Genomic DNA, 55,746 nt, shown 5'->3' with positions numbered 1-55,746 from the left:
GCTCAACAAGGTCAGCCAGTTACTGATGGCTAACCCCGGCGTCAACATCTCGATTGAAGGCAATACAGACTCACGCAATACCGACGAATACAACATTGTACTGGGCCAGAACCGTGCTAACGTAGCCTACAACTTCCTCAAGAAGGCCGGCATTGCGGAAACCCGTATGGTAACGGTAAGCTACGGTGAGCGCCGTCCGGTAGCCCCGAACGATTCGCCGGAGAACATGCAGCTCAACCGCCGCACCGACTTCCGCGTGATTGTAAAAGAAGGTGAATCGATGCCGATGATGAACAAGCCCGGCTCGGGCACCACGCCTTCCAACATGAATCCCTCGAATTCGGGTTCAAACATGAACTCGACTGGCATGGGCATGGGTACTCGCTCGACGGTGCCGTTGGAGCCTGGTAAGACCACGGTAACGCTCGAAGACGGAACTAAGATCAAGACCAAGGTAGACGAGGACAGCGATAAAGTGAAGGTGAAGACCAAGGGCCCGGACGGTTCAGAAAGCAAGACCGTGACCAAGGATGGCACCATCGACGCGAAAGCCAAGGATGCCGAAGGCAACAAGGTTAAAGTAAAGACCGACAACGACTAAGCGTTGGTTTTTCGAAAGGTAAAGCGGGTCGGGCCTTAAGCCCGGCCCGCTTTTTTTTAACTTAATGCGGGGCTAATCGTTGTAATTGGGCAATTTTGCTTCAATCCCCCCGTTCTCTGCTCAAGAGCCATGTCCGTAGTACCCTATAAAGACGACGCCGCCGGCAAAAAGTCGCAGGTCGCCCAGATGTTCAATAGCATTGCCGGCAAGTACGACTTCCTCAATCACTTCCTGAGCGCGGGTACCGATATCTATTGGCGCCGACAGGCCGTGAACGAGCTGAAGGCACTACGCCCGGCCCGGATTCTCGATATTGCCACTGGCACGGCCGATTTCGCCATTGAAACCCTGCGCGCCGCCACACCCGATGCCCAGATTACGGGTATCGATATTTCGGAGGGTATGCTGGAAGTAGGCCGGCGCAAGCTGGCCAGCAAGGGTCTGGGTCACCGAATCCGGCTGGAGTTGGGCGACTCGGAAAACCTGCCCTTCGAAGATGACCACTTCGATGCCGTAACGGCATCGTTTGGGGTGCGTAATTTTGAAAACCTGGAGCAGGGACTGTCCGAAATGTACCGGGTGCTGCGGCCGGGCGGCAAAATGGTAGTGCTCGAGTTTTCCAAGCCCACGGCTTTCCCCATGAAGCAGGCCTACAACTTTTACTTCAAAAACATTCTGCCGGTATTCGGCAAGCTCATCTCTAAGGACCGCGCCGCCTATACCTACCTGCCCGAATCGGTGCAGGCTTTTCCAGACGGCCCGGAATTTCTGGCGATTCTTCGTAAAGTTGGTTTCAAATCTCCTGCATGGCAACCCCTCACCTTCGGCATCAGCTCCATCTATACGGCGCAAAAATAGTACGGCTTGGGCTGCTGGCCCTGGCCATAATAACCCTGCCGCTGGGCGCGCAGGCGCAGAAAAAGAGCCGAACCAGCGCCAGCCGCAACAAGCGCGGCGTAGTAAAATCGGTAACGACCGACAACTTGGTAGGTTACGACGACCGGGGGCTGCACCTGGGCATGTACGTGGCCCCCAACTTCTCGCGCTACAAGATTGAGCGCGCCCCTGGCTACCCCAGCCAGGGCGTATCGGCCAATTCAATTATCAGCCCTGGCTTCTCGGTCGGTTTTCTGAGCGATTTGCGGCTGGGCGAGTATGGGGCACTCACTTTTGCGCCAGGCGTGAGCTTCCTGACCCGCCGCATCGAGTTTAAAAATCAGGGTTATAGCCCGAATCCACTTTATCCCGACGATCCGGCCGAAATTGAGGATCAGGAAATCGGTAGTACACAGGTTGACTTTCCATTGCTATTTAAGCTGAAATCGGCGCGGCGGCGCAACACGCGGATGTATCTGGTTGGGGGCGTGAAGCCGAGCATCAACATTGGGGGGCGTCGCAAGAACCCTGAAGTGAACCTGCTCGAAGCTGCTGACACCGATATTGCCATCGAGTACGGTGTGGGTCTCGACCTGTTTTATCCGTTCTTCAAGTTCTCCCCCGAGCTGCGTTTCTCCCACGGCCTGACCAACCTTTACGTACCCGGCAATAACGACGTGTACAGCCGCAGCCTGCAAAGCATGAAAAGCAACACCGTTACGCTGTACCTCAACATCTGGTCGGGGCGGTAAAAGCGGATGATTGATATAACCGGAACGTCCTGCTTCATCTGGCGTCCGCTAGCTGAGGCAAAACGTTCTATTTTCGCCTTCCTTCAAAAATTATACTTTTACTCTTCCTGAGCTAGTATGCAAACTGCTTTCATTACCGGCGCATCGTCGGGGATTGGTCGGGCAACGGCCGTGGCGCTGGGCCGAGCCGGGTTTCAGCTGGTACTCACGGGCCGCCGGCGCGAGCGGCTGGAGGAACTGGCCCGCGAGTTGGCTGACGTACCCACCCACCTGCTCACGTTCGATGTGCGCGACCGGGCCGCTGTGGATGCGGCAGTGGCAAGCCTGCCGGCTGAGTTTACCGACGTGGATGTGCTCATTAATAACGCCGGTAATGCCCACGGCCTGGCCCCCATCCAGAACGGTGACCCTGCGGATTGGGACGCTATGCTCGACGGTAATGTGAAAGGTCTGCTCTACGTGAGCCGGGCCATATTGCCGTCCATGACGCGCCGCAACACCGGCTACATCATCAACATTGGCTCTATTGCGGGCCATGAGACGTATGCCAATGGCAACGTGTACTGCGCCTCGAAAGCGGCGGTAGCGGCCCTTACCAAGGGGATGCGCCTCGATTTGCTGCCTCATCATATCCGGGTGGCCGAGGTAAACCCGGGCGCAGTAGAAACCGAATTCTCGGAAGTTCGCTTCAAGGGCGATACCAATCGAGCCGCCGGGGTATACCAAGGCTTCGAGGCCCTACGAGCCGAAGACGTGGCCGATTTGCTGGCGTTCATGGTCACGCGTCCGCCCCACGTCAACTTGGCCGAAGTGCTGATTCTGCCCGCTGCGCAAGCCGCGGCCGCAGTTATTCGCAAAGACTGACCAAGGATCAGCACGGATTTAAACGGATTGCACCGACTTTGTGAACTGCCTGACTATCCGGTTTCAAGTTGGCCATTCGTTAAAGCCAAAAAGCCACCTCGTCAGGGGTGCTTTTTGCTTTAACGAAGATAAAATCCGTCTAATTCGTTTAAATATGCCTCATTCCATAATCCTGGTATGGAGTTGTTTAGCCAAGTCGCTCAGCGTGGCGGCGTGCAGGGTATGGGTGCCAGTGAAACGAATCAGATCAGCCTCTACACCTAATTGGCGCAGGAAATCCTGTTGTTTAGCTAGGTCAGCGTCGGTGATAAACTCATCGGCGGTGCCGCAGACGAGCGTGACGGGCAGGCCGCGCAGCAGGTGGGACGCCACCGTGAAATCCATGTCGGGCGGGAAAGCGCCGGCCCAGAGAATGAGCCGGGCCGGCCGGAACGTGGCCCGGGCCAGCCAGCGGCTCACGGTAGCCGCGCCCTGCGAGAAGCCGAGTACCGTAACGGCGGCGTTGGGGGCATGGGGTAGTACGGCGGCGGCTAGCTGGTTGAGGTAGGCCACATAGTCGTCGATTTCGGCCAAACGGTCTTCCTTGGTCATCCAGGTAGCACCTACCCGGCCGCCGGTGCCGTTGAGGTAGAACCGCGACAACCCCTCGGGCGCGATGACAACCAGGGCAGGGTCGGCGGCAACCAAGTGGGCGAAGTGCCGGACGAAGTAGGCTGCCAGTTGCCCGTAGCCGTGGGCCACAAACCACAACCGCCGCGTGGCCCCCGATAACTCTCCTAATTGCTGGTAACGGGCCGTGCGCGTAACGGCAAGCTGGTGTTCCATGCGGTAAAATAGTGATGCGGTGAGTTGGCGTTTCCGAAGCTTCAATGACGCAGATGGGAAGTGCCTCTGAGTTATGATAAAACTCTGCCAGTTATGGAGCGCGAAGTAGCTTCGCCGGCCTTGAAGTGCGCGGGTGCGCCTCCTGCCATCAACGGGGCCGACTGCGCTGCCTGCTTTGGCTGGCCCGGCTGAACGGCCGACTCATCACTGCATCGCCGCCCTATTGCACTTCCATGCTCCCGGCGTCGAAGGCGAAGGGAAGCAGGTCGGAGAGGGAGCGGAAGCGGTAGATGGTACCGTTGGGGCCGGGTAGCAGCAGGGGAATGGCTTGTTGCTGGCGCTGCTCGTACTCGGCCATTACTTGGCGGCAGGCGCCGCAGGGCGTTACGGCCACGAACTCGCCCGCGGCGGGCTTGGCGGCCACGGCCATGCCTACAATCCGGCGTTCGGGCTGGGAAACGGCTAGGCCAAACAGGGCGGTGCGCTCGGCGCAGAGGCCCGAGGGGAAGGCGGCGTTTTCCTGGTTGGAGCCCTTGAACACGGTGCCATCGTCGAGCAGCAAGGCCGCGCCCACGTGGAAGTGGGAGTAGGGCGCGTAGGAAGTGGCGGTAGCGGCCTGGGCAGCCTGCCAGGTGGCAGCCTCGGCGGACGTTAGGTTGGCTTCGGATGCCACCACGTCGGCCGTGATGGTCAGGTGAAGAGAATGGGCCATGCGGGGCGAAACGGCCCGGTACCGCAAGCGGCCCCGGGGAAAGTGAAAAGGGGCGACGAATGTACGCTTTTTCGGGGAATGAAGGAAGTGGAGACTTGACGGCTGAGTGGAACGGGAAACCATGCGCTGCTCTTCCGTTCCAGCCATTCCCGCCAATCACCCTAACTTGCTGCTCCACCCATCCAGCTATTATGTCCCGTATGCTGCTGCTGGGAGCCGGCCGTTCGGCCTCCTCCCTTGTTCAATACCTGTTGCGCCATGCCCCCGCCGAGGGCTGGCACCTGACCGTGGCCGACGTGCAGCCGGCGCACTTGGTACCGGTGCTGGCTGCCCATACCGAGTACGCCCGCGCCGTGCCCTTCGACGTGCACGACGCCGCCCGCCTCGATGAACTGGTAGCCGCTGCCGACGTGGTGATTTCGATGTTGCCGGCCCTGTTTCACGCCTCCGTGGCCCGGGCCTGCGTGCGGCACGGCTGCCACTTGGCCACCGCCAGTTACGTGAGCGACGAAATTCGGGAGCTGGGGCCGGCAGCCGAGGCCGCGGGCGTGACGCTGCTCATGGAGTGCGGCCTCGACCCCGGCCTCGATCATATGTCGGCCATGCGTGTGATTGCCGACATCCGGCGGCGTGGGGGGCGGGTCAGCTCGTTTAAGTCGTATTGCGGGGGGCTGCTGGCCCCCGAGGCCGAAGCCGACAACCCCTGGCGCTACAAGTTCACCTGGAACCCGCGCAACGTGGTGCTGGCCGGCCAGGGAACGGCCAAGTACCTGGAACACGGCCGCCCGCGCTTCATTCCGTACCAGCAGCTATTCACCCGCCTCGAAACTCTGACCGTTCCCGGCTACGGGGAGTTCGAAGGCTATGCCAACCGCGATTCACTGAGTTACCGGGCGCCCTATGGGCTGGAGCACGTGCCCACCATCCTGCGCGGTACGTTGCGCCGGCCCGGCTACTGCGCTGCCTGGCAGCAGCTGGTGCGCCTGGGCCTCACCGATGACGCCGTGCAGTTGGATAACCCCGCCGACCTCACCTGGGCCGAATTGGTGGCCGCTTACCTGCCGTTGCCCACCGAAACCAGCCCGTCGCTGGCCGCCCGCGTGGCCGCCTACCTGGGCTTGGCCCCCGAATCGGCGGAAATGCGGCAGCTAGCCTGGTTGGGGCTCTTCGACGAGCAGCCGGTAGGCCGGGCAAACGCCACGCCCGCCCAGCTACTGGAAAAGCTGCTCACTGAGAAATGGGCCCTGCAACCCACCGACCGCGATATGATTGTGATGCAGCATCAGTTCGAGTACGACCTCGACGGCCAGCGCCACGCGGCTAGCTCGTCGGTAGTCGTGCTGGGCGACGACGCCACGCACACGGCCATGGCCAAAACCGTGGGCCTGCCGCTGGGCATGGCCGTGCGCCGGCTGGCCACGGGCCAGCTCGGGCAGCGGGGCGTGGTTATCCCGACGTTGCCCGAGCTTTACGAACCTATTTTAGATGAGCTGGCGGCTGATTACGGCATTGTCTTTATGGAAGAAGAGCAGCCTGTGGCGGGAGCGTAGGCGGCCCGAAGCGGAAGGGAGTGCGAAATAAAACTGTTTCATGCACGGTTGGCGGCTATCATTTCGTTTCCGTGGGAACTGAGCATTTTCGAAATCCTTCGGTATGAAATACTACCTGCGCTTACGGGTCCGGCTGCTGGGCCGGGAGTTGCGCGAACTAGGCTGGTGGCGGCTGCTGGCCTTGGGTACGCTGCTGGGGTTGGCCATCGGCCGGGCGTTGTTCACGGCTGCCGCGCACCCGGCGCTGGCCTGGGCCATTCCCGGGGGCATAGCCCTGTTCGTACTCAGCCTGCACCGCCGCCGTGCCGACTTGCCCTTTTTGCACTTGGCCACGCCTGAATTCCGGGTCTGGCTGGCCGCCGAATACGCGCTGAGCAGCCTGCCCGCCGCGTTGGTGCTGTTGGCCTGGAGCCGCCCCGGGCCGGCACTGCTGACGGTAGCCGGCCGGCGGTGGTAGCGTTGGTACCGGCGGCGGCGGCGCCGGCCAGTCGGCGGCGGCGGCCGTCGTGGTTTCGGAGCGTGGCGTTTGAGTGGGTGCGGGCCGGCCGTGGGCCCGGGCTGTGGTTGGCGTGGCTGGGGCTGCTGGCGGCGGCCGGGCTAACTCGCGCCGGTAGCACTGGTCCGGCGCTGGCGATACTGGCCTGGCTGCTGCTCACGCTGGAAACCTATGGGCTGGCCGAGCCCTGGAGTTGGTTGTTGCCGCCGTTGCGCAGCCCCAGCGCGTGGCTGCGGAGCCGGGTAGGGTGGGGGCTGCTGTACTTCGGCCTCACGGTGGCCCCGCTGGCGGTGCTGCTGGCCCTCGGTCCGGCCGGGGTGGGCGGCACGGCGCTGGTGCTGGGCTGGTGTGCCGTAGTCCTGACGATGATTATCCTGGCCAAGTACGCCTTCTACCCCCACGCCACGCTCGGCCGGCTCACTCAGGCCGGAGCCGTAGGCGTAGGCATGTCGATTTTGGGGAGCAACCCGGCTTACCTGGTACTATTGCTGGTCTGTTTTCTAGGGTTGTTACTGAAAAGCCGAAACCGACTGCGGCAGTATCGGGCGGAATAACGTGGCTGGTCATCAACTGACAACCAACAACTGATAACTATCAACCATTATGCTGGTAATCGAGGGCTTACGCAAGGACTTTGGCTCGCAGACCGTACTGGCGCACATTGATTTAGGCGTGCGGCCCGGGAGCCTGCACGGGCTGGTGGGAGCCAATGGGGCGGGCAAAACAACGCTGCTGCATTGCCTGTACGGGCTGCACGCCGACTACCAGGGCACGGTGCGCGAAACCAGCGGCCTGGGTATTCGGGCGTGTACCGGGCTGCTGCCCTACGAGCCCTACTTTTACCCCCGCATCACGGGCCGCGAGTACGTGGCGTTCTGCCTGCAAGCCCGGGGCCGGCCAGTGCCCAGCCTGGCGGCCTGGAACGAGCTACTGGAACTGCCCCTCGACCAGTACGCCGAGGATTACTCGGCTGGCATGAAGAAAAAACTGGCCTTGTTGGCGTTGCTGGTGCAGGATTTTCGCTACCTCGTCCTCGATGAGCCTTTCAACGGCCTCGACCTAAGCGCTAACCTGCTGCTGATGGAAGTGCTGCGCCGCTTGCGCCAACAGGGTACTGGTATCCTGCTTACCTCGCACCTGCTGGGCTCCCTCACGGAGCTCTGCGACGAAATTACGGTGCTGGCCGAGGGCCGGGTGCTGCGCCACTACCCCGCCGCCGACTTCGCCCGCCTACCCGCCGACTTGCTGGGCCAGCTGCACCAGCAGAAGCTCGGCACGCTGGCCACATTGCTGCCACTGCCACCGGCTAAAGAGCACCGGAACTAAAACGGTATGGCGGCCGGCCGGAACGCATTGTAGGACCATAATGGCTTAGACTGATTTGGCCCTGACAGATTATAATACTTGGGGCGAGGAAGCCAGGTCCTGCACTCTCAGCGTTTGCGTCGGAACACGTAAAGCGGCGGCTGGCTGGGGTGTTCGCGGAGCGCAACCTGCCCGTTGAAAAGCACCGCCTTCACGTCGTATCTGAATAGCGGGTCGTTGGGCCTGGTTTTTTGCACGTCGTAGTAGAGCGTATCGGTTTTGCCGCCGAGCGTCAGGTACCAGGTTTTGAGGCCGTCGCTGCTGGCTAGTGAAGCCCCGAGCGTAGAGTAGTAGAAAGCATAGCCCGGCACCGCTGTGCCCACGCGGCCAGTGGCCCGAATCATCGTGCATTCCCCGCCAGCACACTCAGCGCCTAAAAAAACAGTCTGCCCGTTACTTTTAACCGCTGAAACCTGGATGGGTGTTGAAATGTCAGTCAGTAAATTATTCCCCTGTTTATCAAGCACAACAAAATCGAGAGTAGGCGGCATACTATTGCCGTTGGGCATGGAGTCTTTCTTGCAACTCCAAGTGCAACAGCCCACAAATAGCGCAGCAAGTAGATATTTCATAGTTGTAGCAGGAAAGTTGAAATAAGTGATTGGGTGCTCCCATGAGCCCTGTTTAATGAGGCGGCCACCTTACAATGCCAGATAAAACGGTCCCAGCCGCTCCCGAAACCAGGCGGTGTAGTCTACCGAGTCGGGTTCGTGGAGCGGCAGTTCCTGCTCCCGTATTGGCCCCGCCTGCCGGCCGAACGCAACGATGTGGCGCAGCGGCTTGCTGGTGGCGCGGTGGCGCAGCACCAGCCGGGTGGCTGGGAACAGACCCACGACCGCTGCCTCGCGCTCCATTTCGCCCATTTCGGGTGGGGGCAACAGCACGGTAAGCCGGCCGGCGGCGGCCAGAAAATCGGCGGCGAATCGGGCTAGCTCCGCGAATGTCAGCGAATCATCGGCGGCGTGGCGGGCGGTGGTGCGCCGGGCATCGGGCGAGCGGAGGGCGTGGCGGAAAAAGGGTGGGTTGCAGAGGATGTGGTCGAAGGCGGCGGGACCAGTCGCGGCCAGCCCCGCCAGCGGCAGCGCATGCACCCGCAGCCGGGCAGCCCAAGGGCTAGCCGCGAAGTTGGCCGCCGCTTGCCCCGCCGCGGCGGCATCGAGCTCCACGGCTTCGATGTGCGCTGTGGGGTTGTGCTGGGCCGCCATCAGGGCCAGCAGGCCGGTGCCGGTACCGATGTCGAGAATGCGGCCCGCGTCTTCCACCGCTGCCACCGCACCCAGCACGCAGGCGTCGGTGCACACCTTCATGGCGCAGGCGTCCTGCTCGATGCGGAATTGCTTGAACTGGAAGTAGGTGTTGGGCATTTTTGAGTGGTCAGTGGTCAGAACCTTATTCAGAGCGCAGTGAAGAATCGCGCGTGAATTGTTGAGCGACCGTGGACCGTGACAACGAATTCATGCGCGATTCTTCGCTGCGCTTTGACCACAGAAGCTAAAGTGCCTCGTAGCCTGCGTCGATCAGCAGCGGGCCGCGGGTGGCGCTACGTACGGCCAGCTGGTCGCACCGTTCGTTTTCGGGGTGGCCGTTGTGGCCGCGTACCCAGCGAAACTGCACCGTACGCTGCTGGTATACCTTAATGAAGCGCCGCCACAAATCCTCGTTGGCCTTCTTGCCGAAATCGGCCTTTTTAGCCCACCCAAATACCCATTTCTTCTCCACCGAATCCACTACGTAGCGCGAATCCGTCACGACTGTAATGGGCAAGTCGGGGCGGTTGACGGATTCAAGGCCTACAATCACGGCCAGCAGCTCCATGCGGTTGTTGGTGGTCAGGCGGAAGCCCTCGCTCAGCTCTTTCTCGTGGGGGCCGAAACGCAGCAGTGCGCCGTAGCCGCCTGGGCCGGGGTTGCCCCGCGAGGAGCCGTCGGTAAACAGGTAAATCAAGGTTTTGAGTTGTTAGCTGTCAGCTGTTAGCTCTCGTGCTTAAAGCAACCGGGGATAAGCTAAGCAGCTAAAAGAGGAAGGCCGCAAGGTACAACCGCGTCGCGTCGGATGCACAGTAGAAACGAAGCCAAGTTTCGGTTTTCTCCGCTCTTTCCAAGAAAGGCAGCCGCTGCCACGTCAGGAAGAACTTGAGGATCAAAATAGAACTGTCAGCTGACAGCCATAAGCTAATAGCTCAAGAAATCACTCCCCGCTGTCCTTGAGGAGCTGGCGGCGGTAATTGGCCAGGATGTTGGATTTGAGTAGGAAGCCCAGGTACCGGTTATCGAGGTCGAGTACGGGCAGGGCCCAGGCGTCGAGCTGCTCCATGCAGCGCAGCGTGTCGAGTAGCGTATCGTCGGGGCGGACGACAGCCAGAGGCTCGTCCATCAGTTCGCGCACCCGGGTGGTGGTGTAATGGGCGTCGTCGAAGAGGGCGTCGCGCACCGTGTCGAGGCTGACTACGCCGAGCAGGTGGCCGTCGTCGTCTACTACCGGAAACAGGTTGCGCGAGGCGTGACGGAAGGTGTTTACCAGCTCGCCCAGCGTGTCGTCGGGGTGCACGGGATGAAAATCGGTTTGTAACAGGCGGCCCACATCGAGGCGGGCGAGCAGGCTCCGGTCGCGGTCGTGGTTGATATAGACGCCCTTCTGCACCAGCTTGCGAGTGTACACCGAGTAGGGCTCGAAGTAGCGCGTAATCAGGTAAGAGCCCGACGTGACCACCATCAGTGGCACGAACAGCGCGTAGCCGCCCGTTATTTCGGCAATCAGGAAGATGGCTGTGAGCGGGGCGTGCACCACGCCGGCCAGCGTGCCGGCCATGCCAAGTACAATAAAATGCACCTCCGAAATCGGATAGAGCCCGCTCAGGTTGATGAGCCGGGCGAAAATAAAGCCGCACAGCGCCCCGGCAAACAGCGACGAGCCGAACATGCCCCCGTTGCCGCCCGAGCCGATGGTAATGGTGGTGGCCGTCACTTTGAGCAACATACTGCCCGCCGCCACTACCAGCACCAGCCAGGCGCTTTGGTCATCGAACACATCGAAGAGCGAACCATTGAGGAGCTGCTCAGAGTGGCCGCCGAGCAGTAGCTGCACGATGTCGTAGCCTTCACCATAGAGGGGTGGAAATATGAATACGAGGCTGCCTAGGGCCAGCCCGCCGAGCAGCACCTTCCAGAAAACGGTCGTGAAATGACTGAAAAAGCGGTCAGCCCAGAAGTACACCCTAATCATGTAGACCGAGAGTAGGGCCGTGAACACGGCCAGCATCAGGTAGAGCGGTACCGCATCGACGGGCCAGCTGGTGGTGATGAGCACGAAGGGCTGGCCCGCGTACAACGCCTTGGAAACGACAGTGGCCGTGGCTGAGGCAATTAGCAAAGGCACGAAATAGGCCGCCGAGAGCTCCGACAAAATAACTTCCACCGCGAACAGCACCCCCGCGATGGGGGAGTTAAAAATGGCTGCGATGCCCGCTGCTGCTCCGCAGGCCGTGAGCAGCCGCCGCTGCCGCCGCCCGATGCGCAGCACCCGCGCCGCGTTGGAGCCAATGGCCGAGCCGGTCACCGAAATCGGGGCCTCCAGACCTGCCGAGCCGCCAAACGTAACCGTCAGGAAGGAGGATACGAGCTGCGAGTACAGCTTGCTGCGGGGCACGATACTGCCGCGGCGGGCAATGTCGTAGATAACCGGCCCGATGCCCCGGCCCAGGTCGCCGGCCAGGAAATAGCGCGTGAACAGCACCGTGAGGGCAATGCCGATAATGGGGTAAAGCGAGCTGCTGAATACCTGGTACTGGGGCGGTACCCAGGCCCGCAATAACCCCTGAGAGCCATGTACCAGCGTTTTGAGCCCCACCGCCGCCAAGCCCGCCAGCAACCCTACCAGCACGCTCACCAGAATCAGGTAGGCCCGGTCGCTGATGTGGCGCACGCGCCACATCAGCAGCGGAAGTAGCAACCGGTGAATAGTATTCTGAGGCATAAGCGGCGGTGGCGGGAAAGCAGCCGGTAATGAAACTGCAACCTAACGAAAAGCGAGGTTGGGTGATGATTTTCAGCTGCCAGTGGCGACTGGCCAGTGTTCATTTGCCAGTTGCCAGGAAAAGAACGGTCATGCGCCACATGCTCAGCATGACCCACCACTCCCACTGGCTACTAACCTAACCCGCCAGTGCTGGCACGCTGAAACCGGCTCCGACCAGCTCCTGCTTCACCTGTTGCATCAGACGACTTTTGAGCTGGAGCACGCCGCGGCGGTAATCCTCGGCGTCGCCCCAGAAATATACCCGCAGGTCGGCGGTGGTGGTGGTGGCTTTTTCCAGGTTCACGTAGGGCGTTCGGAGGCCGGCCTGCACTTCGGGCACGGTTTGCAGGTAGCGCAGGATGATGGTAGTGGCCACGACGGGCGTATCGGCGGGCTCCAGCTCTACGGTCAGCAGAAAATCCATGCGCAGGTCGCCGTCGCGGGTGTAGTTGGTGAGCGGCTCCTTGAGCACCATGGAGTTGGGCAGGAAGATGTGCTTGCCGTCGAAGGTGCGCACCAGGGTCGTGCGCAGGTTCAGGGCTACCACGTGGCCCACCAGGTCCTTGATCTGCACGGTGTCATCGATACGAAATGGCCGGTTGAAGGCCAGAATGACACCGGCCAGGAAGTTCTCGGCAATGTCCTTGAAGGCAAAGCCCACAATAAACGCCGACACGCCCGCCGCGCCCAGCAAACTGCCCACCACGCCCGTAAATCCCAGCACGTTCAGGGCCACCAGCAGCACAATCAGCCCTAGCACCCACTTACTGATCTGGGTCAGAAAATCGGCCAGCAGCGGGTCGGCCGAGCGGCGGTGCAAGCGGCGGCCTAGCAGTGCGCTGAGCCGGCTGGCGATAAACAGGCCTACGGCCAGCAGCACTAGCGCAATCAGCAGCTTGGGCAGCACAAACAGAAACTGCTCCCAGTAAGCAGCCAGGATATGGTGGAAGTCGCGGTTCATTAATTAAGGAGCTTGAAATTAGAATCCACAGGGGGCTATGCGCTATAGGCCAAGAAGAACCGCAACACAAAGCCCCACCGGCGGAGTGCCAGCGGGGCCAGAATACGCTGCTATACGCGTAAAGGTGGTGCCGGGGTTAGGGCCGGCCGGGTCGGGTAGGGGCCGGGCGGTTCAGCCAGTGCCCAAAAATCAGGCCGCCCAGCGCATAGGCTCCTACGTCGAGCCAGTCGGCCGTGGCGCGCGCGTCGAAGTGAGGCAGCAGGCCCTCGAACCAGATGCTGATAACCACCCAGGAACTGAAAATCCAGGAGGTGGGCAGCACGAAGGCCGGCTGGCGGAAGTAGAGGCGCCGCAGACCCCAGAGCTCCAGCGTGAGCAGCAGCGGCAAAGTCAGAACATCGGCTAGGTGATGGCGCACCAGGGCCGGTAGCGGGGGCCAATGCCAGCGGGCCGACAGCGGCCCGCCGTGCCGATACACCACCAGCACCACGTACGCGGCCGTGCCGAGCAAAAACAGCGGGTGGCGCAGTTCGGCAGGCAGGCGCTTCATCCGGCCACGGCGGCCAGCAGCCACATCATAAAGGCCATAAAGGCAGCAAAAGCCAGCTGCCCACCCCGAATGAGGTACTTGAAAAACTTGACGAACAGGTTGTCATCGGGCTTTATTTCGATGAGCAGCACCGGAGCCAGGGGGGCATCGGCCTGCTGCTGGCGGCGCTCATCGGCGGCGGCCCGGGCGGGCTCCAGCACCTGCCCGCAGTGCTGGCAAAGGTTGGTGGGCTGCTGATGCCACTCGGTCCAGCGGCCGCAGTGCGGACACTTTTTGGTGGCGGCGAAAGGGGCGTTGGAAACGGGTAAATCAGACATGGCAAGAAAAAAGAAGGGCCGGCAGCGGCCGCCATTCCTGGCGGGCGTTCCCGGTTCTTAACGTAAGCAACCGGCTTATAGCTCCATGATGTCTTCGTTCCAGAGCTCGGGCTCGTCCTCGATGAAGCTTTCCATCATCTGCACGCATACGTCGAGGTCGAGAATTTCCACTTCCACGCCGTGGCTTTCCAGAAAAGCCTTCGACTCGCCGAAGGTGCGGGCCTCGCCCACCACTACTTTCGGGATTTTGAACTGCACGATGGTGCCGGCGCACATGTAGCAGGGCATCAGGGTGGTGTAGAGCACCGTGTCGCGGTAGGTGCGCTGGCGGCCGGCGTTCATCAGGGCGTCCATTTCGCCGTGCTTGATGGCGTTGCCCTCCTGCACGCGCTTGTTGCGGCCGCGGCTCACGAGTTTGCCGTCGCGCACGAGCACCGAGCCAATCGGAATACCGCCTTCCTGGCGGCCCTGGCGCGCTTCATCAATGGCGGCCTGCATGAATTCGTCCATAGTATTCGGGGGAGAAGTGAGAGTAAGCGCAAACGACAAAAGTACCGCTAGTAGTCGAGAATAGCGGGCAACCCGGTGCCAATACTATTGCCGGGAAATGCTTTATTTGCAGCGTAAATTATCCGATGGCCGGAATTCAGCAAGCAACCATGAGAAAATTATACACCGTACTGCTCCTATTAGCTACGTTATCGGCCACTGCGCAACGCAACCGCAAAAATACAGCAAGTCCCACGCAGCCCGTATATGAGAAAGGGGCACTAACCAGCGGCCAGCCCACCGGCATCTGGGAGTACTACGACCGGCAGGGCGAACTCACGTTGCGCATGAATTACGATTCGAGCCGTATTGCCTACAGCCGCCCCGATACGGCGCGTTACCTGCTCAACATCGATAACAAATGGCAGGAAGTACATCCCAGTCGCGCTCCGCAATACATGGGCAGCCGCGACAAGCGGCTTGTCGATCTGGCCAGCAAAACGCGCTATCCGGTATCGGCGCTGCAAAACCAAGTGCAGGGAGTGGTGGTGCTCTCTTACGTGGTTACCGAACAGGGGCAGTCGGTCGATTACAAAATAGAGTCAACCCCTTCAAAAGACTGTGCAGAAGCGGTATGGGCAGCGGTAATAGTGTTGCCCGACCGCTGGATTCCCGCCGTGTACCAAGGCAAACCAGTGGCCGCCCGGTTCTTTTTGCGAGTCGGGTTTACGATGGTTGGGCAAAACGAGCTGCGTGCTCACCAAGCAGCCCTGGCTGCCGCTGCAAAGTCACCCAAAGTTCCTTATGTCGACCAGATGGAAGTGACGGCGTTGGGCATTGAACGAAGCGTCCGTTCAGTAACCGTGCCCCGGCCAGGAGTGAACAATCAGACGGGGCAGATGCGCCCCTAGCAGTTGGCCCAGTCAGGTGCGAAGCCGACTCCTTCATCCGCAGTTCAGCCTGAACTTCACCGCGCGCAAATCCCTTTATACGGGCAGTACTGGCACTTATCGAGGTCGTCGGTTTTGCGGATGGGTTCGGCCGGGTCGAGGATGCGGCGCACCAGCTGGCCCAGCAGCTCCTCGCTGTGGCGCCCGAAATCCTGTCCCTCGGCCGTCAGAAAGCCCATGTCGGCCGACATAGGGCCGGCGGGCAGGTTGCGCAGGGAGATGATGGCCGCGTCGGCGGCGGGGCGGCCCTGCTGGGCCAGCATAAAGCGGTAGAGCCAGAGCTGGCGCACTTTGTCGGCAGCAGAGGTGGCATCGGTGAGCAGGCGCTGTACGGCTGCTTCCGGGGCTTCTCCCTTCTTCCACAGCTTCAGCTCGTGGGCCTGCACGAGGCCCGTTTTATAATCGACCACCCGCAGGTCGCCGTTGGGCAATTGGTCGACGCGGTCGGCTTTGCCCAGCAGGCGTACGGCCAGCTTTTCGCCATCTTCCAGGGGTACGAACACGGTGGCGTGCAATTCCTCTTCGAGCCCCTGAACGTGCAGCGGGAGGCTATCGGGCAGGTCGAGTAGGCTTTCGAGGTAGCGGCGCACGAGCTGCTTGGCCACTTGGCCCAGCACGTGGTTGAGGCCCTCGTCGGCGCGGGCGTGGCGGCCAGCTTCCTCCTTGCGCAGCGCCTTGGCCACCATAATGGGGGCCAGGGCCACGAGGCCCGGAATATCGGCGGCCGTCAGGGGTGGGGCCGGCGAGGCCACCGATTTTCGGCGGATAATTTGCGCAAACGGGGTCAGCAGCTCTTCCAGCGCGTCGTGCACGGCCGTGCCAAATTCGGCGGAGTCGAGCACCTCTTCCACTTCCTGGTTTTCCTTGAATTTGGCAATCCGCTGGAAGTAAAAGCGCAGCGAGCAGCCCAGGTACTGGTTGAGGGCGGTGGGCGAGAGGCCTTTGCTGAGCAGCTCCCGCAGCGCCAGCAGCATTCCGGCGTCTTTTTCGAGCGTGAGGTCGGTGGCCTGTTGGCCCCTTGCGGGCGCCTCACCCCCTAGCCCCCTCTCCGAAAAAGGAGAGGGGGGACTAGCTTCTAGCTCTTTCTCTAACTCTGAAAAATCGAAGGCCAGTTCCCCCTCTCCTTTTTCGGAGAGGGGGCTAGGGGGTGAGGCGCCCGCGTGAGCTTCCGTCGTTACCGTTAAATCCAGCAGTTGCAGCGCGGGGTTCTGCAGGGCCAAATCGTTTTCCAGTTGCAGCAGAAAGCGGCTTCGTTCGCCGGTGCGGGTGCCCTCGGCGCCGGGCAGAATGTGCAGTAGGTCTACCTGGCGCGCGCGCTGGAGCAGACGCCAGAACTGGTGAGCGGTGGCGGCCTCATGGTCGGCGTAGGTGGGCAGGCCGAAGGTCGTGAGCACGTCGTAGGGAAACAGGGAGCTGTGGCGCTTGGGGGCCGGCAGCACGTTCTCGTTGCAGCTCAGGATGATGACGTGGTCGAAGTCGAGGGCCCGGGTTTCGAGCAGGCCCATCACCTGCACATCGGCAATAGGCTCGCCGCTGAACGGCAGGCGGGTGTTCTTCATCTGCTCGTACAAAAACCGCCGGAACGAGCGCACCGACAGCCGGTGCTCCCGGCAGTCGAACACCGAGTGCAGGCGCTTAACGAGCGTGTAGAACAGGTATAGGTACTCGGCCTCGATGGCCGAATGCTGGTCTTGGTAGGCCTTTTTGAGCAGGTCGATGAGCGTGTTGCAGGCCCGGATGATGTCGTCGCAGTTGTCCCAGGTCGCGAACAGGGCTTGCAGCAGCTCGTGGCCGCCGCCCATTTCTACCAGCTCCTCGGCCGGCAGCAGCACCGCGTGGCGCTGGATGATGGTGCGGCATACCCTATCAAGCAGGCCGTGGCCGGCGGGGTCGGGTTGCTGGTCGAGCCAGTGCTGGTAGCGGCGCAGAAACGGGTGTTGCAGCAGCTTGCTTACGGCCAGATGGTGGTAGCGCGGCACGCCGTAGCCCGTCTCCTGGGAACCCTCGCGCACGCCGGTCAGGTGCACCTCAAACAGCAGATCGACGAGGTTGAACAAGGGCGTGCTCTGGAAATTGAGGCCCATGGTCACGTTGTACTCGGGCACCTCGCGGGGGGGCAGGCCGTGGAGCACGGGCAGCAGCAGGGTTTCGTCGGGCAGCACCACGGCTACTTTGGCCCGCGGGTTGGCCCGGCGGGCGGCGGCCAGCAGCTGGCCGGCTACTTTGCCCTGCATCGAGGAGTTGGCCACGCCCACCAGCCGCACCGTGCGCGGCAGTTGGCGCAGCAGCTCGGCCGGGCCGCCGAAATTTTCCCAGGGTAAATCGAGGCGGTCCTTGTACTGGCGTAGGTGCTGGCCGGCGCGGTTGGGCGAGCCGGGTTCGAGGTAGAACGCGTCGCCGTCGAAGTATACCTCGGCCCGGCCCGCTTTGCGCAGGTGGCGAATGAGCCGCTCCTCGGCCTTCGACAAAAATCCCAGGCCCACGAACACGTGGCGGGGCAACTCCTCATCGGCTTCGAGCCGCTCGCGCACCCGGCGCTGGGCCAGCCGGTAGGCCAGGCCGGGGTAGGCGAGGCGGTCCTGCTTCATGCGCTTTTTCAGGCGCAAGTACACCTTGTCGAGGTCGTCCCAGAAGCGAAAATAAGCCGTGGTGGTGGGCTGAAGCTGAAATTCGGCCCCCAGGTCCCAGCGCTCCAGGGCCTTGGCTTGGCTAAGGTATTCGAATACCTTGCGGGGCGAGGCCAGGTTCTGATCGAGACTCGAAAAGTCCTGGAGCAACAGGCCCGACCAGCCCACGAACTGGTCGAAATCGAGCTGGGGGTCGATGCCCTGCAGGATTTCGAACAGCAGTAGCTGCAGGGCAATGGGCTCCTCGACCCGCACGCCGGCCAGCTCTACCATATAGTCTTCCATGGCCGCCACCCGGGGGCTCCACACCGCCTGCCCGGCCTCGGCGGCCAGGCTCAGCTCGTTCTGCAGATACACCACCGCCCGCCGCGTAGGCACCACCACCACCAAATCCGACAGCTCTCCCGTCGGCCCGTACTGCGCCACCAACTCCCGGGCGATGCGGGCCAGAAACGGCGTAGCATCGGGGCCGGGTTGGGAGGGCGGTAGGGTGGGCGCGGGGGCTTGGGCAAACAGGGGTAGGTCGGGGAGGGAAGCGGGCATGCGCGGCGGGTCAGGAATTCTATTTAAAGGTACAGTACCTTTCACTCAGAAACCGGCTTCTACCCGCAGAAAAACCCAAATTGCGAAGAACGAGGTAGGGGCGGGGCTTGTCCCCGCCCGCCGTTGCACAGTACCGATGAACGACGGATAAAGGCCGCAACGCCTCGTTCCAGCGGCGGGCGGGGACAAGCCCCGCCCCTACGTCGTTCTTCGCAACTTGAGTTAAGTAAGGACTCATCTGATTCGCTTAAACGCATGCCGTTCACCGTTCAGCAAACCATCATTCCGCTGCCGCCGGGGCCTCCCACTTCCTGGTGGAAGGACGCGCCTGGCCTGGTACTGCTGGCGCTGATAGCCATACCGGTTCTGCTTGTAGGAATAGGAGCGTTGCTGGTCTTGGGAGTCGGTTACGGCGTCTGGAGCGCCGGCTCAAGAATCATCCTGCCCATCCGGCAACTGCTGGGCTACCAGCCGCCGCCCGAGCCGCCGCCGATTTCGGAGGTGCACGTGGTGCTGTTTGAAAACGAGCAGCTCCGCTTGCTTATCACCGAGCAGGAATCGGGGGCAGTCAGTCGGGAGTTTGAGCTTTGGTTTGAGTCGTGGGGTTATCAGGAGCAACAAGAATACTGCCCCAGCCTGTACCTTCTGCAGACCATTCCCGAAATACCCGGCCTGCACGGGCAAATCGTGAGCGACTTATGCCGCGAGTGGTCCGACGGACTTTTCCTGCAACTAATTGAGCCCTTGCCCGGCCAGGTGCCGCCGGCAACCACCTGGCTGGTACACCTGGCATTTGCTACCCAGCACTGGGAGCTGGTAGCCGAAGTGGGCGACTATTATTTGCTGCCCGATGCACCCGACCCAGAGCAGCAGGATCTGTTTGTGGGAGTTCACTCGGAGTGGAAGCGGCTGCAAGTACGGGTGCAAACGCCGGACTAGTGCCCCAGCCCAACCGCGGTTTCGGAACCCTCGGCTTCACTCACCGGCACCACGTAACTGGCCAGCGAGCGGGCGGCCAGGGTCACGCTGATGAGCACGAGCACGGCGGCGAGAATGAAGGGTGCGCCGGGGAAATACACCGGGGCCACGGGGCGGGTGAAGTAGGAGAACAGGCTCGTCATGAGCACTGGGCCCACGATGGAGGTGAGGCTCATCAGGCTGGTGAGGGCGCCTTGCAGCTCTCCCTGCTCGTCGGCGGGCACCTGGCCCGAAATGATGCCCTGCAACGCCGGGCCGGCAATGCCGCCCAGGCAGTAGGGCACCAAAAAGGCGAACATCATCCAGCCCTTGCTGGCAAACGCGAACAGCACGAACCCCACCGCATACAGCAGCAGCCCCAGATACACCGACCGTTTGGGCCCCAGCAGCGGGTTGATGCGCCGGATGAGCCCGCCCTGCACAATAGCCACCAGCAGCCCGATGGTGGCCAGCGAGTAGCCCACCCATTTTTCGCTCCAACTGAATTTCTCCATCACGTAGTACGTCCAGGTGCTTTGGGTGGCGTGTGCGGCCACGTAGAGGAAGAGCAGCGAGGCCACCAGTCCCAGAATCACGGGGTAGCGCCCCAGCATTTTGAGGCTGCCGATGGGGTTGGCCCGCTTCCAGGCAAAGGCCCGCCGCCGCGAGAGGGGCAACGATTCGGGCAGCACGAAGTAGCCGTACACCACGTTGAGCAGCGTGAGGCCGGCGGCGGCCAGAAACGGCAGCTGGTGGCTGTATTCGCCCAGTACGCCGCCCATCAGCGGCCCCAGAATGAAGCCCAGCCCAAACGCGGCTCCAATCAAACCGAAGTTCTGGGCCCGGTCCTCCGGCTTCGATACGTCGGCGATGTAGGCCGAGGCCGTCGTGACGCTGGCCCCGGTGATGCCCGCAATGGCCCGGCCCACGAATAGCCAGGCCAGGGTGGGAGCGAAGGCCAGAAACAGGTAATCGATGCCGAAGCCAAGCAGCGAGAATAGCAGCACCGGCCGCCGCCCGAACCGGTCGGATAGGTTGCCCAGCACCGGCGAAAACAGGAACTGCATCACGGCGTAGGCAAACACCAGCCAGCCGCCCACTTGGGCCGCCTCGCTCACGGTGCCCCCGGTCAGGTGCTGAATCAGCTTCGGAATAACGGGAATGATGATGCCGATGCCCGTCACATCAAGCAGCAGCGTAATAAAGATAAATGTGAGGGCCGAGCGGGGCGCTGGCGTAACGGTGGGTTCCATAAAGGCGGCAAATCGGGCGGGCCGCAAAGGTAAGCGGTTCCGGGGCGGTTCACAGTCGCTAAATCAGGCCTAATGAATCGCCCGCCAAACAGAGTGAAAGGGAACGTCATTCAGAGCGGAGCGAAGAATGACGTTCCCTTTCACTCACTCACCACCTCACGCCTCCCACTCCACCACTTCCTGAGTATCGAAGTAGTAAAGCACGCAGCGCACCTGCGCGAAGCCGAGCTGGCGGAACAGGGCGGCGTACTGCTGCAACGGCACCCGGTGCCGGTACTCGGCGGGGGGCTGCTGGAAATCGAGCAGTGTGACGCGGCGACCGAAGCCGGCGGCCGTGGTCTCGAACACGATGCGGTCGGGCTTGTAGTCCTGCTTGCGGGTGCCACCCACCAGGATTTCGCGCTCGGCCTCGGCCGCCACCGCCGGACTGAAATAGTGGGCCAGCAGCGGATTGTCCACCACTTCGCGCAGGCGGGCCAGCAGCTCGGGGCGCTCCTGGAGGCTGATGAGGCCCTCGGCGGCCAGTTGGGCGGCCACATGCTCCACGTCAGCAGCTTGCCGTACGCGGCGCAGGGCGTAGTGCAGGCGGCGGTTCCACTCGCGCTGCTCCTGCTGCTCATCAAAATCGAACACCGTGTTGGCGTGACGCCGCAACCGTAGCCGCTTTTCCCAGGGCGTGCTCGTGAGGTTGGTCAGCGGCAGGTCGTGGTTGGTGGTTGGTTTTTCGTTGTTGGTTGTTGGTGGTTGATTTGGGACTTCTTTTGGCGGAGAGCTATCAGCTAACAGCTCTGAGCTAACAGCTAAGTTCAAAGCATACGTCATTTGCTCGTCGTCCCACTCGCCGGTGTCTGCGAGGTAGCGGTGGAGCAGCTCGGCCACGGAACCGGCGGGCTTGTCGGATGCCGGTTCGTCGTCGTCGGTGCGGCCCGCTTTTTTGGCGGGTTTGGGCTTTTTGCTGATGACATAGAGGCGGTGGCGGGGGCGGGTAAAGGCCACATACAGCATGTTCAGGCCCTCGAGAAACGTCTTTTCCAACTCCTCAGTGTACTGCCCGGCCAAGGGCGTGAGCAGTAAATCCTGCTTCTGGCTAAGCACTGCCACGCCGGGCATTTCGGGCACGGGGCGGTCGGCCACCTCGGGCAGCCGGCCCCAGAGCAGCGTGCCCATAAACGGCCGCAGGCTCCAGTCGGCAAACGGCACAATCACCACCCCGTAGGCGAGGCCCTTGGCCTTATGCACGGTCGTGATGGTGAGGGCGTCGCGGCCGGCGGGAGCGTTGATGCTCAGGCTGCTCTTCTTCTGGTCCCAGTAGGCCAGGAAGTTGTTGAGGTTGTTGCCGTAGCGCAGGCTGTATTCGAGGGTCAGATCCAGAAACCGGAACAGGTACTCGCGCTCCGCCGCCCGGTCCAGCAACCCAAACAGGCCAATCAGCTGCTCAGTCAGCTCGTAGAGGCCCAGGTTGCCGGTTTCGCGCTCCTGCACATCGTAGCCCAACTCGCGCAGCTCATCGAAAAACGGCTCCACCGACTCGGCGTTGGCCAGCTCGGCCCAGCGCCGGGCCCGGTCGGGGGTGGGGGCGTGGCCCCGCACCACCCGATCCACGAGCAGCAGGGCCTCGGCCCGGGCCAGCGTATCGGCGGGCTGGTTGAGCACCCGGAACACGGCCACCAACAGGTTTACCACTTCGGCAAATTCGAGCGACAGCGAATCGGCCGAAATGATGTCGTAGCCCCGTTCTTTCAGGAATTTGGCCGTGCGGCGACTGTTGCCCCGGGTGCGGCAGAGCACGGCCACATCCTGGAGGCGGAAGCCGTCGGATAGCGCCTGCTCTACCAGTTGCAGGGTCAGGTAGAGGGTGCTTTCGTCGTAGTTGAGAGTCTGGTCGGGTAGGTAGCCGGGCAGCAGTTCGGGCGTGAAGATGCCGGCCGCCGCGTCGTAGCGGGTGGCGGGGGCGTCGTCGGCGGTAAACAGCAGCTCCACGTGGGCCGCATCCGCACCAGCCCCGGGCGGACTCTGCTGCGTAAAGTCGGTGTCAAACAAGGCCTGCACCAGCGGCAGCGCGCCGTGGGTAGCGCTTACGTGGCTGAAAAAGGCGTTATTGAACGCGATGATGTTGCGGCCCGAGCGGTAGTTCACGTTCAGGTTGCGGGCCTCCAGGGCCGGGGCGATGGTCTGGTAGCGGTCGGCTAGGCGCTGGCGGGTTTCGGGGTCGGGCACCCGATCGTAGAGGTGGCTCGTCTCCTTCTTATACAGGCGCAGAATCTGCTCCATTTCGCCGCCCCGCCAGCGGTAAATAGCCTGCTTGGCGTCGCCCACGGCCAGGTTGAGGTGGCCGCTGCCCAAGGCGTTTTCCACCAGTGGCAGCAGGTTGTTCCACTGCAGCACCGAGGTGTCCTGAAACTCGTCAATCAGCAAGTGCTGGTACCGGTCGCCGAGCCGCTCATACAGAAACGGCACCGGCTCGTGCAGCACAATCTGGGCGATGCGGCGGTTGAACTCGGCAATCAGCACCACGCCCCGGTCGCGGCTGAGCTGCTCCACGGCCTTGCTCAACTCACTCAGCAAACTCACCTGAAACACGTAGGGCAGCATGCTGGTCGCCAGCAGGTAGTGGGGCAGCAGCCTTTGCCGGGTTTCCTGCAGCTTTTCAAATATCTGGGCCAGTGCCGGGGCCACGGCCGCCACATCGTCCTCGCGGCCCTGCTTTTTGGCGGCGGCGCTACCCCATTTGTCGGTTTCTATCGTTTTGAGGGCCGTGGCCGTGGGGAAGGCGGCCCCGGCGGCGGGCGCTTCCAGCCAGCGGCGCCAGTTGCTGAAGTGCCCATAGATGCCGTTGGCCCCGCTGGCCAGGTGCTCGGCCGTCAGCCCGGCCGTGGCCAGCGCGTCAAGCGCTACGGCGGCGGTTTGCTGCACCAGGTCCTCAATTTCCTGCTTGCGCGTCCGCAGGCCCTCGTGCAGCCGCCGGTAGTCGGCCAGGCTCAGTAGTTGTAGTTGCTGCATGGCCTCGTGCACCGGCTCGCTGAGCAGAAACTGCCCGAACTCGACCAGCTCCTCGGGCAGGTTGTTCCAGCTTTTCCCTTCCTCGGCTTTATTGAGGGCGAAATCGGAAATCGTGCGCGAGAGCAGTTCGGCGTTCGGGTCGCGGTTCACCCGGTCGAGAACCAGCGCCACCGCACCTTGCAGCACCAGGGCGCTATCCAGCTCCACCTCAAAGGTGGCGGGCAGGCCCAACTCGCGGGTAAAGGCCGTCACGATGCGCTGTACGAACGAGTCGATGGTGCTCACCGCGAAATCGGCATAGTGGTAGAGCGCCAGCCGGAACGTGGCCGCTGCCCGCTCCCGCACCACCCGTTCCCGCTCTTCGGCCGTGCCCAGGTGCGCCAGCGGCCCTTCGGCGGCCAGCTCCGTGGCAATATCGGCCAGCAGCGGGTCGTGGTGGCCCTCCGGCAGGCGCGCGAACCGCCGTAGCGCCCCCAGAATCCGCTGTTTCATCTCGCCCGCCGCGTCGTTGGTGAACGTGATGGCCAGAATGCTCTTGAAGTAGCCCGCATCCTCCGAGCCCAGCGCCAGCTTCAGGTATTCCTTGGTCAGCTGGTAGGTTTTGCCGGAGCCGGCCGAGGAGGAATAGATGCGGAAAGTAGGCTGGGACATAGGGGAGGGGTAAAATAGCTGCACAAAGGTCGAATTAATCCCTCGATTAGCCGCTTCAATGACTGCCCCAATTAAGGCTGTCTGGCCGAGCGAGATTGAGCTGCCGACCGACTTCTACTCAAACAAACCAGACGGCCAGGCGTTGTTACAACCACGCCGCGCAGTTGCGGCTTCTGTTTCACTTGCTAACTACCCAGCCATGAATATTGGAATTATCGGCGCCGGCCACATCGGCAGCGCCCTTGCCGTGCGGCTCGTCGGCCTCGGCCACTCAGTTCTCATTGCCAACTCCCGCGGCCCCGAAACCCTAACAGAAGTAGCCCAAAAAACCGGCGCCACCCCCGCTACGGCCCGCGAAGCCGCCCGCCACGGCGACATCATCGTGGTCACCATCCCGCTCAAAAACATTCCCGACCTGCCCCAGGACCTGTTCGCGGGCGTAAGCGCCGAGGTGCCCATCATCGACACCAGCAACTACTACCCGATGCTGCGCGACGGCCAGATTTCGGAGCTGCAAAGCGGCTCGCTGACCGAAAGCGAGTGGGTGCAGCAGCACCTGGGCCGGCCGGTGGTAAAGGTGTTCAATAACATCTACGCCGACCACCTCGAAAACAAAGGCCAGCCCGCCGGTACGCCCGGCCGCATCTCCCTGCCCGTAGCCAGCGACGATGCCGCCGCCAAGAAGCAGGTAATGGCACTGGTCGATGAACTGGGCTTCGACGCCGTGGACGACGGCACCCTGCACGAGTCGTGGCGGCAGCAGCCCGGCACGCCCTCCTACGGCGCCGATATGCCCGCCGACAAGCTGCGCGAGCATCTAGCCAGCCTGGGAACCGAGCGCACGGAGGCCCAGCGCGCTAAATTCGCGGCCAACCACGCCGCCCAGGAGCAGGAAATGAAAAGCCAGGGCGCTCAACTGTAGCCCCGCGCCCTTACTTTATACAGGAGCGGTCCGGTTGCACTCAGGCGTGGCCGGACCTTTTTTGTATACGGGAGAGGATAGAATTGATTTTTTTCCACTATCCACCCAGTTTAGGTACCCCTAAACTGGCCCCCACAAATAGTCCCGCATTGGCTCCTCAATTCGCATGGGCCGCTTGCTAACGCCATCCAGTAGCACCCATTGCGTCTCGGCTTCGCAGAGCAGCTTGCCATCGGCGGCCCGCTCAATGCGCACGAACCGCTGGCATTGGGCGCCGCGTACTTCGCCAATCCAAGTGGTGCAGTGCAGTTCGTCATCTAGCAGAGCGGGGTGGCGGTACTGAATGCGGTGTTCGCGCACGACCCAAATGGCGGCGTGCTCGGGCGTGCCGGCCGGATAAGCGGCCTGCCAATGCGCGACGGCCGTTTCCTGCACCCAGCGCACATACTGCACGTTGTTGGCGTGGTCGAAGTCGTCGATGTCGGCGGGTTGTACGTGTAGCGTGTGCGCAAAGCGGAAGGCGGGCGTGGCGGGCGTATGCATAGAAGCCAAAGATAGGCTCACCGGCTCAAGCGCCCGTATAGCTGGACTGTAGTGCTGGGCAGGGATACTAAAAATTAGGGCTTTGCGTTGGTTAGGCCTTCCAGTTCTAAAATATACCTGTATATTTGAATCAAATTAAGGAAACGCGGTTTCGTCGTTTGGTTAAGTTTTCCACTTTAGGCGAACTACCAGGCATCAGGCAGCTTTTCTTAACCAAACATCCATCATCATCAAGAGTACCCATGCAGACAGGAACTGTAAAATTCTTCAACGAAACCAAAGGTTTTGGTTTCATCAAAGTGGACGAGACCGGCGAAGACGTGTTCGTTCACGTAACCGAGTGCATCGACGAAATCCGCGACCAGGACAAAGTTGAGTTCGAAATCGCCCAGGGCCGTAAAGGTCCGAACGCCGTGAAAGTGAAACTGGCCTAATTAGGGTCCGCTTCCTTTTATAGGATAGCCCATTAAAAAGCAGGTTCCCCCGGGGAGCCTGCTTTTTTTGCGTTGGTGCGTGGGGGGATAGAAGGATAGTTCTTGTTCATGCTTTCGCTTTCCCGAATAAAAAATCGTATCTTTGCACCCGCATTTGAGAACGGCCACGTTCCGCGCAGCTTGCTAGCTGCCTATTGAAACTTGTTGGGCCGGCTTTGTCTTCCGTCCGTTGCTTCCGTCACTTGTCGTTGTTGAAAGAGTGGGAGAAGAGCGTCGCTGAATCCGCTGTTTTCAGAGCTTATCTCTCCACTCCATTAACACTGATATGGACCAAGAAACCGTAAAAACCAAGTTCAGCGAGTTGACCCTCTCTGAAGAAATGCAACGTGCTATCAGCGAAGTTGGCTACGAGGAAGCCTCGCCCATCCAGGCCGCTGGTATCCCCGTGCTGCTCGCCGGCCGCGACGTCATCGGTCAGGCCCAGACGGGCACCGGCAAAACAGCCGCCTTCGCCATTCCCGCCATCGAACTAGTCGACACCGACTCGCGCGAAGTGCAGTGCCTCGTGCTCTGCCCAACCCGTGAGTTGGCCGTTCAGGTTTCGGGCGAAATCCAGAAACTCGGTAAGTACAAGCGTGGCCTCGCCGTGGTGCCCATCTACGGTGGCTCCAGCTACGACCGCCAGTTCCGCGCCCTGGAGCGCGGCGTCCAGATCGTCATCGGTACCCCCGGCCGCGTGATGGACCACATCGAGCGTGGCACGCTCAAGCTGGAAAACTGTAAAATGATCATCCTCGATGAGGCCGACGAAATGCTCGACATGGGCTTCCGCGACGACATCGAAACGGTGCTCAAGAAAATGCCTGAGCAGCGCCAGACGGTGTTCTTCTCCGCCACGATGAGCAAGCCCATCATGGAGATGACCAAGCGCTACCAGACGGATCCGCAGATCGTGAAGGTCAACCATCAGGAAATGACGGTGACCAACATTGAGCAGAGCTATTTCGAGGTGCGCGGCCCCCAGAAAAAGGACGTGCTGACCCGCCTCATTGATATGTACAATATCAAGTCGGGCATCGTGTTCGCCAACACCAAGCGCATGGTCGACGACATCGTGGGCGACCTGCAGGCCAAGGGCTATTTCGCCGAAGGTCTGCACGGTGATATGGGCCAGCAGCAGCGCCAGAACACACTCGACAAGTTCCGCAAGGGCACGCTCGAAATCCTGGTAGCCACCGACGTAGCCGCCCGCGGCATCGACGTGGAGAACGTGGAAGTAGTTGTAAACTACGACCTGCCCGCCGACGAGGAGTACTATGTACACCGTATCGGCCGCACCGGCCGCGCTGGCAAGCAGGGCAAGGCCTTCACCTTCGTGAGCGGCCGCGACATCTACAAGCTGCGCGACATCATGCGCTTCACTAAGGCCACCATCAAGCAGGAGCGCGTGCCTTCGTTCGAGGATGTATCGGAGGTGAAAACCACGCTCATGCTCGCTTCTATTAAAGAAGTAATTGAGAAGGGCAACCTCGACAAGTACGTGAGCCGCGTGCAGCGCCTCATCGACCAGAGCGCCGACGAAAGCATCACTTCTCTCGACATCGCATCTGCGCTGCTGAAGATGACGATGAAGGAAGACAAGCGGGCCCAGGAAAGCCTCGACGCCAGCCGCACCCAGGGTGCCGCTCGTGCCGGCTTCACCCGCCTGTTCGTGACCATGGGCAAGAAGGACCGCCTGCACCCCCGCGACATCGTGGATCTGATTGCCGAAAACACCAGCCTCACGGCCAGCAAAGTGGGCGACATCGCCCTCTACGACAAGTTCAGCTTCGTGGAAGTACCCAACGAGTTCGTGGAAGAAATTGTGGCCCAGCTCGGCCGCAGCTCCATCCAAGGCCGTCCGGTCGCCTTCAACATCGCTACTCCCCGCCAGGAAGGCGATGCTCAGCAGGAAGGCGGTAACCGCTTTGGCAACGAGCGGCCCCGCAAAGGTCCGGGTGGCTTCGGCGGTGGCGAGCGGCGCGAAGGCGGCGGCTCCTACGGCGGCAACCGCGGCGGTGGCTCCTACGGCGAGCGGCGCGAAGGCGGCGGCAGCTACGGTGGCAACCGCGGTGGCGGTAGCTACGGTGGCAACCGTGGCGGTGGCTCTTACGGCGGCAACCGCGACGGTGGCAGCTCCTACGGCGGTAACAAAGGTGGCAGTAGCTACGGCGGCGGCTACAAAGGCAAGCGCACCGACGACTAAGGCCACGGATTAGCACGGATTTTAACGGATTGCACGGATTTCGTAACCGATTTCCTGCTTTCCTTTAATCCTGCCAGCCAGTTGACTTACTACCCAAGCAGAAGGCCCCCGCTCAAAATGAGCGGGGGCCTTCTGCTTAACCAGACTTTAACGAAAATTAGCTACGAAATCCGTTAAAATCCGTGATCTAGCTTTTAGACGCATCGCGCAGGGCACGCATTTCGTCGTGGCCTTTCTTGATGCCGGCAGCCTGCTTCTCGATAAGTGTTTTGAGGGCTGCGGGAGCGTCCTGAATTTTCTGGGCCTTCTCGTAAGCGGCTTTGGCGTAGTCTTCGCCCCGCTCGCACTCGGCCAGAATACTGTGGCGGTCCTTGCCGGTAATCAGGCCCTTCAGGTTGATGAAGGCGCGGTGGACGGTGCCGGTGATAGACGACTCCTCCTCGGGCTTGAGGTTGAGCTTCATCATCTGATCTTCGAGCTCCGTGATATATTCGGCACGCTGGGCGGCGTACTTCTTGAACGTCTGCTTCAGGTCGGCATCCTCCACGTCGGTCATTGCCTCAGCGTAGCCCTTCTGGCCGTCTTTGAGGGTTTCGATAAGTTCGTTGAGGCCGGCTTGCATTACTTTAGCTTCCATAAGGAAAGGGATTTAAGGTTAGGCGTTATGGGAAAGGTGTTAGTGCCTTTCTTTACTGGCAAACCAGCGGTGGGGTTGCCGGAAGCCCTTATTTTACTGCCCTAACCTGGCTCATGGCCCGGCCGGCCAGAAAGCCGGTGGTCCAGGCGGCCTGGAAGTTGAAGCCGCCGGTGATGCCGTCGATATCGAGCACTTCGCCGGCGAAGTGCAGGCCCGGTACCAGCCGGCTTTCCAGCGTCTGCATATTGATTTCGGCCAGCGAGATGCCGCCGCAGGTCACGAATTCGTCCTTGTAAGTGGTTTTGCCCTTCATGGGCAGCGCCGTGCGGAGAAGGGCTTCGATGAGGCGGTTCTGGAGCTTGGCGGGTAGCTCGTTCCAGCGGGTTTCGGCCCCAATGCCGGCCTGCTCGGCTAGGGTGCGCCAGAGCCGTTGTGGCAAACCAAACAGCGGATTGCTGACCACCGTTTTGCGGCCGTGGGGCCCCCGGTGGTCCTGCAAATGCTGGCGCAGGGTGTCCTCCGTGAAATCGGGAATCCAGTTGACGAGGGCGGTGCTTTGGTAGCCGAGGTCGTGGAGGCGGCGGGCGCCCCAGGCCGAGAGCTTGAGCACGGCCGGCCCGCTCAGGCCCCAGTGCGTCACGAGTACCGGGCCCTCGTATTCGAGTTTTTCGCCCGCCACCCGCACCCGGGCGCGGGGTACGCTCACGCCGGGTAGCTCTTTCAGCGGCGAGTTGGGCACGTTGAAGGTAAACAGGCTGGGTACTGGCTCCTGCACCGAGTGGCCCAGTTGCCGCAGCCAGTCGTACTGGGCCGTTTTAGGGGCTCCACCGGTGGCTACCAGCAGCCGGGCCACGGGCAGCGACTGGGCGTGGGTCCCGCTCAGCGTGAGCTCGAACCCACCTTCGGCCAGCAACTCAATCCGCTCGGCCGTGGTCTGGGTCATGATTTCGACCCCAGCACGGCGGGCCGCATCGAGCAGGCACTGGGCCACGGTTTCCGACGAATCGGTGATGGGGAACATGCGGCCGTCGGGCTCGGTCTTGAGCGTAACGCCCCGGTTGGCAAACCAGCGCACTGTGTCTACCGCCCCGAACTCCTGGAAAGGCTGCTTCAGCTGCCGGGCTCCGCGCGGGTAGTGTTGCACGAGTTGGGCGGGCGTATCGGCGGCGTGGGTGACGTTGCAGCGCCCGCCGCCCGAAATCCGGACCTTGCTCAGCAGCTTGCCGGTCTTTTCGATCAGCACTACCCGCAAGCCCGGGTTACCCTCGGCGCAGGCAATAGCCCCAAAAAAGCCCGCCGCTCCGCCGCCTAATACTGCCACCGTCATCCGTTTATCCTTCATCATCCCTGATTCCCAACTGCCGATTGGATTGATTACACTGATTCTTGAATCACTGATTCTGTTGAATCAATGCTTTTTGAGCAGGCTTCGTTCAGGGAGCAAATATAACGTGGTAGGAGGGACTAACCGTTCCTAGGCGAAGAGGACCTATGCTCCGCAATTGGCCCTAAAGCGCGTTGAAATCAGTCCCAAGCTTGGATTAGCAGTAGTTCAGGGCGGCCACTACATCGTCGTGGCGAAACTGGTAGCGGGTGAGCTGGCGGATGGCCGACGAGTCGATTTGCTTGCCGCCGGTGGTGCCTTCCTCAAAGGTGGGAGGCGGTAAGTTGAGGTGGGTGGCGGCTGCGGTGTAGAACGTGCGGCGGGTGGGGTGGCTGGCGGCGCTGGCGTTGAGGGTATGGCCCCAGATGTTTAACCCCAGGATGGTGGTAATCAATCCGATGGCGTCCTGGAGGTGAATCATGTTCACTGGTGCCTCGCCGTGGGCAACGCCAGTGCGGCCGGCCAGGAAGCGGCCTGGCGCCCGGGTCGGGCCCATCAGGCCGGCCAGGCGAAGTACCGTGTGGGCGGGGCCCTGGAAAAGCGCCTCGGCCCGGAGCAGGTGCGAGTTGGCCTCCAGGGAGGCCTGAGCATCGGCTTCCTGCATCACGCGGGCTTCATCGGGATATACGCCGGTGGAGCTGACCAGCAGCACGTGGGCCACGCCGGCAGCGGCGGCGGCCTCGGCTACATGGCCGAGTAGAATGGGGTAGGTTTCCGGCGAGCGACCGAGCGCGAGGCGGCACATTCAGAATCAGCGTTTCCACGCCCTGGAGCAGCACGCGGAGCGTATCGGCGTCGGTGGGGGCGAGGGTGGGGGTCAGGCGCAGCAGGAACGGCCGGATGCCGGTGTCGCGCAACGTCAGGAGTTGGGCGGGGGTGGTGGTGGTGCCGTGGACGGGGTAGCCGGCCGCCATCAGGGCGCGGGCGAGAGGCAGGCCCAACCAGCCGCAGCCCAGCACGGCTACGGGGGAAAGAGCAGCAGAAGGAGCGGGTTGAATCATGCGGGGTAAAGGTGGCAAAAAAACTTTCCCGGGCAAGCACGCCGCCAAGGAATCCGCAAACTGTTACCTTGCGCCCCAACAAGTATGCAAGCATACTACCTATGGCCGCCCCGTACCGTTTGTATACTAAGTTCCCTGTCGACTTTGAGGCCCGCGTGCGGCTACTCCGGCCCGAGGAGAGCGGGCGGCAGCTGGCCCCCTATAACGGCATCCGCTGGGACTTCCGCTACGCCCAGGATAAGCCCCGGCGCTTTTACATGTGGCTGTACCCCGACTTCTTCGACCCAATTACCGGCGACTCGTGGCTGGAAATGCCTTTGCCCGTAGACGAATGGCTGCACGGGCGGGTCAACGTCTTCTCGGAGCACATGCGCGCCTTTCACCAGTCGCGAATCCGGGCCGGCACGAGCTTTTACTACTGCGAGGGGGGCTGGGACGTAGCCGAAGGTACCGTTACCCGCATAATCGGTTTATTTGAGCCCCGGCCCCAGCCCTGAATTATACATTCATTTTTCCCACTTCAATTTTCTTCCGCTTATGGCTTCCGCCCACCCTTACGCCCAACCCATGCTCCGCGACAATGCCCTGCAGGGCAAAACCATCGTGGTCACGGGCGGCGGCACCGGCCTCGGCCGGGCCATGACGACTTATTTCCTGCAGCTTGGGGCCAACGTGGTCATCAGTTCCCGCAAGCTGGAGGTGCTCGAAAAAACGGCCGCCGAATTGCGCGAGCAAACCGGCAACGCCAACGTTCTGGCCGTGCAGTGCGACGTGCGCAAGTACAACGAAGTGGAGGCGCTGCTCGAAAAAACCATCGAAACGTTCGGCGGCGTCGATGTGCTGCTCAACAACGCGGCCGGCAACTTCATCAGCCCCACCGAGCGCCTCAGCCATAAAGCGTTCGATGTGATTGTGGACATCGTGCTCAAGGGTTCCTACAACTGCACCCTGGCCTTCGGCAAGCGCTGGATTGCCGACAAAAAGCCCGGTACCATCCTCAGCATCGTCACCACTTACGCCTCGGTGGGTTCGGCCTACGTGGTGCCCTCGGCCGCCGCCAAAGCCGGCGTACTGGCCATGACGCGCTCCTTGGCCGTCGAGTGGGCCAAGTATGGAATTCGGGCCAACGCCATTGCCCCCGGCCCGTTTCCAACCGAAGGAGCCTGGAGCCGCCTGTTCCCCGAGCCGCTGGCCTCCAAGCTCGACCCAGCCGCCAATGTGCCCCTCAAGCGCGTGGGTGAGCACCAAGAACTGGCCAACCTGGCCGCCTACATGGTGTCGGATTTCGCGGCCTACATGAATGGTGAGGTCGTGACCCTCGACGGTGGCGAATGGCTCAACGGCGCCGGCGAATTCAACAAGCTCGAAATCCTGACCCCTGAAATGTGGGACCAGATCGAGAAAACTATGCGCCGCTAGATCACAGATTAGCGCGGATTTCACGGATTTTGTAGTCGATTAAAAAAGCCACCTTGTAAGAAGTGGCTTTTTTGATTTCGCTGCTGAAGAGCAGAGGTAATAAGGTCCGACTACGAAATCCGTTAAAATCCGCGCTAATCCGTGATCATAGTTTGTAGCCCTTGTAATCCTTCGTGAACTCCTGGGCGGGGATGGGCTGGTTGGCGACGAGGTCGGAGAACTCGAACTTTTCGAACAGGCCCTTGTCGTCGTTTACCTGCACCACGAGCGGCAGGTAGAGTTTCTGGTCGATGCAGAGGATGATGCGACTGCCGTAGGCGTTGGGTACCTGAATGGTTTTGCCGGCTGCCACGGTGGCCCCAGGGCTCAGGTTGTTGCGCTCCAGAATGCGGTACTCGCCGCAGCCAAACTTGGCGGCAATGGCCTTAACGGTTTCCGTTCGGGTAGGCTTGTAGCTCACGTAGCGAAACTGCGGAAACGAGGAGCGCAGCACGTAGGCCGGGCGGCCCAGCACGGTAGTGTCGGAGGTATAGCGGAAGGTCTTCTCGAAGCCCGGATTCAGGCGCTGCTCGGCGCTGCCGTCGAGCATTTCGGCGATGGTGCCGTAGCCCGCTTCGAGGGCGCTGTGGTGGATGCCTTTGCGCATGATGCTCCCTTTTGGGTCGAGGCTCAGCGTCACGTAAGGAAAGCTGTTAGGGTACACCCAGGCGTCGCCGCCATTCTGGCCCGTTACATAAAGCACCTCAATGCCCTGGTCGTTGCGCAGGTACACTTTGTAGGGGTTGAAGCTCATCTTCATGGCCGTGCGCGCCTGCTGGTACTTGCCTGCTATGCGCTCCTGGGCGCGCACGTTACAGCGCAGCGTTTTCAGGTTTTCGATGGCGCTGCTCAGGCGACCAATAAGCACATCGGTGGTGAGGGCGGGGGCGGCAACAGGCATAGCGGCCATGCTCAGCCCACTTAGGAGAGGCAACGTTAGTAGAAGATGGGGAAAACGAGGGCGCATAGAAGGAAAGGGGGAATGCAGGTAGTGGTGGCCCATGAGCATAAACCGCGCCGGGTCGGTGAGTGGGTAACTCGGTGCATAAGTGCGGTATTATCCCGTCGGATTTCCGCCTCGTAGCCTCGCAACGACAGCCCGGCTTACTCATTCACCGAGTTGTGCATTCAATCAGTTCAGGCTGATAGCCGGGAAGCGGGTGGTTTTGCTGTCGAAAATAAACAGCTCATCAATTTCGATGCCCTGCAGAAAGCGGTAAAGCGGGAATTGCTCCACCACAGCCCGGATGGCGGCCGCATCCACCCCATTCATCGTCACCCAGCCCCGGGTGCGGTCGGCGCTGATGGCGTATGATTCAATGACATTCTGTTCGAGGAGTTGGTTGATGAACGCGCGGTGGCGGGGAATGAGGACCATGAATTCGCGGCTGAAAGAAGCGGGCAGACGCAGAGTAACGATGAATTGAGCCATGAGCGCAGGTAGTATGTCGTGCTAACGCCCCACCGCGCCCGAAAGTTGAGATGTAGGCCATGGTGGCAACTTTTTTCTGACTTTAGCAGAATAGAAGCCCATGCACTTTACTGTTATCACCCCTACCCACAACCGCCGCGAGTACCTGGCCGAGGCCGTGGCCAGCGTCCGGGCCACCGTTAGCGCACCCCTCGATTTTTCGTTTGAGCACCTGATCTGCGAAAATGCCTGTACCGATGCCACCGCCAGCTATCTGCGCGAGGCGACCCTGGAGCCCGGGGCTCCGCTCCGCGTCTGGAGCCAGCCCGAGCTGCTGCGGGCCGGGCCCGCCCGCAACCTACTCATCGGCCACGACGCGCCCGCTGGCACCTGGATCGTGCCCCTCGATGATGACGATTTGCTGCTCCAGCGCGCCCTGTTCCATTACGCCCAGCAGATTCGGCAACACCCCAGCCGGCCCTGGCTGGTGGCCGATTTCCTGCGTGTCGACCAAGACCGCCGCTACCTGCCCGACGACGACTACTACGCCTGGCAGTTCGACAGCCCCACCGATATGCTGCGGGCCATTTTCCGGGCCGAGCACTTCATCCAGGGCAACGTGTGCTACAGCCGGGAACTGTTCAACTCGGTCAGCGGCTACGACGAGCAGATCGAAATGGCCGAAGACCTCGACCTCTACGTCCGCTTCCTGCTGGCCGGCCATTTACCCGTCATCTGCCCCCACATCAGCCACCTGCACCGTTTCCACGACAGCAACGTCAGCATCGGCGTCGACGCCGACAAACACGCCCAGGATTTGCGCGTGATTTACGACAAGTACGCCGGTCAACTGGGGGAATTGGGCATTGAGCGGCCGTAATAAGGTAGCTATACTATGCAGCATCAGCATTTGCTCACCCCGTCACCCGTTTGGTGAGTTGATTAGATGCTGTTGAGCATATAGCTTCACAGTTTCAAAATCCTGATCTGATTGAAAAGAGTTCTTCGGCAAATATATGCTGAACCCGTTTCCTGAAAGCAGAAATAACCCTTGCCTAGCCTCTTGGACCTTCTGTATGCCAGTCCATTTATAATCTCCGGTGGAAAAAGGACCGGCATGCTGAAAGCCTTCCGCTGTAAAGGACATCCGCACATCTTCTCCTGTCACGTTGCTGGATTTGCGGTCACGTAGCCACTGCCGCTTGGTTTGGTAAAAGTCCCAGAATTGCAGCCCGCCAAATAATATGGTAATAATAGAAACAGCGTACCAACTACTGCCGAATAGCCATATTACCAGGGTATTAGTAAAGCCAATGAGTAATAATATGGCTCCGGCCAGCTTTTGCCATTTCCTGTTTTTACTTCTATACCGAAGCCAATCCGTGAAAATGGCTTCATAATAATCCTCTGAAAATTTCACGGTGATTTCAATAGGTGTCATTGAGGAAGTTTGCTGCTGAGTAGGCGCTCTATGTTGTGGAAAAATTGGTGGCTGATGGCTGAAACGAAGCGTTGAGGCTTACTTTTTCGAAAATACTACCCCGCCCTTCACCACCAGTTTCACCTGCCGTAATGCGCTGATATCCTGAGTCGGGTTGCCGGATACGGCGACCATATCGGCGAGCAGGCCGGGCTTTAGCTGGCCGCGGTCGGGGAGTTGGAAGAGGCGGGCGTTGGTGCTGGTGAGGCCGCGCAGGGCTTGCAGGCTGGTGAAGCCGTATTCGCGCACCAGCAGTTCGGCTTCGCGCAGGTTGTCGCCGTGCGCGAATACGCCTACGTCGCCGCCGATGGCTATTTCCACGCCGCTTTGCAGGGCAGCTTTCATGCTGAGGCGTTTTTGCTGGATGCGGTCGGGCTCGGGACCGGTGCCTTTCTGCCAGCCGCGGTACTGGGCAACGGCGTCGCCGGCGGCCACGGTGGGGCAGAGGGCCACGCCGCGCTGCTTCATGAGCTTGAAGATTTCCAGGGTGCCATCGTCGCCGTGCTCGATGGTTTGCACGCCGGCCAGTGTGGCACGGCGCATGCCTTCGGGGGTGCTGGCGTGGGCCACCACGGGCCGGCCGGCGCTGCGGGCCGTCTGCACGATGAGGTTGAGCTCGTCCTGCGAAAAGGTGGTCCGGCTGGGCTCACCGGGGCCCCAGCGGTAATCGGCGTACACCTTGATAATGTCGGCGCCCTTGCCGATCTGCTCCCGCACGGCCCGGATAAGGCCATCCACGCCGTCGGCTTCCTGGGCGCCCTGAGGCACGTCCACATCAACCGAGAGCTTGGGGCCGTAGGAGCCGGTGGCCACCAGCGCCCGGGTGGCTACCAGCAGGCGAGGCCCCGGAATCAAGCCCCGGTCGATGGCCTGACGCAGGCCTACGTCGGCGTAACCGGCCCCTTCCGAGCCCAGGTCGCGGGCAGTGGTGAAGCCGGCTTCGAGGGTGGCGCGGGCGTGGGCCGTGGCCCGGGCCACCCGCAACGCTTCTGATTCGAGCAGCACTTGGTCGTTCCAGGGGGTTTCATTGTAGGGGTGGAGCAGCAGATGGCTGTGGCCCTCGATCAGACCGGGCAGCAGCGTGAGGCCCGGCAGTTCCAAGGTGCTGGTGCCGGCTGGCGCAGTTAGTTGCGCGGCTGGCCCCACGGCTTTTATATGGTCGCCTTCGGTGAGCACGGCCCAGCCGGGGTGCAGCGTTTCACCATCGAAAACGGCAGCAGGGCGCAGCAGCAGGGCCGCTGGTGGGGTAATGGGGGCGGGCGACTGGGCCCAGGCCGGGCCGGCAGTCAGCAGCAAAGCAGCGAGAAGGAAACGGTACAAGGGCAGCAGGTGAAGCAGGTGAGACAGCGCCTAAAGCTACGGTTGCTTCCGCAAATCGTACGATAGACCTACCTGCGCATCCCAAACGAACAGCCGTTGGTCTGCAAAGCGAAAGTCTGCGTCTTGTACCGGCACGCTGGCAAGGAGCCAACGCAGATGAAACAGGCCCTCCAGGTTGAACCGACTGCCGCCTAACCGCCGATATGTGAGTGACGACCACAGGCCGAAACCGGCCTTTACCTCCGAGCTCCGTTCCCGGGCCCCCACCAGATAGAGGCCCACGCTTGGTCCGGCCAGCAGTTCCAGCCGGGGCGCGAGTTGCATCCGGCCGGCCACGAAACCTTGCAGGGAGTAGAGTGAATTGTGATAGGCGGTGATAACACGCGGAAGGCCGGCCGGATCAAACGGGTCATAATTCGGTAGCAACTCCTGGTAATCCTGGCGGTTGCGGGCCGCCGTCAGGCCCACGCCGGCCGCTAGGTGGCGGCCCAGTGGAAACACGGTGTGCAGCCCCCCGGATGCCGCGCCGTTAAACGACTTTTCGCCCACTCGGGTGTAGCCGCCCGTAAGCAGGAGCTTCTGACTGAAAGCCGGGCCGGCAACAACGCCGAACAGTAACAGCGTGAGTAGAGGACGGGCCATAACAATCGGGTGCAGGTTGAAATAAAAGCGGCTGACTACGGGTAGAGTAGCCAGCCGCTTTAACGGTTGCAGAGAAGTTGGTTTTTCCTGTGTTTTTAAAGCGCAGTTAGCCTTTCTTACGCTTCACTTTCACCTTTTTGAGCTCCTTGTCCGGCGTGGCCCCGGCACCCGAATCGGGAGCGCCTACAAGGGTCATTTCCTTCACCAGGTGGCCGGCCCCAGCATATTTATCCACCACGAACAGCATGTAGCGCACGTCGAGCGTGATGTTGCGCACGCGGTCGGGGTCGAACATGATGTCGGACATGGTGCCTTCCCAGTTGCGGTCGAAGTTGGTGCCGATCAGCTCCCCGCGGCCGTTGATAACGGGCGAGCCGGAGTTGCCGCCTGTGGTGTGGTTGGTGGCAATGAAGGCCACCGGCACAGTGCCTTTATAGGCGTAGGGGCCGTAATCTTTGTTTTGGTATAATTCCGCGAGCCGGGCCGGTACTTCAAAGTCGGGGTTGGTGGGATCTGCCTTCTCCATGATGCCGTCGAGGGTCGTGTAGAAATCGTAGCGCACGCCGTCGGCGGGCTCGTAGCCGGCTACTTGCCCGTAGGCGAGGCGCAGGGTGGAGTTGGCATCGGGGTAAAACTTGCGCTCCGGCTGCTGGAGGCGCAGGCCGGCCATGTAGGTGCGCTGGAGCAGGGCAATTTGGTCGGTGGCTAGGTTGTAGGTGGGCAGAATAGCCGTGCGGTAATGGCTGACAATGGCTTCTGCGAGCTTCATGGCGGGGTCCTGGCGCAGGGCATCGAACTTACCGGCGGCTACCTCATCGAGTACGGCCAGGGCGCTGGCCTGCGACGTGAGGCGCGATTGGCCGTAGAGTTGGGCGGCGTAGGCATCCCAGCCGGTGGTGGCGTACTGCTTGCCGAGGGCCTTCACGTAGGACGGCAGCAACGCGGCCGGGGTACCGTTGGCGTAGAGCGGTAGCAACTGGGTAGCGACCTTCTGATCGGTAGCCACGTTGTAATTGCGGAAGAAACCAGTTGCCCCTTTTTTTAACTTTTCCACGGCGGCAACCCGCTCGGCGGCGGGTGCCTGGCGGTTTGTCAGCTCCAGCAGTGGTAGCAGGCTGTTGGCGTAAACCACCAGCTCGATGCCCAGTGCCGCCTCGCTCACGTAATCGCGGGCCAGGGTGTAGTCGCGCCCGAGGGCGTAGTGGCGCTGCAGCTCGGGCAGCAGGCCCCCGAAGGCGGCCCGGCGGGCGTCGTTGCCCGATTCGGCCCAGCGCTGGAACTCTACCTCCTGTTGCTGCTTCACGCGGACGGCGTCGAGCTTCTTGAGGCCCCGGTTTTCGCCAATCCACTTCTTCCAGTAGTTGGCAATGCCGGCATACTTGGCCGCGTACTGAATCCGGACTTTGTCGGAGGCCTTCATGTCGGCATCGAGCACCCGCAGTTTGGCGTCGCGGACCGCAATTTTGGCTGGGTTCGACACCGAATATGTCTCCTCGACGCCCCAGCTGGTGAGGTACTCGTTGGTGCGGCCGGGAAAGCCGAACACCATCGTAAAGTCGCCGGGCTGCACGCCAGCCAGCGAAATGGGCAGGTAGTAACGTGGCTTGAAGGGCTTATTGGCGGGCGAGTAGGGGGCGGGCTTATTGTCGGGGCCGGCATAAATGCGGAACAGGCTGAAGTCGCCGGTGTGGCGGGGCCAGGCCCAGTTGTCGGTGTCGCCCCCAAACTTGCCGATGCTGCTCGGCGGCGCCCCCACCAGCCGGATGTCCTGGAACACCTCGGTTACAAACAGGTAGTACTCGTTGCCGTTGAACATGGGCCGTACGAAGGCCTGGTAACCGGTGCCCTGCACGGCGGCCTGGGCCACGCGCTGGCTGTTTTGCTGCACCAGCTGCTCGCGCTGGGCCTCGGCAATCCCGGTAGCGGGCACGCCGGCCAGCACCTGGCTTGTCACGTCTTCCATGCGCACGATAAAGGTGGCCGTCAGGCCGGGGTTGGGTAGTTCCTGCTCGCGGTTCATGGCCCAGTAGCCCTTGGTGAGGTAGTCGTTTTCGACCGACGAGTGGCTCTGGATCTGGCTGTAGCCGCAGTGATGGTTGGTCAGCAGCAGGCCCTGGTCGGAGATGATTTCGCCGGTGCAGCCGCCCCCAAACTGCACGATGGCATCTTTGAGGCTGCCCTGGTTGATGGAGTAAATCTGTTCGGCCGTCAGCTTGAGGCCCTTTTTCTGCATGTCGGCCTCGTTGAGCTGCTTGAGCAGCAACGGCAGCCACAGCCCCTCATCGGCGCGGGCGGGCAGGGTAGTGAAAACGGTAAGCAGCGTGAGGGCCAGCAGCGCCAGCCGGGAGCGTAAGGACATGGAAGCGGAAATGGAGGAAGTCATCAAGCCGCTAAAATACGGCATTGGCTGCTTCCGAGCCGTGCTCTTGCTGCAGGCGTCATTTCCTGCGGAGGTCTGCAGGGAGTGGCGAACGGGTCAGATAGCATCCATAAAAAATGCCCGCCCGGTACCGGGTGGGCATTTTTTATGGCGAAGCTGTTTAGAAAATAGCCAAATCAAGCATGACGCTCTTAGACCTTGTAAACAGCTTCAGCTGCGAAAACGAATCTACGTCGTCTGCGATTCAGGAGTGCCCAATTTCGGCCACGGCCGGCAGGTTTTCGGCCTTGGTGTAGGATTCGTTGGGCTTTTTGGCGGCCGGAATATCGTCCGTGGCCTCATCGGCGTGGGTATCTTCCCACTCGCGGAATTTCTCCAGTTCTCCCTGGAATTTGCTGACGAACCAGCTAATCAGAGCCAAGTCGTCCAGAAAACCCACTACCGGAATAAAATCGGGCACCAAGTCAATCGGACTCAATACGTAGAGCAGCACGCCCAGTCCTGAGACGATGGTGCTGGTTTCCACCTCCCGGTAGCTGCCGCTCACGTAGTTGCGGACCAGACGGACCAGCGTGTAAGCCACCGAAAACAGCTGCTTGAACTTGTTGTCGCCGCTTTCCTTGCTGGCTAACTTGCTAGCGGTTTCGTTGAGTACCAGAATTACCTTGAACGGGCGGCCCAGCAACTTGCCAGCTTTATTGATGAAGACGCTGAAGAGCGCATTTTTAGAAATGGAAAGGCCTTTTTCGATGAGCGAAGACATAGAATCAGTTATCGGGGTGAAGTGAGGAAGTGCCCAGGTGTACGCGGGTGGGTAGGCTGGTGTTGTCGGGGTGGCCTTATGGCGGCACTGCTTGGCCCCCCAAACCAGCGCCCCCGGCCCGTAAACCGGCCGCCAATCCGTAGCTTCGCCGCATGAGCCTGTTCCTGACCCCGCCCACCCCCGCCGAGTACGCCCCTTTTTACCACACCTACGTGCGCCTGATAACCGGCGACCCGCTGGTAGCCCTGCGCGAGCAGCCCCAGCAGCTGCACCAGCTGCTAGCGGGCCTCTCCGACGAGCAGGCCCGGTTCCGGTACGCGCCGGGCAAGTGGAGCATCAAGGAAAAGCTGGTACATATGCTCGATACGGAGCGCGTGTTTGCCTACCGGGCCCTGCGCATCGGCCGCGGCGACACCACCCCGCTGCCCGGCTACGAGCAGGACGACTACGTGCACAATTCCGAAGCCGACGCCCGCCCGCTGGCCGATATTCTGGCCGAGTACGACGCCGTGCGGACGTCCACCCTACACCTGTTCGAGTCGTTTCCGGCCGCCGCTGTAGACCGGCGCGGCACGGCCAGCGGCCAGCCGGTGAGCGTTCGGGCACTGGTATATATGCTGGCCGGCCACGAAGCCCACCACCTGCAGCTTCTGCAAGAGCGGTACCTGCCGGCTCTGACCTGATTTTCGCGCCTGATCCGCAACGCCGGCGCAAAAAACACAACACCTTTCCCGCCCAGGCGTTATCTTGGCCGGAATCATCCTAAAAACCCACCATCATGGCTAAAGCCCAGGAACCCCGCAAAGAGAAAAAGAAGGAGCCCGCCAAAACCACCAAGGAAAAAAAGGCGGCTAAAGACGAGAAGAAGGCCCTCAAGTCCCGCCAGCAGGATTAGTAAAAAAGAGGTTTGCTTACGATAAGCAAACCTCTTTTTTATAAAAAACCCGTGCGTTATGCACCTTCTCAACCGTTTGCTGCCGGTAACTCTATTGTTGCTTACGGGCTGTTTTGGCCTTTTCGACAGCAGCACCGACACCATTACGGGTGAGTATGCAACCAGCTGGATTGACGCGCGCCGTTCCAGAGCCGTTTACCGGGATATAGCGGAGCAGATACCCGCTTACGTATTCGCTATCGGTCATAACGAGCGGTATATTATCGCCAAACAGCACCCGCTGGCTCTAACTGGCGAGTTGGTGGAAGTGGTCGACTGCACCCGCACGGCTTACTACATCCTCGATATAGTTCGCAACCGCCAACCAACCGGCCAGGGAGTCAGTGGCCCGCTGACGGCGGAGCAGTTCAGGCAGCAGGCGCAGCGGCTGGGGCTGGCCGAAGTAAATTTTTCCATGAACTACCCCAACTGCCCTTAGGCTGTTAGTTCACGCTATTCGGGTAGCAGCGGCACCGCTCACTCAGAACGTATAGTACACCTCCTTCTGCTTGTCGTGGTGCTTGATGTAGCCGTGCAGGGTGAGTTTAATGAGGGTGCGGTAGGCGCGGCGCTGCCCGATGTTGAGCAGTTTCATGTACTGGGCCAGCGTGATTCGCGGGTGCTGGCGCAGGTAATCGAGCACGGCCAGCTCCTCGCGGCTCAGCGGAATCTGCTCGAAGCGGCTGGCTTCGGGTGGGGGCTGGCGCTCCAGCACTTTCTCGGTGAGCTGGCTGGTTTGCACGCTTTGGTCGCGCACCCGCACATAGGTCCGCCAGTCGCCGGGAGCCACTTGGGCGCGGTGGGGCTTCTCGGCGCTTTCGGGCACCGTCACGATAAGCACCACCCGGCCCTCAGCGCCGGTTACTTCCCGAAACTGCAGCTGCTGGTCCAGCGGCGGCTCGATGTAGTGGCGGGCCGCCTCGCGCAACTGGTACAACTCCTCCTCCACGTCGCGCACCCCAATCACGCGGCCCTTATCATCAACCCCGACCAGCACCCGGCCGCCCTTGGTATTAGCCAGCGAGGCCAGCGTGCGGGCAATGCGGGTGGGGTGGGTGGTGCGCTGCTTGAATTCCAGCCGTTCGCCCTCGCCCTGCCGAATCAGTTCCAGTAAGTCCATGCTGCCTTAAACGTACGAAAGGCCCGGAATAGCGAACAGCCGTCTCCATTGGGAGCCGGCTGTTGCAGTTGCCTTACGGGGCCGGAGTAGCGTCGGGCTATTTTACGCTGATTAGCGACTCAGGGCAGCATGATTTTGCCAGTTACCTGCACCCCGTCAGACCAATAAACACGACTGCTGGCCGTTTGAATGGCTTATTCCACCCCGGTTTCCTCAGCCGAAATACGCCAGAGGCGGCTGGCTTCGGTGGTGCTATTAGCCCGGTCGGAGCAGCGGGCGACCCGGCTACCGGCGAAATACTGGCCGCTTACGCTGGCCGTTTCCGGCGAGGCGGCCAGGTAGAGGGTGGTCTGGGCACCTTTTTCGGGCGAAATCATCAGCGGGCGGGCCGTCCACCACAGCGCCTTCATGACGACCGAGGTGTCGGGGCGCATCAGAGCGGTGTTTACCATGCCCGGGTGCAGGCAGTTGGCCGTGATGTTGGTCAGGTCGAGGCGGGCCGCCAGCTCCTTGGTGAACAGGATGTTGGCCAGCTTGGAGTCGGCATAGGCCGTGAGCCAGCTGTACTTGTCGGGGGAGTTGCGCACTGCTTGGTCGGGCTCAATCTCACCCACCCAGTGCGCCACCGACGATACCGTTACCACCCGGGCCCGCTCGGCGGCATCGAGCAAGGGCAGCAGCAGGTTGGTGAGGGCGTAAGGCGCGAGGTGATTGGTGGCCCAGCTCAGCTCGTGGCCTTCCTCGGTGAGGGTAAACTGACCGGGCATGATGCCGGCGTTGTTCACCAGAATATCCAACCTATCAAATTCCTGCTGCATCTCGCCGGCCAACGCCCGCACATTGCGCAGCAGCGACAAATCGAAGCACTTGACGTGCACCGCCGCTTCCGGTCCGGCTGCCTCCTGAATGGCGGCCTGGGCCCGGGCCGCCTTGGCCGAGTCGCGGCCCACCAACACTACCCGGGCACCCTGGCGGGCCAACTCCTGGGCCGTAGCCAGGCCAATGCCGCTAGTCGCGCCGGTTACGAGGGCCGTTTTGCCCATTAGAGGCCGAGAAGAAGCAGGAACCATAGGGTCAGGTTGAAAGAGGGGAAAACGTAAGGTCCGGCGCCATACCAGCCAACAGCTAATAAACTTATTGGCCTACGGGCGCTGGTGGCATTGCCAGCAATGGGGGGCTGTTGGCCCGCGCCCCGCAAAAGATAACGCCGGCCGGCAGCATGAAACCGGGCGGGCAAACAACAATTGCGCCAGCGAGGTAAGAACGTGGAAAGCCGGTTGCCGGGTTTCAGTCCGCCAGTCCTTCCCACAGTTCCGCCAGCCGTCGGCTCACGGCGGCCAACGAAGGTCGGGCTGCTACCTCGGGTTGCTGGCAGCGGGCCTGCCAGTCGCGCAGCTCCCCAATAACTGCCGTGGTTTCGGGCTGGGATGAGCAGCGGTCTAATAGTTCTTCCAGCAGGTTGCCAAAGGCCCGCGTTTCCAGGAGAGGTAGCAGCCCGATGGCCTGGTCATTTTCCTCCGGCAGAAAACCAGCGGCCCCAAAGTCGCCGAGCAAGCTCGTTCCCGATTCAGTGGCCAGAATATTATGGGCGTACAGATCACCGTGCAGAATGCCCTGCGCGTGCAAGTGGCTGGCCGCCGCCGCAATGCCGCCCGCCAGCCGCAGCAGGGCCGGCAGCGCAAACTGTACGTCGGGCGCGTATTCGTCGCGGGTGCAGGTGGCGAAGGAGGGCGGCCCGGCCAGGGTCGTAAACTTGGGGCTGATGAGTTCGAGTACTAAGCCCTCGGTGCCGGCGGGGTGGCCACTGAGCTGGCCCAGCACCGGAATCAGGTGGGGGTGGGGGCCGGCGCTCAAGCAGGCCATCATTTCGGAGTGGGGTAGCCCGTCGCTGGTCACGGCCCCTTTAAACAGCTTCAGGGCCACGGGCTGCGGGGCCGCCGCGCCGGGCTGCTGCCATTGGGCGCGGTGGATAATGCCCGAGGCACCTTCGCCCAGCACCTGCTCCGGCGTAAGGTCGGTCCAGGCAATGAGGGGGCGGGCGGCGCGGACCCGGGCTGCCGCTTCGGCTTCGGCGGCCAGCGGGTTGCCGGCGAAGGCCAGCCAGCTTAGGCGAGGCATGGTCAGCAGCCAGTCGGGGAGGGTGGGTAGCTCGTTGGCGGCCAGGCGCAGCAGTTCCAGTTGGTGGCAGCGGGCCAGCTCGGGCGGTAGCGCCCGTAGCCGGTTGCCGGCCAGCATCAGCTTTTGCAGGTTCGGGCAATTGCCGATTTCGGGCGGCAGCGCGGCCAGCTCGTTATCGGTCAGAATCAGCCAGCGCAGGCGGGGCGGCAGCGCGGCCCCGGGCAGCTCGCGGATGCGGTTGGCCTTAAAACCCACCATTTCCAGGTTCAGGCACTGGCCCAGCACTTCGGGTATGCGGGTAAACTGGTTATCGGAAGCAAACAGAATCCGCAGCCGGTGCAGGCGTGCTAAGTCGGCGGGCAACTCGCGCAGGGCGTTGCCCGAGAGGTTGAGAATTTCGAGTGTGTCGGCGAGGCTGAAAATTTCCGGTGGAAACTCGGTGAGGCCTTCGGCCAAATCCAGGCGGGTGGCCCCGGCCAGCTCGCCGGCCCGCAGCTGTGCTAGCGTGTGCATGAGGTAAGGTAGGAATATGAACGGCGTGGGGCCGCACTATTTGGCGGCTTGCCGTGGCGAAGGTTGGCCATCCGTTACGTAGTGCCGATAGGGCGGCGCGGTGCTTTGCTGCTACGGCGGTACTGCCAAAAACGCAAGTTTGGCAGTTCTATCATTAGAAGCGCAGCCACACCGGCCCGGCATGAAAAAGCCGCTACCGGAAGAGGTAGCGGCTTTTTCAGTTGTGGAAAGTCAGAAATTCAAACGCCCTTGCTCAGCAGCTATTTCAGCTTCTGGCTTCTTAAAAACTAGAACGGCAGGTCGTTGTCGTCGTCCGAAGCAATCGGTGCGGCCGAGGCGCGCAGGTTGGGGTTTTGGTTTTGAGCCGGAGCGGCGGGAGCCGCGCGCGCGGTGCGGCCTGCTGGTAGCTGCCACCCTGGGGAGCGGCCGCGCCACCAGCAGAGTTCTCGATGCGCCAGGCTTCGAGGTTGGTGAAATACAGCATTTGGCCGTTCTTGTTAAAGCCGCGGCCGCGCAGGTTGAACGACACTTTTACCTCGTCGCCTACTTTGAACGGGTCGATGAGCGCCGTTTTGTCCTGTACGGTCTGGAACTTGATATGCTCGGGATACTGGCCGTCTATGACCTCCAGCACGAATTCGCGCTTGCGGAATTTTTCGCTCACCTGCTGTTCGTCGAAAATTTCGTGCAGGCGGCCGGTAGCTTCGTAAGCCATAGGATTGGATATGTGGGGTGTTGAAAGAAGTTGAAAACTGTTAACCAAACCTACGAAAAAAAACGCGGTTGGTTCCGGGCCGTTTCCGGTACCGGCGCGGCCGTTGGGGCCATCGGGCTGCCTACCTTTGTCTTGCGTTTTTGCTTTCCCACCCATTTTTTTCTGCTCCATGACTCCTTCCTTCGCCTTGGCTTTGCACGGCGGGGCCGGCACTATTTCGCCCGCCCTGATGACGCCCGAAAAAGAACAGTCCTATAAGGCTGCCCTCCACGAAGCCCTGCGCCGCGGTTACGCCGTGCTGGCTGGCGGCGGGGCGGCCCTCGACGCCGTCGAGCAAGCCGTGCTCAGTCTCGAAGACCATCCGCTCTTCAACGCCGGCCGGGGCGCGGTCTTCACCCACGAAGGCCACCACGAAATGGATGCCGCCATCATGGACGGCCGCAACCGGGCCGCCGGGGCCGTGGCCGGGGCCCGCCTCGTGCAGAACCCCATTCGGGCCGCCCGCCTCGTGATGGAGCAGACCGAGCACGTGCTGCTGGCCTGGCCCGGCGCCGATGAGCTGGCCCGCGAGCACGGCCTGGCTATGCAGTCGGCCGACTACTTCTTCACCCAACACCGCCACGACCAACTCCAAGAGGCGCTGCAGGAAGGCCGCATGCGCCTCGACCACTCGCAGGCGCTGCCCGACGGCGGTGGGAGTGAGGACCCGAAAAAGAAAATGGGCACGGTAGGGGCAGTGGCCCGCGACCAGCACGGCCACCTGGCCGCTGCCACCAGCACCGGCGGAATGACCAACAAGCGCTACTCCCGCATCGGCGACTCGCCCATTATCGGCAGCGGCACGTTTGCCGACAACCGTACCTGCGCCATCAGCTGCACCGGCCACGGCGAATTTTTCCTGCGGGCCGTGGTCGCCCACGACATCAGCTGCCTGATGGAATACAAGGGCCTGAGCTTGGCCGATGCCTGCCGCATTGTGGTGCACGACAAGCTGGCCCCGCTCGGGGGCGAGGGCGGACTGGTGGCTGTAGATGCGGCCGGCAACGTGGCCCTGCCTTTCAACTCCGAAGGCATGTACCGCGCCAGCCAAACTTCCCAGGGTGATGCCGCCCCATTCGTAGCTATCTACAAGGACTGAGCCCTACGTTCTACAGCACCTTATATATAAGGAGTGAAAACAACGTGAAAAACGCAGCCGTTATCAGCGGCTGAATGGCCGCCGTTACTTCTCGGAGGCCGGCGGGCTAAGAGCAGAAAAAGCCCGTTATTTAGCTAAATAACGGGCTTTTTAACATTTGGGTAAACATCTGATGGGTCGATGGTCGCCCACTTTCGGTTCCTTAGCTAGCCGCCGGGGTGGGTTCGTTGGCTCCCTGGCCGGCGGTGAGTAGCGTCGACTCGGCAACTTGCTCTCGGAGCTTAAGGTTAGGATAAAACGTGCGCTGGTTTACGTCGTAGAGGTTGCCCTTCACCAGCACGTGCAGTAGCATATTCTCGATGGAGATGGCCTCGCCCTTTTGGGCGGCGGCGGCGTTGCTGTGCTCCAGGTGGTGGCCGTCCATGATGATGACCATGTTTGAGCCGATGGTTTCGAGCTGGTTGCCTTCGGTGATGAGCATGCCCGTATCCTCGCCCAAACCGATGCCGATGAGCTTGGGATGCAGCGCCACGGCCTCGATGAGGCGACCGAAGCGGCCGCGCTTTACAAAGTGGGAGTCGATAACCACGTTGTCGAGCAGGCCCAGGCCAGTGCCCATCTTCACGGCGCCCTTCATGAGGGCGTCGGGGACGCTGCCACCCTTGATCATAGTTTTTGACATGCCCATGGCCCCGGCCGAAGTACCGGCAATCACGAAGTTGGGCTTGGTCTGGTAGCGGTGCTTGAGGGCGGCCAGAAACTCGGTGCCCCCAAAAATATCCACCAGCCGCGACTGGTTGCCGCCCGACATCATCACGATATCGGCCTGGCGGATGCGCTCCACGTACTCGGGGCGTAGGGCATCTTCGCGGGTGCGAATGTCGAGCACGTTCACGTTGTTGCAGTTAAGCATCGTGAACGAGGAAATATAGATGCGCGCCACCTCATCGGGAATCATCGAAGCGGTGGTAATCACCTCAATGCGCGGGTCTTCCTGGCCCGATTCGAGCACGACGCGCTTGAGAATGCCTAACTCGAAGAAGTTGAGATAGAATTTTTTCTTGGTGCGAGGGTTAGGGTAAGTGCCCTTATCCTCGTTGCCACCAATGGCAATGAGCTTGCCGAGCGGTTTGACGTTTTTCAAAGCAGAAAACAGTGTTAAGCCACGGAAAAAGGAAAAGTCTTGGGCCCTTACGCTAGCAAGGTTCGGGCCACGGGGGCTGATCCGGAAAATGAAAAAACGGGCCGGCGAACCGGTAATGGCCTGCCTGAGAGCGGCGGGCCGGTTTGCTGGGCCGAAGTAAAGAACAAAAAAACGGGCAAAAAGGCCAGCCTCGCCGGCTCAAACTCCCATCTTACTCGGCGGGCCGGCCCAGCAGCGCGTCGAGAGTACTGGTGGCTACAGCGTGGTAGTTGGGCCGGGCCGCGGCGTACAGGCGGCGGGCCCGGGCTAGTCCGTCGGGCCGGGTTAGCAGGGCTTTATAAAGGGGCAGGATGAATTTGCGGCGGCCCACCCGGGTCAGGAAATCGTGCAGCGCGGCCTCGGCGGGGGCATAATCGGCGGCAATGGTAAGCGGCAGCCAGGCGGCCAGGATTTCGGCGTTGCCCGACTGGGTGAAGCCAAACGCCGCATCCAGCTCAGCCAATTGGCCCGAAGCCAAACCGGCGGGCAGCTGGTGCAGAAACCGGACCCACTCGTGGCTGCTCCAGGCGGCGGTGTTTAGCTGGTTCGCCGGGGTGCCCTGCTGCCACGTAGCCACCGCCGCATCCACGGCTGCGAACCGGGCCGAGGCTACCGGCGGGGCATTGCCCGGAATCCCGGGACCGTCAATCCATTCAGCGAGGCGAAGTTTGGCCGCTAGGCCGGGGTGTTCGTTGAGGAGCTGCTCGTGCAGGTAGGTGATAAATGAATCGGTATCCATGCTCTGAAAAGCGTGGCGGGCGAAGTACTCCTTAATAAAGGTGTCGAGGGCGGGGCGGCCCACCAGGTGTTCCAGGGTCAGGAGCAGGTAGTCGCCCTTCTCGTAGGCAATTTCGGTCAGGCCCTCGTCGGGGTCGCGGCCGGCCAGGTTTAGCCGCAGGTGGGTGTCGGGGCTGGCCGTTCCGATTTCCTGGACCGTGTGCAGCAGCGCCGCGTGGCCCAGGGCCTGGAGCATGTCGGCGTAGGGCCGGCCGTAGAGCCGCTCCATGATGCGGCGCTCGAAGTACACGGTGAAGCCCTCGTTGAGCCAGAAATCGTTCCAGGTGGCGTTCGTGACCAGGTTGCCACTCCAGGAGTGAGCCAACTCGTGGGCCACGAGGCTGGTCAGGCTCCGGTCGCCGGCCAGGATGGTGGGCGTCACGAAGGTGAGGCGCGGGTTTTCCATGCCCCCGAACGGGAAGGAGGGCGGTAGCACCAGCAAATCGTACCGCTCCCAGCGGTAGGGCCCATACAAATCCTCGGCGGCGGCCACCATCGGCTCCAGCTCACCGAACTCGGCCATTGCTTTGGGCAACGTGGCTGGCTCGGCGTACACGCCGGTGCGCGGGCTCAGGGCCCGGAATTCCAACTCGCCCACGGCCAGCGCCATCAGGTAGGCCGGAATGGGCTGGTCCATGCGAAACTCGTAACGGCCGTCGGACCGGAGCTGTTGTGGATTGCTGGCGCTCATCAGCGGCAGCAGGTCGGCGGGCACCTGCACCCGGGCTTCGTAGGTGAAGCGCACGCCCGGCGAGTCCTGGCAGGGCAGCCAGGTGCGGGCCAGAATGGCTTGCGACTGGGTGAACAGAAACGGCTGGGTGCCGGCTGTCTGCTCCGGGCGCAGCCACTGCAGCGCCGCCGCCCCGGGCGTGGTGCGGTAGCGAATAGTGACGGCCGTGGTATCGGGCCGCAGCCTGATGCGCAGGGCCTGGCCTAGCACGTGGTCGGCGTCGCCCAGCGTGAATTCAGTGGGCTCGCCCGCGGTCGAGTCGCCGAGCAGCACGGCCTCTACCATTAAGTCGCGGATGTCGAGCACCAACTCCGTTGCAGTGGAGCCGGCGGGGCGGCTGAGTTGCCAGGTGGCGTGGCCGGCCAGGGTTTGGGTAGTGAAGTCTACCCGCAGGTCGAGAGCCAGATGCCGGACGCTTACTTCGGCGGGTCGGGCGTGGCTATGCGGGTCGGTGGGGGGGAGCAGGGGAGTAGTCATTAGCGTAACGGGGCAATGGAGAAAGGAAAGCGGATACTAAGGATATGCCCGCAAAGGTACTGATTACGGCTGCCGGTGGCGCACAACGCTGGCTGCCCAGGGCTGCAATCAGCCGAAATCTGCTAACTTGCCTACCGGGAATGAAGCGCAGTGGCCGACAACTCCATCGCCGCAAACGCAGTAGAAAGCCCGAACTGTTTCCGCCGGTGCCCCGTTGGCATGGTTAGTGGTTCACTTTCCCTTATTTCGCTCCCGCTTTTTCTCCCTATGAAGTCAATGCCTCCCTCTTTTCTTTCTACTTCCTTCTGCGCTTGGCTGCTGAGCCTGATGCTGCTGACGGCTACCGTTTCGTGTAGCCAGGATCAGCAGTCGTCGATTAAATCGGCGTTGCCCGACGTACTCACCCAAGCCGCCGGCCCCCAGCCTACGCTCGACAGCGTGTACATTGTAAAGTACATGGCGGCCGAGCCCCAGTTCAAGGACCAGATCGACTGGGCCAAGAAATTCTACAAGGCCCGCGACTTCCGCCTGGGCTGGTTCCGCGACCACGAACTCGTGCCCCAGGCCCAGACCATGCTCGGCGTCATCGGTAAGGCCGCCGACGAGGGCCTCAACCCCAAAGACTACCAGACCGAAAACTTCGATCAGCTTTTCAAGGACTTCGAAGCAGCCAAATCGGACTCGACCCGCCGTAACGCGCTGGAAAAGAAGATTGACGTGGCCTTATCGGCCACTTATTTCAATTACGCCTCCGATTTTTACCGCGGTACCGTCGACCCCCGGGCCGTAAAGAACATCGATTGGGAAGTGAAGCGCAACAAAGTAAAGTTGCACAAGGCGCTCATGACCATCCTCAAGGAGCGCGAAAGTACCTACGGCTACTACGATTTCGAGCCCCTGCACCCCGAGTACGACCGGCTGAAAAAGGTTTTGGCTGACTACCGTGCCCTGCAGCGTAAGGGTGGCTGGCCCGCCATTCCGGCCGGTACCAAGCTCAAGCCCGGCGCGGCCTCATCGGCCGTAGCCGCTTTGCGCGGCCGTCTGCTCGGCACTACTGCCGGCGCAACCAGCGAGGCTCCCGCCGTAGCCGTGGCCAATAATCCCGGCCAGCCCGCTACCGCCGCGGCCCCCGCTACCGAGAAATATGAAGGCGAGCTGGTGGCAGCCGTTAAGGAGTTTCAGAACCTGAACGGCCTAAAGCCCGACGGCGTGGTAGGGGGTGAAACCCTGCGCGAGCTCAACGTGCCGGTGTCGCAGCGCATCGACCAGATCCTGATGAATATGGAGCGCTGGCGCTGGATCCCGAAGAAATTCGAGGCCGATTACCTGCTCGTTAACATCCCCGAGTATAAGCTCCACGTAATGGAAGACGGCAAGGAAGCCTTCAACATGAACGTCATCGTGGGTAAAGAACTACACGAAACCCCCATTTTTTCTGACAAAGTAGAGTTCGTGGTGCTGGCTCCGTACTGGAACGTGCCGTTCAGCATCATCGAAAATGAGCTGCGGCCGAAGCTGGTGGCCAATGCCCAGGGCACCCTCGACCGCCTCGATATGGAGGTGGTGAAGGGCTGGGGCGACAAGGCTACCCCCGTTGACCCCAATAGCATCGACTGGGCCAACGTGTCGGAAGAGAATTGGAAGTATACCCTGCGCCGCCGCCCAGGGCCGAAGAACGACTTGGGTAACGTGAAGTTCATCTTCCCCAACTCCAAGAGCATTTACCTGCACGACACGCCCCACGACGAGTTGTTCAGCCAGACCAAGCGCGGCTTCAGCCACGGCTGCGTGCGCGTGGCTGAGCCCCTGAAGCTAGCCGAATACCTGCTGCGCAACAAGCCCGGTTGGGATGCTACCAACATCGAGCAAACCATTGCTACCCGCGAGGAAAAGTACGTAACCCTCCCCGAGAAACTGCCCGTGTACCTGGTCTACTTCACCAGTTGGGTTGATGATGCCGGCAAGGTGCACTTCCGCGACGACATCTACGGCCACGACAAGTCGCTGGCCAAAGAGTACTTCAACTAGCGCCTCTCGCCCTTCCAGCAGGGCCGATTAGCCACAAAAAAGCCCCTACTTCGCGCCCGCGCGAAGTAGGGGCTTTTTTGTGGGCCAACTACCTTGAGGTTATGTAGCCGGTATGAGCAGTTGGTGGGATAGGCACCCATAGGAAGCAAGGGCCTGATACCGTTTCGCTGGTTCCGTTTCGATGGGTTTGGAGGCAATCTGGTTGAAGCCGGCCCAAACTGCGGTGCGCCGGCTGGCTCTGGATAGACGCAATATTTGGTTAGTATCAGCAGCTTCAGAAGAACCGAAAGTGTATCCAGCAGAAAATAAGCTGCGAGTTTATCCAAAGGCAGGAGCGAGGAGGTTGTTTACGTTTGTTAAACAATTGTAAACTAGTAATTGAGTATAATGTCAAATGTAAACAGTTGGGCAGAAGAATTAACGCTTGTTTAGCAAAGTGAATAGTCGGCACTGTCTAATCATTGGCTCGTTCGATTGCCTACATTTGTAAATCTACTTTGTTGCTGCTATGCTCGACCGGATTCAGGAGTTGCTAACCGCACGGGAGCTTACGTCTTCCCAGTTCGCCGATACCATTGGGGTATCTCGGCCCGTAGTGAGCCATATTCTGAGCGGGCGCAACAAACCCAGCCTAGAAGTAGTGCAGAAGATTGTGGCGGCTTTCCCGGACTTGTCCCTGGCTTGGCTCCTGAATGGCGAAGGTCCAATGGTGCCCCCCGCCGCAGAGCCCCCCAAGCGCTCTACGCCGCCAACTGCAACCGTTCCCGCCGGACAAGTCGGTAAAGCCACCGCCACCGCCCCAGTAGCGCCGGAGCTGCCCGTAGTCGCCCCGGCGCCTCCCCAGCCCAATCCGGAGCCCGTAATGCGCATTCCCGCCCCTGATACGGCCCCAGCACTACCCACAGCCGCAGCCCAGCCTGTAGTGCCGCCCTCGGCAACGCCTGGCCCTAGCCAGCCGCTAAAGCAGCCGGCCGCCCCCATATCCCGAGCAGTACCGCCCGCTGATGTTGACTTCGCGCAGGCGCTGGCCGAGCCGGGCAAGCGTATTCGTCGTATTGTGATCTTCTATCAGGACGGTACGTTTGCTGATTATCAGCCGGAAGGCGCGGGTGGGTAACCAAGCCTGCCATTGTCGATGAGTGACGCACTTTAGTCGGTGAGCGTTAGCGTATACCCAATGAATACAATTTGTCAGGTATGATTCTGAAGTGTTTAGCGCCGGCTGATAGCCTGCTGGATGAGGCTGTGATTCGGTTGTTATATACTTTGAAAAAACATCGTTGAATGCTGATGTAAAGTATGCTAAACGAATTACTAGGTAAGTGTGAATTTTAATTTTATGTATCTTTTTATCAGGTAGTTGACCTTGTATGCCTGATCTGTTGGTAACGGTGAAGTATGTTGGCAGGTTGTTAAGTGTAAAGAAGAATAGTTAAAATTGTGCAAGCGCTATAGAAGCAATGATTTCCGCATCTCTAAGTTCCATTTAATGCTAATTATCTTGTCGGATATCGGGGCTGGGAAAGTACAACTGCTAGAGACCAGCTCGTCGCTAAATAAGTTAGTTCACCCATTCGAAGCAACAGCTAGCGCTGAGATATCCGCCGGGGAGAATTGAAGCGGCCTACCGCTGTTAATTAGAGCTTCATTTACAAAGACTACTGCCGCTAGGTGAGCTTCGGAAACGCACAGCGAGTTGCGGTTGTATAGAATTGTAAATCATTGTGAGGTGTTCAGGCCCAGGCAGCGAGTAGGGCGGCCGGCTTACAAAAGCGGCTGCGCTACCTGGTTTCGGTCGCTGGTTCAAAGCTGCTCGAAACCGGGTAAGCTTTAGCTTGTCCGGTTTCGGCGTGGTGCGTACCTTTGGGCCATGAAAAATCTTCGTCTGCTCGTTCTGTTCGCCGCTGGCGCTTCGTTGTTCCTGTCGTCCTGCTCGCAGGCTCCCGATCCGGAGAAAGACCCCAACGCCGATGCGGCCTATAAGCGCGCCCACCGGACGGAGCAATACCGCGAGGCTCAGCGCAGCAACGTCAGCTACTAACCCGTTTCGTTTACGGGTTTGGCTACCAACACAAAAGCCCCGCCGGCAGATCGCGCGCTTTTGTGTTGGTAGCTATTTGAGGTGTTTTTGGCTAAAGCCTACGCGCCGATAGCAATGGCCGCGGCGGCTAGGGAAGGCGTACGAACGGGAGCTGCGGGCGTCAGGTTGGGCAGATCGATGCCATCCAACAATTCGGCTTCCAGCAAGTCAGCCCAGGTACGCAGGTAAAGAACCACATCATCGCGCTGGTTGTGGCGTAGCGCGTTGCGGCGTTCGAACGGGATAACCGCCCGGATGGTGGGGTCGGAGAGACGTTCGAGGTGGGTGAGGTCGGCGCGGGTGAAGCCCAGGGCCAGCATCTCGTCGATGGTATCGTCGATGGGCAAGCCACTGGTGGGGCAGTAGTCGATGAGCTGCCGCTCCCAGTCGCCGGAGCGTTGCATGGCCCGGGTATGAATTTCGGCCTTGGTGAGCTTGGTAACGGTTTGGGCCAGGTGGCCGCAGTTGCAGCTGCCCATGTGGCCCCACTGGTAAGGGGCCTGAACGGTGAGGCGCTGGGCAGTGGCGCGCAGGGCCTGAATAACGGGAAGAGTGCGTTGAGCCATAAGTAAAGAGAAAAAAGCAGCCGTCGGGGCGGATGATAGACGCAATAATAAGCTATTGGCCAGTCTTTTTGTTTCCTTGCGCCGGCGCAAAGTGCCCTAGTAACACCCCAACTCCCGCTGCCGAAGTCATGCTGCCCATTCCGGCCGCTGCCTAAAAGCGAAAACCTCCCGGCCGACCAGAACAGGTCAACCAGAAGGTTTTGTAAGGCTAACAAACCAAGCCGCAATAGGCTGCCCGATTAGCTGGGAGTAGATGGGTTACCGGCTGCTGCCACGGCCCCGGCCACCGCGGCCCCAACAGGCCGAGCGCATCTTATTGAAGCAGTTTCCGGAGGTGAAGGAGGTGGTGGGCAAGGTTGGTTCGGCCGAAATCCCGACCGACCCCATGCCGGTA

General features: G+C 61.2%; 53 protein-coding genes (1 of these 53 only partly in view). 22 read left to right on the top strand and 31 right to left on the bottom strand.

Annotation, left to right across the window (positions count from 1 at the left end):
• From CDA63_RS13370 to CDA63_RS13355, 4 genes are all read left to right on the top strand, one after another.
• Positions 1-601 carry the end of an OmpA family protein gene (locus tag CDA63_RS13370; protein ID WP_242434668.1) on the top strand. 1,691 nt of this gene lie to the left of the window's left edge, so only the last 601 of its 2,292 coding nucleotides appear in the window; its start codon lies off the left edge, out of view; it ends in the stop codon at positions 599-601.
• 129 nt (positions 602-730) lie between these two features.
• Positions 731-1,459, top strand: a complete 729-nt coding sequence (ubiE, locus tag CDA63_RS13365; RefSeq protein ID WP_088464964.1) for a bifunctional demethylmenaquinone methyltransferase/2-methoxy-6-polyprenyl-1,4-benzoquinol methylase UbiE — start codon at positions 731-733, stop codon at positions 1,457-1,459.
• On the top strand, positions 1,408-2,229 hold the full coding sequence (gene porT / locus CDA63_RS13360; protein WP_088464963.1) for a type IX secretion/gliding motility protein PorT/SprT: 822 nt from the start codon (positions 1,408-1,410) through the stop codon (positions 2,227-2,229). Before ubiE ends, porT begins: the two co-directional genes overlap by 52 nt.
• Positions 2,230-2,346: 117 nt before the next feature.
• On the top strand, positions 2,347-3,093 hold the full coding sequence (locus CDA63_RS13355) for an SDR family NAD(P)-dependent oxidoreductase (RefSeq protein ID WP_088464962.1): 747 nt from the start codon (positions 2,347-2,349) through the stop codon (positions 3,091-3,093).
• A 159-nt stretch (positions 3,094-3,252) separates the two neighbouring features.
• Here the strand turns inward: CDA63_RS13355 and CDA63_RS13350 are convergent, their stop codons facing one another.
• Both CDA63_RS13350 and cdd read right to left on the bottom strand, forming a co-directional pair.
• Positions 3,253-3,918 (bottom strand): alpha/beta hydrolase, encoded by a 666-nt coding sequence (locus CDA63_RS13350; RefSeq protein ID WP_088464961.1) that lies wholly within the window; start codon positions 3,916-3,918, stop codon positions 3,253-3,255.
• A gap of 220 nt (positions 3,919-4,138) precedes the next feature.
• Complete coding sequence (gene cdd / locus CDA63_RS13345; protein ID WP_088464981.1) at positions 4,139-4,630, bottom strand: cytidine deaminase; 492 nt, start codon at positions 4,628-4,630, stop codon at positions 4,139-4,141.
• 191 nt (positions 4,631-4,821) lie between these two features.
• Here cdd and CDA63_RS13340 point away from each other — a divergent pair, with 191 nt between their 5' ends.
• From CDA63_RS13340 to CDA63_RS13325, 4 genes are all read left to right on the top strand, one after another.
• Complete coding sequence (locus CDA63_RS13340) at positions 4,822-6,180, top strand: saccharopine dehydrogenase C-terminal domain-containing protein (protein ID WP_088464960.1); 1,359 nt, start codon at positions 4,822-4,824, stop codon at positions 6,178-6,180.
• A gap of 103 nt (positions 6,181-6,283) precedes the next feature.
• Complete coding sequence (locus tag CDA63_RS13335; protein WP_088464959.1) at positions 6,284-6,637, top strand: hypothetical protein; 354 nt, start codon at positions 6,284-6,286, stop codon at positions 6,635-6,637.
• Positions 6,631-7,230 (top strand): hypothetical protein, encoded by a 600-nt coding sequence (locus CDA63_RS13330; protein ID WP_126546868.1) that lies wholly within the window; start codon positions 6,631-6,633, stop codon positions 7,228-7,230. The genes CDA63_RS13335 and CDA63_RS13330 overlap by 7 nt, the downstream gene beginning before the upstream one ends.
• A gap of 49 nt (positions 7,231-7,279) precedes the next feature.
• Positions 7,280-8,002 (top strand): ATP-binding cassette domain-containing protein, encoded by a 723-nt coding sequence (locus CDA63_RS13325; protein ID WP_088464957.1) that lies wholly within the window; start codon positions 7,280-7,282, stop codon positions 8,000-8,002.
• Positions 8,003-8,109: 107 nt separating this feature from the next.
• Here the strand turns inward: CDA63_RS13325 and CDA63_RS13320 are convergent, their stop codons facing one another.
• The 8 genes from CDA63_RS13320 to CDA63_RS13285 all read right to left on the bottom strand — a co-directional run bounded on the left by CDA63_RS13320 (position 8,110) and on the right by CDA63_RS13285 (position 14,393).
• Complete coding sequence (locus CDA63_RS13320) at positions 8,110-8,385, bottom strand: hypothetical protein (RefSeq protein ID WP_088464956.1); 276 nt, start codon at positions 8,383-8,385, stop codon at positions 8,110-8,112.
• 297 nt (positions 8,386-8,682) lie between these two features.
• Positions 8,683-9,405 carry a tRNA1(Val) (adenine(37)-N6)-methyltransferase gene (locus CDA63_RS13315; RefSeq protein ID WP_088464955.1) on the bottom strand — a complete coding sequence of 241 codons (723 nt, stop codon included), beginning with the start codon at positions 9,403-9,405 and terminating at the stop codon, positions 8,683-8,685.
• 127 nt (positions 9,406-9,532) lie between these two features.
• A complete protein-coding gene (gene rnhA / locus CDA63_RS13310) occupies positions 9,533-9,985 on the bottom strand; it encodes a ribonuclease HI (protein WP_088464954.1) in 453 nt (150 codons plus the stop codon).
• A gap of 243 nt (positions 9,986-10,228) precedes the next feature.
• Positions 10,229-12,013: a chloride channel protein gene (locus CDA63_RS13305; RefSeq protein WP_088464953.1), complete on the bottom strand. Its 1,785-nt coding sequence runs from the start codon at positions 12,011-12,013 to the stop codon at positions 10,229-10,231.
• A gap of 178 nt (positions 12,014-12,191) precedes the next feature.
• Entirely contained in the window at positions 12,192-13,016 is an 825-nt protein-coding gene (locus tag CDA63_RS13300) for a mechanosensitive ion channel family protein (RefSeq protein ID WP_088464952.1), read from the bottom strand.
• A gap of 136 nt (positions 13,017-13,152) precedes the next feature.
• Positions 13,153-13,566, bottom strand: a complete 414-nt coding sequence (locus CDA63_RS13295; protein WP_088464951.1) for a hypothetical protein — start codon at positions 13,564-13,566, stop codon at positions 13,153-13,155.
• Positions 13,563-13,883, bottom strand: a complete 321-nt coding sequence (locus tag CDA63_RS13290; RefSeq protein WP_088464950.1) for a hypothetical protein — start codon at positions 13,881-13,883, stop codon at positions 13,563-13,565. The genes CDA63_RS13295 and CDA63_RS13290 overlap by 4 nt, the downstream gene beginning before the upstream one ends.
• Before the next feature lie 75 nt (positions 13,884-13,958).
• Positions 13,959-14,393: a nucleoside deaminase gene (locus CDA63_RS13285; protein ID WP_088464949.1), complete on the bottom strand. Its 435-nt coding sequence runs from the start codon at positions 14,391-14,393 to the stop codon at positions 13,959-13,961.
• Positions 14,394-14,542: 149 nt separating this feature from the next.
• On the opposite strand from CDA63_RS13285, the gene CDA63_RS13280 reads away from it, so the two are divergent.
• Positions 14,543-15,283: an energy transducer TonB gene (locus CDA63_RS13280; RefSeq protein WP_165768298.1), complete on the top strand. Its 741-nt coding sequence runs from the start codon at positions 14,543-14,545 to the stop codon at positions 15,281-15,283.
• Between the two features lie 56 nt (positions 15,284-15,339).
• Here CDA63_RS13280 and CDA63_RS13275 read toward each other — a convergent pair whose 3' ends face one another.
• Positions 15,340-18,492 (bottom strand): PD-(D/E)XK nuclease family protein, encoded by a 3,153-nt coding sequence (locus CDA63_RS13275; RefSeq protein WP_088464947.1) that lies wholly within the window; start codon positions 18,490-18,492, stop codon positions 15,340-15,342.
• A gap of 255 nt (positions 18,493-18,747) precedes the next feature.
• Here CDA63_RS13275 and CDA63_RS13270 point away from each other — a divergent pair, with 255 nt between their 5' ends.
• The gene (locus CDA63_RS13270) at positions 18,748-19,431 is read left to right on the top strand and encodes a hypothetical protein (RefSeq protein ID WP_088464946.1); all 684 of its coding nucleotides are present in this window, start codon (positions 18,748-18,750) and stop codon (positions 19,429-19,431) included.
• Here the strand turns inward: CDA63_RS13270 and CDA63_RS13265 are convergent.
• Together CDA63_RS13265 and CDA63_RS13260 are read right to left on the bottom strand one after the other, a co-directional pair.
• Positions 19,428-20,702, bottom strand: coding sequence for a TCR/Tet family MFS transporter (locus CDA63_RS13265; protein ID WP_088464945.1), 1,275 nt, complete (start codon positions 20,700-20,702; stop codon positions 19,428-19,430). The two genes, CDA63_RS13270 and CDA63_RS13265, sit on opposite strands and share 4 nt — an antisense overlap.
• Positions 20,703-20,858: 156 nt before the next feature.
• Positions 20,859-24,353, bottom strand: a complete 3,495-nt coding sequence (locus CDA63_RS13260) for a UvrD-helicase domain-containing protein (protein ID WP_088464944.1) — start codon at positions 24,351-24,353, stop codon at positions 20,859-20,861.
• A 199-nt stretch (positions 24,354-24,552) separates the two neighbouring features.
• Between CDA63_RS13260 and CDA63_RS13255 the strand changes: the two genes are divergently transcribed.
• Positions 24,553-25,275: an NADPH-dependent F420 reductase gene (locus CDA63_RS13255; protein ID WP_088464943.1), complete on the top strand. Its 723-nt coding sequence runs from the start codon at positions 24,553-24,555 to the stop codon at positions 25,273-25,275.
• A gap of 120 nt (positions 25,276-25,395) precedes the next feature.
• Here the strand turns inward: CDA63_RS13255 and CDA63_RS13250 are convergent, their stop codons facing one another.
• The gene (locus CDA63_RS13250; protein WP_088464942.1) at positions 25,396-25,818 is read right to left on the bottom strand and encodes an acyl-CoA thioesterase; all 423 of its coding nucleotides are present in this window, start codon (positions 25,816-25,818) and stop codon (positions 25,396-25,398) included.
• Positions 25,819-26,060: 242 nt separating this feature from the next.
• On the opposite strand from CDA63_RS13250, the gene CDA63_RS13245 reads away from it, so the two are divergent.
• Complete coding sequence (locus tag CDA63_RS13245) at positions 26,061-26,252, top strand: cold-shock protein (protein WP_019947277.1); 192 nt, start codon at positions 26,061-26,063, stop codon at positions 26,250-26,252.
• Positions 26,253-26,577: 325 nt separating this feature from the next.
• A complete protein-coding gene (locus tag CDA63_RS13240) occupies positions 26,578-28,497 on the top strand; it encodes a DEAD/DEAH box helicase (protein ID WP_088464941.1) in 1,920 nt (639 codons plus the stop codon).
• 187 nt (positions 28,498-28,684) lie between these two features.
• Here the strand turns inward: CDA63_RS13240 and CDA63_RS13235 are convergent, their stop codons facing one another.
• The 3 genes from CDA63_RS13235 to CDA63_RS21085 form a co-directional block, all read right to left on the bottom strand.
• Positions 28,685-29,134, bottom strand: a complete 450-nt coding sequence (locus CDA63_RS13235) for a PA2169 family four-helix-bundle protein (RefSeq protein WP_088464940.1) — start codon at positions 29,132-29,134, stop codon at positions 28,685-28,687.
• A gap of 88 nt (positions 29,135-29,222) precedes the next feature.
• Positions 29,223-30,479 carry a BaiN/RdsA family NAD(P)/FAD-dependent oxidoreductase gene (locus tag CDA63_RS13230; RefSeq protein ID WP_242434667.1) on the bottom strand — a complete coding sequence of 419 codons (1,257 nt, stop codon included), beginning with the start codon at positions 30,477-30,479 and terminating at the stop codon, positions 29,223-29,225.
• Between the two features lie 196 nt (positions 30,480-30,675).
• Complete coding sequence (locus CDA63_RS21085; RefSeq protein ID WP_199797531.1) at positions 30,676-31,263, bottom strand: Rossmann-fold NAD(P)-binding domain-containing protein; 588 nt, start codon at positions 31,261-31,263, stop codon at positions 30,676-30,678.
• Between the two features lie 357 nt (positions 31,264-31,620).
• Here CDA63_RS21085 and CDA63_RS13220 point away from each other — a divergent pair, with 357 nt between their 5' ends.
• Entirely contained in the window at positions 31,621-32,016 is a 396-nt protein-coding gene (locus CDA63_RS13220; protein WP_088464938.1) for a hypothetical protein, read from the top strand.
• A 40-nt stretch (positions 32,017-32,056) separates the two neighbouring features.
• Positions 32,057-32,938: an SDR family oxidoreductase gene (locus CDA63_RS13215; protein ID WP_088464937.1), complete on the top strand. Its 882-nt coding sequence runs from the start codon at positions 32,057-32,059 to the stop codon at positions 32,936-32,938.
• Positions 32,939-33,083: 145 nt separating this feature from the next.
• Here CDA63_RS13215 and CDA63_RS13210 read toward each other — a convergent pair whose 3' ends face one another.
• The gene (locus CDA63_RS13210; RefSeq protein WP_165768297.1) at positions 33,084-33,887 is read right to left on the bottom strand and encodes a LysM peptidoglycan-binding domain-containing protein; all 804 of its coding nucleotides are present in this window, start codon (positions 33,885-33,887) and stop codon (positions 33,084-33,086) included.
• A 222-nt stretch (positions 33,888-34,109) separates the two neighbouring features.
• Positions 34,110-34,409 (bottom strand): hypothetical protein, encoded by a 300-nt coding sequence (locus CDA63_RS13205; protein WP_088464935.1) that lies wholly within the window; start codon positions 34,407-34,409, stop codon positions 34,110-34,112.
• A 100-nt stretch (positions 34,410-34,509) separates the two neighbouring features.
• Between CDA63_RS13205 and CDA63_RS13200 the strand changes: the two genes are divergently transcribed.
• Entirely contained in the window at positions 34,510-35,268 is a 759-nt protein-coding gene (locus tag CDA63_RS13200) for a glycosyltransferase family 2 protein (protein ID WP_088464934.1), read from the top strand.
• Between the two features lie 42 nt (positions 35,269-35,310).
• On the opposite strand, the gene CDA63_RS13195 is transcribed toward CDA63_RS13200, so the two are convergent.
• From CDA63_RS13195 to CDA63_RS13175, 5 genes are all read right to left on the bottom strand, one after another.
• Positions 35,311-35,829, bottom strand: a complete 519-nt coding sequence (locus CDA63_RS13195) for a YcxB family protein (RefSeq protein ID WP_088464933.1) — start codon at positions 35,827-35,829, stop codon at positions 35,311-35,313.
• Between the two features lie 78 nt (positions 35,830-35,907).
• Positions 35,908-37,188, bottom strand: a complete 1,281-nt coding sequence (locus CDA63_RS13190) for a metal-dependent hydrolase family protein (RefSeq protein WP_088464932.1) — start codon at positions 37,186-37,188, stop codon at positions 35,908-35,910.
• A 36-nt stretch (positions 37,189-37,224) separates the two neighbouring features.
• Positions 37,225-37,830 carry a hypothetical protein gene (locus tag CDA63_RS13185; RefSeq protein ID WP_088464931.1) on the bottom strand — a complete coding sequence of 202 codons (606 nt, stop codon included), beginning with the start codon at positions 37,828-37,830 and terminating at the stop codon, positions 37,225-37,227.
• Positions 37,831-37,936: 106 nt separating this feature from the next.
• Positions 37,937-40,189 (bottom strand): S46 family peptidase, encoded by a 2,253-nt coding sequence (locus CDA63_RS13180; protein ID WP_088464930.1) that lies wholly within the window; start codon positions 40,187-40,189, stop codon positions 37,937-37,939.
• A gap of 265 nt (positions 40,190-40,454) precedes the next feature.
• On the bottom strand, positions 40,455-40,973 hold the full coding sequence (locus CDA63_RS13175) for a YkvA family protein (protein ID WP_088464929.1): 519 nt from the start codon (positions 40,971-40,973) through the stop codon (positions 40,455-40,457).
• A gap of 152 nt (positions 40,974-41,125) precedes the next feature.
• Between CDA63_RS13175 and CDA63_RS13170 the strand changes: the two genes are divergently transcribed.
• Together CDA63_RS13170 and CDA63_RS13165 are read left to right on the top strand one after the other, a co-directional pair.
• Complete coding sequence (locus CDA63_RS13170) at positions 41,126-41,656, top strand: DinB family protein (protein ID WP_088464928.1); 531 nt, start codon at positions 41,126-41,128, stop codon at positions 41,654-41,656.
• A 270-nt stretch (positions 41,657-41,926) separates the two neighbouring features.
• Positions 41,927-42,346, top strand: a complete 420-nt coding sequence (locus CDA63_RS13165; protein ID WP_088464927.1) for a DUF3997 domain-containing protein — start codon at positions 41,927-41,929, stop codon at positions 42,344-42,346.
• A 42-nt stretch (positions 42,347-42,388) separates the two neighbouring features.
• Here the strand turns inward: CDA63_RS13165 and CDA63_RS13160 are convergent, their stop codons facing one another.
• The 4 genes from CDA63_RS13160 to CDA63_RS13145 form a co-directional block, all read right to left on the bottom strand.
• Entirely contained in the window at positions 42,389-43,027 is a 639-nt protein-coding gene (locus tag CDA63_RS13160) for an AlbA family DNA-binding domain-containing protein (RefSeq protein ID WP_088464926.1), read from the bottom strand.
• A gap of 194 nt (positions 43,028-43,221) precedes the next feature.
• Positions 43,222-44,097 (bottom strand): SDR family NAD(P)-dependent oxidoreductase, encoded by an 876-nt coding sequence (locus CDA63_RS13155; protein ID WP_088464925.1) that lies wholly within the window; start codon positions 44,095-44,097, stop codon positions 43,222-43,224.
• A gap of 217 nt (positions 44,098-44,314) precedes the next feature.
• On the bottom strand, positions 44,315-45,658 hold the full coding sequence (locus CDA63_RS13150) for a leucine-rich repeat-containing protein kinase family protein (RefSeq protein ID WP_088464924.1): 1,344 nt from the start codon (positions 45,656-45,658) through the stop codon (positions 44,315-44,317).
• Positions 45,659-45,938: 280 nt separating this feature from the next.
• The gene (locus CDA63_RS13145; RefSeq protein WP_242434666.1) at positions 45,939-46,373 is read right to left on the bottom strand and encodes a DUF3127 domain-containing protein; all 435 of its coding nucleotides are present in this window, start codon (positions 46,371-46,373) and stop codon (positions 45,939-45,941) included.
• A 169-nt stretch (positions 46,374-46,542) separates the two neighbouring features.
• Between CDA63_RS13145 and CDA63_RS13140 the strand changes: the two genes are divergently transcribed.
• Positions 46,543-47,511: an isoaspartyl peptidase/L-asparaginase family protein gene (locus tag CDA63_RS13140; protein ID WP_088464923.1), complete on the top strand. Its 969-nt coding sequence runs from the start codon at positions 46,543-46,545 to the stop codon at positions 47,509-47,511.
• 202 nt (positions 47,512-47,713) lie between these two features.
• Here the strand turns inward: CDA63_RS13140 and CDA63_RS13135 are convergent, their stop codons facing one another.
• Together CDA63_RS13135 and CDA63_RS13130 are read right to left on the bottom strand one after the other, a co-directional pair.
• A complete protein-coding gene (locus CDA63_RS13135) occupies positions 47,714-48,655 on the bottom strand; it encodes a cyanophycinase (RefSeq protein ID WP_088464922.1) in 942 nt (313 codons plus the stop codon).
• A gap of 211 nt (positions 48,656-48,866) precedes the next feature.
• The gene (locus tag CDA63_RS13130; RefSeq protein WP_088464921.1) at positions 48,867-50,678 is read right to left on the bottom strand and encodes a M1 family metallopeptidase; all 1,812 of its coding nucleotides are present in this window, start codon (positions 50,676-50,678) and stop codon (positions 48,867-48,869) included.
• A gap of 276 nt (positions 50,679-50,954) precedes the next feature.
• Here CDA63_RS13130 and CDA63_RS13125 point away from each other — a divergent pair, with 276 nt between their 5' ends.
• The 3 genes from CDA63_RS13125 (at position 50,955) to CDA63_RS20905 (ending at position 54,747) form a co-directional block, all read left to right on the top strand.
• Positions 50,955-52,706 (top strand): L,D-transpeptidase family protein, encoded by a 1,752-nt coding sequence (locus CDA63_RS13125; RefSeq protein WP_242434665.1) that lies wholly within the window; start codon positions 50,955-50,957, stop codon positions 52,704-52,706.
• A gap of 508 nt (positions 52,707-53,214) precedes the next feature.
• Positions 53,215-53,823: a helix-turn-helix domain-containing protein gene (locus tag CDA63_RS13120; RefSeq protein ID WP_088464919.1), complete on the top strand. Its 609-nt coding sequence runs from the start codon at positions 53,215-53,217 to the stop codon at positions 53,821-53,823.
• 753 nt (positions 53,824-54,576) lie between these two features.
• Positions 54,577-54,747, top strand: coding sequence for a hypothetical protein (locus CDA63_RS20905; RefSeq protein ID WP_165768296.1), 171 nt, complete (start codon positions 54,577-54,579; stop codon positions 54,745-54,747).
• 98 nt (positions 54,748-54,845) lie between these two features.
• Here CDA63_RS20905 and CDA63_RS13115 read toward each other — a convergent pair whose 3' ends face one another.
• Positions 54,846-55,352, bottom strand: coding sequence for a hypothetical protein (locus CDA63_RS13115; protein ID WP_088464918.1), 507 nt, complete (start codon positions 55,350-55,352; stop codon positions 54,846-54,848).
• Positions 55,353-55,746 lie beyond the last annotated feature (394 nt).

It is taken from the genome of Hymenobacter amundsenii (assembly GCF_002204745.1).
Taxonomy (GTDB): Bacteria; Bacteroidota; Bacteroidia; order Cytophagales; family Hymenobacteraceae; genus Hymenobacter; species Hymenobacter amundsenii.
The sequence above is the reverse complement of the archived record's forward strand: the minus strand, read 5'-3'. Positions and strand labels throughout refer to the sequence as shown.

Bases quoted from the DNA above. Each gene is read 5' to 3' on its own strand.
- CDA63_RS13300 (WP_088464952.1), bottom strand. From the start codon at position 13,016: ATGAACCGCGACTTCCACCATATCCTGGCTGCTTACTGGGAGCAGTTT.
- CDA63_RS13170 (WP_088464928.1), top strand. From the start codon at position 41,126: ATGAGCCTGTTCCTGACCCCGCCCACCCCCGCCGAGTACGCCCCTTTT.
- CDA63_RS13270 (WP_088464946.1), top strand. From the start codon at position 18,748: ATGCCGTTCACCGTTCAGCAAACCATCATTCCGCTGCCGCCGGGGCCT.
- CDA63_RS13250 (WP_088464942.1), bottom strand. From the start codon at position 25,818: ATGCATACGCCCGCCACGCCCGCCTTCCGCTTTGCGCACACGCTACAC.
- CDA63_RS13215 (WP_088464937.1), top strand. From the start codon at position 32,057: ATGGCTTCCGCCCACCCTTACGCCCAACCCATGCTCCGCGACAATGCC.
- CDA63_RS13265 (WP_088464945.1), bottom strand. From the start codon at position 20,702: ATGGAACCCACCGTTACGCCAGCGCCCCGCTCGGCCCTCACATTTATC.
- CDA63_RS13325 (WP_088464957.1), top strand. From the start codon at position 7,280: ATGCTGGTAATCGAGGGCTTACGCAAGGACTTTGGCTCGCAGACCGTA.
- CDA63_RS13130 (WP_088464921.1), bottom strand. From the start codon at position 50,678: ATGACTACTCCCCTGCTCCCCCCCACCGACCCGCATAGCCACGCCCGA.
- CDA63_RS13275 (WP_088464947.1), bottom strand. From the start codon at position 18,492: ATGCCCGCTTCCCTCCCCGACCTACCCCTGTTTGCCCAAGCCCCCGCG.
- CDA63_RS13335 (WP_088464959.1), top strand. From the start codon at position 6,284: ATGAAATACTACCTGCGCTTACGGGTCCGGCTGCTGGGCCGGGAGTTG.
- CDA63_RS13205 (WP_088464935.1), bottom strand. From the start codon at position 34,409: ATGGCTCAATTCATCGTTACTCTGCGTCTGCCCGCTTCTTTCAGCCGC.
- CDA63_RS13185 (WP_088464931.1), bottom strand. From the start codon at position 37,830: ATGGCCCGTCCTCTACTCACGCTGTTACTGTTCGGCGTTGTTGCCGGC.
- CDA63_RS13235 (WP_088464940.1), bottom strand. From the start codon at position 29,134: ATGGAAGCTAAAGTAATGCAAGCCGGCCTCAACGAACTTATCGAAACC.
- CDA63_RS13245 (WP_019947277.1), top strand. From the start codon at position 26,061: ATGCAGACAGGAACTGTAAAATTCTTCAACGAAACCAAAGGTTTTGGT.
- CDA63_RS13150 (WP_088464924.1), bottom strand. From the start codon at position 45,658: ATGCACACGCTAGCACAGCTGCGGGCCGGCGAGCTGGCCGGGGCCACC.
- CDA63_RS13295 (WP_088464951.1), bottom strand. From the start codon at position 13,566: ATGAAGCGCCTGCCTGCCGAACTGCGCCACCCGCTGTTTTTGCTCGGC.
- CDA63_RS13220 (WP_088464938.1), top strand. From the start codon at position 31,621: ATGGCCGCCCCGTACCGTTTGTATACTAAGTTCCCTGTCGACTTTGAG.
- CDA63_RS13355 (WP_088464962.1), top strand. From the start codon at position 2,347: ATGCAAACTGCTTTCATTACCGGCGCATCGTCGGGGATTGGTCGGGCA.
- CDA63_RS13115 (WP_088464918.1), bottom strand. From the start codon at position 55,352: ATGGCTCAACGCACTCTTCCCGTTATTCAGGCCCTGCGCGCCACTGCC.
- CDA63_RS13145 (WP_242434666.1), bottom strand. From the start codon at position 46,373: ATGGCTTACGAAGCTACCGGCCGCCTGCACGAAATTTTCGACGAACAG.
- CDA63_RS13160 (WP_088464926.1), bottom strand. From the start codon at position 43,027: ATGGACTTACTGGAACTGATTCGGCAGGGCGAGGGCGAACGGCTGGAA.
- CDA63_RS20905 (WP_165768296.1), top strand. From the start codon at position 54,577: ATGAAAAATCTTCGTCTGCTCGTTCTGTTCGCCGCTGGCGCTTCGTTG.
- CDA63_RS13350 (WP_088464961.1), bottom strand. From the start codon at position 3,918: ATGGAACACCAGCTTGCCGTTACGCGCACGGCCCGTTACCAGCAATTA.
- CDA63_RS13125 (WP_242434665.1), top strand. From the start codon at position 50,955: ATGCCTCCCTCTTTTCTTTCTACTTCCTTCTGCGCTTGGCTGCTGAGC.
- CDA63_RS13315 (WP_088464955.1), bottom strand. From the start codon at position 9,405: ATGCCCAACACCTACTTCCAGTTCAAGCAATTCCGCATCGAGCAGGAC.
- CDA63_RS13305 (WP_088464953.1), bottom strand. From the start codon at position 12,013: ATGCCTCAGAATACTATTCACCGGTTGCTACTTCCGCTGCTGATGTGG.
- cdd (WP_088464981.1), bottom strand. From the start codon at position 4,630: ATGGCCCATTCTCTTCACCTGACCATCACGGCCGACGTGGTGGCATCC.
- CDA63_RS13120 (WP_088464919.1), top strand. From the start codon at position 53,215: ATGCTCGACCGGATTCAGGAGTTGCTAACCGCACGGGAGCTTACGTCT.
- CDA63_RS21085 (WP_199797531.1), bottom strand. From the start codon at position 31,263: ATGTGCCGCCTCGCGCTCGGTCGCTCGCCGGAAACCTACCCCATTCTA.
- CDA63_RS13165 (WP_088464927.1), top strand. From the start codon at position 41,927: ATGCACCTTCTCAACCGTTTGCTGCCGGTAACTCTATTGTTGCTTACG.
- CDA63_RS13290 (WP_088464950.1), bottom strand. From the start codon at position 13,883: ATGTCTGATTTACCCGTTTCCAACGCCCCTTTCGCCGCCACCAAAAAG.
- CDA63_RS13230 (WP_242434667.1), bottom strand. From the start codon at position 30,479: ATGATGAAGGATAAACGGATGACGGTGGCAGTATTAGGCGGCGGAGCG.
- CDA63_RS13260 (WP_088464944.1), bottom strand. From the start codon at position 24,353: ATGTCCCAGCCTACTTTCCGCATCTATTCCTCCTCGGCCGGCTCCGGC.
- ubiE (WP_088464964.1), top strand. From the start codon at position 731: ATGTCCGTAGTACCCTATAAAGACGACGCCGCCGGCAAAAAGTCGCAG.
- CDA63_RS13285 (WP_088464949.1), bottom strand. From the start codon at position 14,393: ATGGACGAATTCATGCAGGCCGCCATTGATGAAGCGCGCCAGGGCCGC.
- CDA63_RS13280 (WP_165768298.1), top strand. From the start codon at position 14,543: ATGAGAAAATTATACACCGTACTGCTCCTATTAGCTACGTTATCGGCC.
- CDA63_RS13320 (WP_088464956.1), bottom strand. From the start codon at position 8,385: ATGATTCGGGCCACTGGCCGCGTGGGCACAGCGGTGCCGGGCTATGCT.
- porT (WP_088464963.1), top strand. From the start codon at position 1,408: ATGGCAACCCCTCACCTTCGGCATCAGCTCCATCTATACGGCGCAAAA.
- CDA63_RS13175 (WP_088464929.1), bottom strand. From the start codon at position 40,973: ATGTCTTCGCTCATCGAAAAAGGCCTTTCCATTTCTAAAAATGCGCTC.
- CDA63_RS13140 (WP_088464923.1), top strand. From the start codon at position 46,543: ATGACTCCTTCCTTCGCCTTGGCTTTGCACGGCGGGGCCGGCACTATT.
- CDA63_RS13210 (WP_165768297.1), bottom strand. From the start codon at position 33,887: ATGGCCGCTATGCCTGTTGCCGCCCCCGCCCTCACCACCGATGTGCTT.
- CDA63_RS13180 (WP_088464930.1), bottom strand. From the start codon at position 40,189: ATGTCCTTACGCTCCCGGCTGGCGCTGCTGGCCCTCACGCTGCTTACC.
- CDA63_RS13200 (WP_088464934.1), top strand. From the start codon at position 34,510: ATGCACTTTACTGTTATCACCCCTACCCACAACCGCCGCGAGTACCTG.
- CDA63_RS13195 (WP_088464933.1), bottom strand. From the start codon at position 35,829: ATGACACCTATTGAAATCACCGTGAAATTTTCAGAGGATTATTATGAA.
- CDA63_RS13340 (WP_088464960.1), top strand. From the start codon at position 4,822: ATGTCCCGTATGCTGCTGCTGGGAGCCGGCCGTTCGGCCTCCTCCCTT.
- CDA63_RS13255 (WP_088464943.1), top strand. From the start codon at position 24,553: ATGAATATTGGAATTATCGGCGCCGGCCACATCGGCAGCGCCCTTGCC.
- CDA63_RS13240 (WP_088464941.1), top strand. From the start codon at position 26,578: ATGGACCAAGAAACCGTAAAAACCAAGTTCAGCGAGTTGACCCTCTCT.
- CDA63_RS13155 (WP_088464925.1), bottom strand. From the start codon at position 44,097: ATGGTTCCTGCTTCTTCTCGGCCTCTAATGGGCAAAACGGCCCTCGTA.